The organism is Granulicatella sp. HMSC30F09 (genome assembly GCF_001806915.1).
Classification (GTDB): domain Bacteria; phylum Bacillota; class Bacilli; order Lactobacillales; family Aerococcaceae; genus Granulicatella; species Granulicatella adiacens.
In genome coordinates this window covers 28,668-74,474 of sequence record NZ_KV786429.1, presented here as the reverse complement: position 1 = coordinate 74,474, position 45,807 = coordinate 28,668, and the positions used below count along the sequence as shown (strand labels likewise).

The 45,807-nt window shown below is 39.7% G+C and carries 52 protein-coding genes and 1 riboswitch; of the genes, 42 read left to right on the top strand and 10 right to left on the bottom strand.

The annotated features are described in order from the left end of the window. The first annotated feature begins 174 nt into the window (after positions 1-174). From HMPREF3103_RS06800 to rsmG, 3 genes are read left to right on the top strand one after another with little or no spacing between them, the layout of a single operon-like run. The gene (locus HMPREF3103_RS06800; protein WP_070438573.1) at positions 175-651 is read left to right on the top strand and encodes an NUDIX hydrolase; all 477 of its coding nucleotides are present in this window, start codon (positions 175-177) and stop codon (positions 649-651) included. Positions 652-661: 10 nt separating this feature from the next. After that, positions 662-2,560, top strand: a complete 1,899-nt coding sequence (gene mnmG / locus HMPREF3103_RS06795; protein ID WP_070438570.1) for a tRNA uridine-5-carboxymethylaminomethyl(34) synthesis enzyme MnmG — start codon at positions 662-664, stop codon at positions 2,558-2,560. A 10-nt stretch (positions 2,561-2,570) separates the two neighbouring features. Next, positions 2,571-3,284 carry a 16S rRNA (guanine(527)-N(7))-methyltransferase RsmG gene (gene rsmG, locus HMPREF3103_RS06790; protein ID WP_070438567.1) on the top strand — a complete coding sequence of 238 codons (714 nt, stop codon included), beginning with the start codon at positions 2,571-2,573 and terminating at the stop codon, positions 3,282-3,284. A gap of 58 nt (positions 3,285-3,342) precedes the next feature. Here rsmG and HMPREF3103_RS06785 read toward each other — a convergent pair whose 3' ends face one another. Then, the gene (locus HMPREF3103_RS06785; protein WP_070438564.1) at positions 3,343-4,344 is read right to left on the bottom strand and encodes a nucleoid-associated protein; all 1,002 of its coding nucleotides are present in this window, start codon (positions 4,342-4,344) and stop codon (positions 3,343-3,345) included. An 86-nt stretch (positions 4,345-4,430) separates the two neighbouring features. On the opposite strand from HMPREF3103_RS06785, the gene HMPREF3103_RS06780 reads away from it, so the two are divergent. The 10 genes from HMPREF3103_RS06780 (at position 4,431) to HMPREF3103_RS06735 (ending at position 11,396) form a co-directional block, all read left to right on the top strand. After that, entirely contained in the window at positions 4,431-4,961 is a 531-nt protein-coding gene (locus HMPREF3103_RS06780) for a methylated-DNA--[protein]-cysteine S-methyltransferase (protein WP_070438561.1), read from the top strand. Continuing rightward, positions 4,951-5,946, top strand: coding sequence for an aromatic acid exporter family protein (locus HMPREF3103_RS06775; protein ID WP_049555670.1), 996 nt, complete (start codon positions 4,951-4,953; stop codon positions 5,944-5,946). The genes HMPREF3103_RS06780 and HMPREF3103_RS06775 overlap by 11 nt, the downstream gene beginning before the upstream one ends. A 163-nt stretch (positions 5,947-6,109) precedes the next feature. Further along, the gene (locus tag HMPREF3103_RS06770; RefSeq protein ID WP_070438558.1) at positions 6,110-6,670 is read left to right on the top strand and encodes a sigma-70 family RNA polymerase sigma factor; all 561 of its coding nucleotides are present in this window, start codon (positions 6,110-6,112) and stop codon (positions 6,668-6,670) included. Positions 6,671-6,733: 63 nt separating this feature from the next. After that, positions 6,734-6,778: riboswitch (PreQ1 riboswitch) on the top strand. Positions 6,779-6,783: 5 nt separating this feature from the next. Then, complete coding sequence (locus HMPREF3103_RS06765) at positions 6,784-7,293, top strand: QueT transporter family protein (RefSeq protein ID WP_005606410.1); 510 nt, start codon at positions 6,784-6,786, stop codon at positions 7,291-7,293. 96 nt (positions 7,294-7,389) lie between these two features. Continuing rightward, positions 7,390-8,028: an MBL fold metallo-hydrolase gene (locus HMPREF3103_RS06760; protein WP_070438555.1), complete on the top strand. Its 639-nt coding sequence runs from the start codon at positions 7,390-7,392 to the stop codon at positions 8,026-8,028. An 11-nt stretch (positions 8,029-8,039) separates the two neighbouring features. Then, complete coding sequence (locus HMPREF3103_RS06755) at positions 8,040-8,822, top strand: TatD family hydrolase (protein ID WP_070438552.1); 783 nt, start codon at positions 8,040-8,042, stop codon at positions 8,820-8,822. Beyond that, positions 8,819-9,385, top strand: coding sequence for a ribonuclease M5 (rnmV, locus tag HMPREF3103_RS06750; protein ID WP_070438549.1), 567 nt, complete (start codon positions 8,819-8,821; stop codon positions 9,383-9,385). Before HMPREF3103_RS06755 ends, rnmV begins: the two co-directional genes overlap by 4 nt. Then, a complete protein-coding gene (rsmA, locus tag HMPREF3103_RS06745; RefSeq protein WP_070438546.1) occupies positions 9,378-10,247 on the top strand; it encodes a 16S rRNA (adenine(1518)-N(6)/adenine(1519)-N(6))-dimethyltransferase RsmA in 870 nt (289 codons plus the stop codon). The genes rnmV and rsmA overlap by 8 nt, the downstream gene beginning before the upstream one ends. A 227-nt stretch (positions 10,248-10,474) precedes the next feature. Beyond that, on the top strand, positions 10,475-10,741 hold the full coding sequence (locus tag HMPREF3103_RS06740) for a metalloregulator ArsR/SmtB family transcription factor (protein ID WP_005606402.1): 267 nt from the start codon (positions 10,475-10,477) through the stop codon (positions 10,739-10,741). 1 nt (position 10,742) lies between these two features. Beyond that, positions 10,743-11,396 carry an SdpI family protein gene (locus tag HMPREF3103_RS06735; protein WP_070438543.1) on the top strand — a complete coding sequence of 218 codons (654 nt, stop codon included), beginning with the start codon at positions 10,743-10,745 and terminating at the stop codon, positions 11,394-11,396. A 50-nt stretch (positions 11,397-11,446) separates the two neighbouring features. Here the strand turns inward: HMPREF3103_RS06735 and HMPREF3103_RS06730 are convergent, their stop codons facing one another. The 4 genes from HMPREF3103_RS06730 to HMPREF3103_RS06715 form a co-directional block, all read right to left on the bottom strand. Then, positions 11,447-11,680 (bottom strand): hypothetical protein, encoded by a 234-nt coding sequence (locus HMPREF3103_RS06730; RefSeq protein WP_070438540.1) that lies wholly within the window; start codon positions 11,678-11,680, stop codon positions 11,447-11,449. Positions 11,681-11,682: 2 nt separating this feature from the next. After that, a complete protein-coding gene (locus HMPREF3103_RS06725) occupies positions 11,683-11,967 on the bottom strand; it encodes a hypothetical protein (RefSeq protein ID WP_070438538.1) in 285 nt (94 codons plus the stop codon). Continuing rightward, positions 11,964-12,251 (bottom strand): hypothetical protein, encoded by a 288-nt coding sequence (locus HMPREF3103_RS06720; RefSeq protein ID WP_070438535.1) that lies wholly within the window; start codon positions 12,249-12,251, stop codon positions 11,964-11,966. Before HMPREF3103_RS06720 ends, HMPREF3103_RS06725 begins: the two co-directional genes overlap by 4 nt. A gap of 340 nt (positions 12,252-12,591) precedes the next feature. Continuing rightward, on the bottom strand, positions 12,592-12,858 hold the full coding sequence (locus HMPREF3103_RS06715) for a hypothetical protein (RefSeq protein WP_070438532.1): 267 nt from the start codon (positions 12,856-12,858) through the stop codon (positions 12,592-12,594). Between the two features lie 266 nt (positions 12,859-13,124). On the opposite strand from HMPREF3103_RS06715, the gene cdaA reads away from it, so the two are divergent. The 9 genes from cdaA (at position 13,125) to HMPREF3103_RS06680 (ending at position 19,237) form a co-directional block, all read left to right on the top strand. Then, positions 13,125-13,970, top strand: a complete 846-nt coding sequence (cdaA, locus tag HMPREF3103_RS06710) for a diadenylate cyclase CdaA (RefSeq protein ID WP_070438529.1) — start codon at positions 13,125-13,127, stop codon at positions 13,968-13,970. Further along, positions 13,963-14,994 carry a CdaR family protein gene (locus HMPREF3103_RS06705; RefSeq protein WP_070438528.1) on the top strand — a complete coding sequence of 344 codons (1,032 nt, stop codon included), beginning with the start codon at positions 13,963-13,965 and terminating at the stop codon, positions 14,992-14,994. Before cdaA ends, HMPREF3103_RS06705 begins: the two co-directional genes overlap by 8 nt. Before the next feature lie 17 nt (positions 14,995-15,011). Further along, a complete protein-coding gene (glmM, locus tag HMPREF3103_RS06700) occupies positions 15,012-16,364 on the top strand; it encodes a phosphoglucosamine mutase (protein ID WP_070438525.1) in 1,353 nt (450 codons plus the stop codon). A gap of 137 nt (positions 16,365-16,501) precedes the next feature. Next, positions 16,502-16,771: a 30S ribosomal protein S14 gene (gene rpsN / locus HMPREF3103_RS06695; RefSeq protein WP_049555661.1), complete on the top strand. Its 270-nt coding sequence runs from the start codon at positions 16,502-16,504 to the stop codon at positions 16,769-16,771. Positions 16,772-16,788: 17 nt separating this feature from the next. Beyond that, positions 16,789-16,899, top strand: a complete 111-nt coding sequence (locus HMPREF3103_RS09535) for a putative metal homeostasis protein (protein ID WP_160313174.1) — start codon at positions 16,789-16,791, stop codon at positions 16,897-16,899. A gap of 178 nt (positions 16,900-17,077) precedes the next feature. Then, positions 17,078-17,611: an acyl-CoA thioesterase gene (locus HMPREF3103_RS06690; RefSeq protein WP_049555660.1), complete on the top strand. Its 534-nt coding sequence runs from the start codon at positions 17,078-17,080 to the stop codon at positions 17,609-17,611. Between the two features lie 79 nt (positions 17,612-17,690). After that, positions 17,691-18,299, top strand: coding sequence for a TVP38/TMEM64 family protein (locus HMPREF3103_RS06685; protein WP_083278760.1), 609 nt, complete (start codon positions 17,691-17,693; stop codon positions 18,297-18,299). Between the two features lie 15 nt (positions 18,300-18,314). Beyond that, positions 18,315-18,599, top strand: coding sequence for a membrane protein insertion efficiency factor YidD (gene yidD / locus HMPREF3103_RS09415; RefSeq protein WP_005606386.1), 285 nt, complete (start codon positions 18,315-18,317; stop codon positions 18,597-18,599). A 113-nt stretch (positions 18,600-18,712) separates the two neighbouring features. Then, positions 18,713-19,237: a hypothetical protein gene (locus HMPREF3103_RS06680; RefSeq protein WP_070438519.1), complete on the top strand. Its 525-nt coding sequence runs from the start codon at positions 18,713-18,715 to the stop codon at positions 19,235-19,237. Between the two features lie 75 nt (positions 19,238-19,312). On the opposite strand, the gene larD is transcribed toward HMPREF3103_RS06680, so the two are convergent. Genes larD through larA form a run of 4 tightly spaced genes read right to left on the bottom strand, consistent with a single transcriptional unit; the run spans position 19,313 to position 23,534 of the window. After that, entirely contained in the window at positions 19,313-20,041 is a 729-nt protein-coding gene (larD, locus tag HMPREF3103_RS06675; protein WP_244266392.1) for a D/L-lactic acid transporter LarD, read from the bottom strand. Between the two features lie 13 nt (positions 20,042-20,054). Then, positions 20,055-21,512, bottom strand: coding sequence for a nickel pincer cofactor biosynthesis protein LarC (gene larC, locus HMPREF3103_RS06670; protein WP_070438516.1), 1,458 nt, complete (start codon positions 21,510-21,512; stop codon positions 20,055-20,057). After that, positions 21,509-22,252 carry a nickel pincer cofactor biosynthesis protein LarB gene (gene larB / locus HMPREF3103_RS06665; RefSeq protein WP_070438513.1) on the bottom strand — a complete coding sequence of 248 codons (744 nt, stop codon included), beginning with the start codon at positions 22,250-22,252 and terminating at the stop codon, positions 21,509-21,511. The genes larC and larB overlap by 4 nt, the downstream gene beginning before the upstream one ends. A 1-nt stretch (position 22,253) precedes the next feature. Further along, a complete protein-coding gene (gene larA / locus HMPREF3103_RS06660; RefSeq protein ID WP_070438510.1) occupies positions 22,254-23,534 on the bottom strand; it encodes a nickel-dependent lactate racemase in 1,281 nt (426 codons plus the stop codon). A 107-nt stretch (positions 23,535-23,641) separates the two neighbouring features. Between larA and HMPREF3103_RS06655 the strand changes: the two genes are divergently transcribed. From HMPREF3103_RS06655 to serS, 5 genes are all read left to right on the top strand, one after another. Further along, positions 23,642-24,355: a Crp/Fnr family transcriptional regulator gene (locus HMPREF3103_RS06655; RefSeq protein ID WP_070438507.1), complete on the top strand. Its 714-nt coding sequence runs from the start codon at positions 23,642-23,644 to the stop codon at positions 24,353-24,355. A gap of 21 nt (positions 24,356-24,376) precedes the next feature. Continuing rightward, the gene (gene larE, locus HMPREF3103_RS06650; RefSeq protein WP_070438504.1) at positions 24,377-25,201 is read left to right on the top strand and encodes an ATP-dependent sacrificial sulfur transferase LarE; all 825 of its coding nucleotides are present in this window, start codon (positions 24,377-24,379) and stop codon (positions 25,199-25,201) included. Next, on the top strand, positions 25,201-25,737 hold the full coding sequence (locus tag HMPREF3103_RS06645) for a DUF924 family protein (protein WP_070438502.1): 537 nt from the start codon (positions 25,201-25,203) through the stop codon (positions 25,735-25,737). The genes larE and HMPREF3103_RS06645 overlap by 1 nt, the downstream gene beginning before the upstream one ends. A 238-nt stretch (positions 25,738-25,975) precedes the next feature. Beyond that, positions 25,976-27,373 (top strand): serine hydrolase, encoded by a 1,398-nt coding sequence (locus tag HMPREF3103_RS06640; protein ID WP_070438499.1) that lies wholly within the window; start codon positions 25,976-25,978, stop codon positions 27,371-27,373. A gap of 322 nt (positions 27,374-27,695) precedes the next feature. Beyond that, positions 27,696-28,973 carry a serine--tRNA ligase gene (gene serS, locus HMPREF3103_RS06635; RefSeq protein WP_049555650.1) on the top strand — a complete coding sequence of 426 codons (1,278 nt, stop codon included), beginning with the start codon at positions 27,696-27,698 and terminating at the stop codon, positions 28,971-28,973. A gap of 65 nt (positions 28,974-29,038) precedes the next feature. Here the strand turns inward: serS and HMPREF3103_RS06630 are convergent, their stop codons facing one another. Then, positions 29,039-30,829: a glycerophosphoryl diester phosphodiesterase membrane domain-containing protein gene (locus HMPREF3103_RS06630; RefSeq protein ID WP_070438496.1), complete on the bottom strand. Its 1,791-nt coding sequence runs from the start codon at positions 30,827-30,829 to the stop codon at positions 29,039-29,041. Positions 30,830-30,982: 153 nt separating this feature from the next. Here HMPREF3103_RS06630 and HMPREF3103_RS06625 point away from each other — a divergent pair, with 153 nt between their 5' ends. The 15 genes from HMPREF3103_RS06625 to HMPREF3103_RS06555 all read left to right on the top strand — a co-directional run bounded on the left by HMPREF3103_RS06625 (position 30,983) and on the right by HMPREF3103_RS06555 (position 45,667). After that, positions 30,983-31,990: a hypothetical protein gene (locus tag HMPREF3103_RS06625; RefSeq protein ID WP_070438493.1), complete on the top strand. Its 1,008-nt coding sequence runs from the start codon at positions 30,983-30,985 to the stop codon at positions 31,988-31,990. Between the two features lie 174 nt (positions 31,991-32,164). Beyond that, positions 32,165-33,322, top strand: a complete 1,158-nt coding sequence (locus HMPREF3103_RS06620) for an ABC transporter substrate-binding protein (RefSeq protein WP_070438490.1) — start codon at positions 32,165-32,167, stop codon at positions 33,320-33,322. 94 nt (positions 33,323-33,416) lie between these two features. Then, complete coding sequence (locus tag HMPREF3103_RS06615; RefSeq protein ID WP_070438487.1) at positions 33,417-34,298, top strand: branched-chain amino acid ABC transporter permease; 882 nt, start codon at positions 33,417-33,419, stop codon at positions 34,296-34,298. Positions 34,299-34,307: 9 nt separating this feature from the next. After that, a complete protein-coding gene (locus HMPREF3103_RS06610; RefSeq protein WP_070438484.1) occupies positions 34,308-35,270 on the top strand; it encodes a branched-chain amino acid ABC transporter permease in 963 nt (320 codons plus the stop codon). Beyond that, positions 35,270-36,040 carry an ABC transporter ATP-binding protein gene (locus HMPREF3103_RS06605; RefSeq protein WP_005606370.1) on the top strand — a complete coding sequence of 257 codons (771 nt, stop codon included), beginning with the start codon at positions 35,270-35,272 and terminating at the stop codon, positions 36,038-36,040. Before HMPREF3103_RS06610 ends, HMPREF3103_RS06605 begins: the two co-directional genes overlap by 1 nt. Then, the gene (locus tag HMPREF3103_RS06600; protein WP_005606368.1) at positions 36,041-36,745 is read left to right on the top strand and encodes an ABC transporter ATP-binding protein; all 705 of its coding nucleotides are present in this window, start codon (positions 36,041-36,043) and stop codon (positions 36,743-36,745) included. Between the two features lie 2 nt (positions 36,746-36,747). Further along, positions 36,748-37,389 carry a CBS and ACT domain-containing protein gene (locus HMPREF3103_RS06595; RefSeq protein ID WP_005606366.1) on the top strand — a complete coding sequence of 214 codons (642 nt, stop codon included), beginning with the start codon at positions 36,748-36,750 and terminating at the stop codon, positions 37,387-37,389. Positions 37,390-38,014: 625 nt separating this feature from the next. Beyond that, positions 38,015-39,244, top strand: coding sequence for a MalY/PatB family protein (locus HMPREF3103_RS06590; RefSeq protein ID WP_070438481.1), 1,230 nt, complete (start codon positions 38,015-38,017; stop codon positions 39,242-39,244). A gap of 10 nt (positions 39,245-39,254) precedes the next feature. After that, the gene (locus HMPREF3103_RS06585) at positions 39,255-39,641 is read left to right on the top strand and encodes a RidA family protein (protein ID WP_070438478.1); all 387 of its coding nucleotides are present in this window, start codon (positions 39,255-39,257) and stop codon (positions 39,639-39,641) included. Between the two features lie 32 nt (positions 39,642-39,673). Further along, a complete protein-coding gene (locus HMPREF3103_RS06580; RefSeq protein ID WP_070438474.1) occupies positions 39,674-40,108 on the top strand; it encodes a hypothetical protein in 435 nt (144 codons plus the stop codon). Between the two features lie 84 nt (positions 40,109-40,192). Further along, positions 40,193-41,446 (top strand): BaiN/RdsA family NAD(P)/FAD-dependent oxidoreductase, encoded by a 1,254-nt coding sequence (locus HMPREF3103_RS06575; RefSeq protein ID WP_070438471.1) that lies wholly within the window; start codon positions 40,193-40,195, stop codon positions 41,444-41,446. 255 nt (positions 41,447-41,701) lie between these two features. Next, on the top strand, positions 41,702-42,412 hold the full coding sequence (locus tag HMPREF3103_RS06570; protein ID WP_005606355.1) for a hypothetical protein: 711 nt from the start codon (positions 41,702-41,704) through the stop codon (positions 42,410-42,412). A 20-nt stretch (positions 42,413-42,432) separates the two neighbouring features. Next, positions 42,433-43,182: a DUF4336 domain-containing protein gene (locus HMPREF3103_RS06565; RefSeq protein ID WP_070438467.1), complete on the top strand. Its 750-nt coding sequence runs from the start codon at positions 42,433-42,435 to the stop codon at positions 43,180-43,182. A 152-nt stretch (positions 43,183-43,334) separates the two neighbouring features. Beyond that, a complete protein-coding gene (locus HMPREF3103_RS06560) occupies positions 43,335-43,613 on the top strand; it encodes a DUF6110 family protein (protein WP_039848982.1) in 279 nt (92 codons plus the stop codon). Beyond that, entirely contained in the window at positions 43,613-45,667 is a 2,055-nt protein-coding gene (locus tag HMPREF3103_RS06555) for a heavy metal translocating P-type ATPase (protein ID WP_070438464.1), read from the top strand. The genes HMPREF3103_RS06560 and HMPREF3103_RS06555 overlap by 1 nt, the downstream gene beginning before the upstream one ends. The last annotated feature ends 140 nt before the right edge of the window (positions 45,668-45,807 follow it).

Here is a 45,807-nt window from a genome sequence, read left to right as displayed (position 1 = left end):
TAGCAACCAATGTGAATTACTGACTCTAGGGTTGTAACCCGTAGAGTCAGTTTGAAGCTTGATAGGAGTTGAGACGTAAGGCTCAATCCGGTGCCCCATTACCGCTACTATGAAGATATCCGTAAAGAATTGAAGTTATAACTCTTTCAACGAAAGGCACAAGGAGGAAAGCTGATGACGAAGCTAGCGACAATATGTTATATCGATAATGGGAAAGAGTTCTTACTGTTATTACGCAACAAAAAGCCAAACGATGTCCATGAGGGCAAATACATTGGCGTTGGTGGCAAACTCGAAGCAGCAGAGACTCCGGAAGAATGTGCCGTTCGTGAAATTTTTGAAGAAACAGGACTGACGGCGACAAAGATGGAGATGAAAGGAATCATCACCTTTCCAGAATTCACCCCAGGACACGACTGGTATACGTATGTCTTTCGGGTAACGGAGTTTTCAGGAGAGCTGATTGATTCGCCAGAAGGGACGCTAGAATGGGTGCCTTACGATGAAATCCTCCAGAAGCCATCTTGGGAAGGAGACCGCATTTTTCTAGAGTGGATTTTAGGACAGGAGCCGTTCTTTTCTGCGAAGTTTAATTATGAAGCAGGCGAATATGTTAGTCACAATGTAGAATTTTATGGAGAAAGAAAGTAAAGGAGAGACTATGGTAACAACTTACGAAGCTGGAAATTATGATGTAGTTGTCGTCGGTGCTGGACATGCCGGCAGTGAAGCGGCGCTAGCAAGTGCACGTATGGACGCAAAAACATTATTACTCACAATGAATTTAGAAATGGTGGCCTTTATGCCATGTAACCCATCTGTAGGCGGACCTGCCAAAGGGGTTGTCGTGCGTGAAATCGACGCTCTTGGGGGCGAAATGGGTCGCAACATCGATAAAACATATATTCAAATGCGTATGCTGAACACTGGGAAAGGTCCTGCTGTACGTGCCTTACGCGCTCAAGCAGATAAGCATTTATACGCGCAAGAAATGAAGAAGACAATCGAGAAGCAAGACAACTTGGATTTACGCCAAGGAATTGCGGAAGAATTGATTGTTGAAGATGGCGTATGTAAAGGGGTTATCACAAATACAGGTGCCATCTACCGTTCAAAAGCGGTGGTCTTAACGGCCGGAACTTCTTCTCGTGGTCAAATTATTATCGGGGAATTGAAATATTCATCGGGTGCCAATAACTCACAACCATCGATTAAATTATCAGAGAACTTACTCGAATTAGGCTTTGAATTGGCGCGTTTCAAAACAGGAACTCCGCCACGTATCAAAGGCTCATCCATTGATTATAGTAAAACAGAAATCCAACCAGGGGATGACACGCCAAACTTATTTAGTTTTACATCCAAAGACGAAGACTACCGCTACGACCAAATTCCTTGTTGGTTAACGTATACGAATGAAGGCACTCATGAAACGATTCGTGAGAACTTACACCGTGCACCGATGTTTACAGGGATTGTAGAAGGGGTCGGCGCGCGTTACTGTCCATCGATTGAAGATAAAATCGTTCGTTTCAGCGACAAGCCTCGTCACCAAATTTTCCTAGAGCCAGAAGGGGAAAATACGGAAGAAGTGTATATTCAAGGATTGTCGACTTCTCTTCCAGAAGACGTGCAAATCAAGATGATTCGTAGCGTGGAAGGGTTGGAAAATGCGGAGATGATGCGTACGGGTTACGCCATCGAGTACGATGTGGTCGTGCCGCACCAATTGAAAAATACTTTTGAAACAAAACTTGTCCAAAACTTATTCACTGCCGGGCAAATGAACGGAACGAGTGGATACGAAGAAGCAGCGGGGCAAGGGCTCTATGCTGGGATTAATGCCGTGCGTAAGATTCGCGGAGAAGAGCCATTTATTCTTGGCCGAAGCGATGCGTATATCGGCGTATTGGTGGACGATTTGGTTACAAAAGGAACGACAGAACCTTACCGTCTATTGACTTCTCGTGCGGAATATCGTCTCTTACTTCGTCATGATAATGCCGATTTACGTTTAACGGAAAAAGGACGCGAACTAGGATTGATTGACGACGAACGTTATGCTGAGTTCCAAGCAAAACAAGAAGCGATTGAAGCCGAAATCAAACGGATGCAATCGCTTCGCTTGAAGCCAACTGCCGAATTACAAGCGTTCTTGGCCGAAAAAGGATCTGCAGAATTGAAAGACGGCATCCTTTTAAGCGACTTGTTGAAACGTCCAGAATTAAGCTATGACGAATTAGTAAGTTTTGCTGGTGAAACGGTGGAAGTTTCTCGTGAAGTGAAAGAACAAGTAGAAATCTCGATTAAATACGAAGGCTATATTGCCAAAGCGATTGAAAAAGTGGAGAAATTAAAACGCATGGAAGCCAAACGTATTCCTGCCAATATCGATTATGATGCGATTAACGGTCTTGCGACAGAAGCGCGTCAACGGTTGAAATTAATTCAACCAGAAACGATTGCGCAAGCGAGCCGTATTAGTGGGGTGAACCCAGCCGACGTATCGATTTTGATGGTCTATATCGAACAAGGCAAGATTGCTAAAGTGCAAGAATAAGGAGGCGCGTATGAAACCAGAAGAATTTTATCAGAGACTCCAAGAAGTGCATGGGATTACACTGTCGGATGTACAAAAGAAGCAGTTCGACCAATATTTCCATCTATTAGTGGAATGGAATGAAAAGATGAACTTGACGGCGATTACGGATGAAGAAGGCGTGTATTTGAAGCATTTCTATGATTCATTGGCGCTTGGATTTCATCATGAATTGACCGACCAAACGCTTTGCGACGTGGGTGCGGGCGCAGGATTTCCAAGTATTCCGCTAAAAATCGTCTTCCCAGACTTAAAGGTGACGATTGTGGATTCGTTGAATAAGCGCATTACATTCTTGAATACATTAGTGGAGACGCTTGGACTAAAAGACGTACAGTGTTTCCATGACCGTGCTGAAACCTTTGGGCAAAACAAAGATTTCCGTGCATCGTTTGATGTGGTGACTGCTCGTGCCGTTGCTAAACTCAGTGTACTGAGCGAATTTTGCATGCCACTCGTGAAAAAGCATGGGTATTTCCTCGCATTAAAAGCGGCGCATACAGAAGTTGAGCTGGAAGAAGCGAAAAAAGCGATTGCGATTCTTGGCGGGAAAGTAGAAGGGGATGTCTCTTTCGACTTGCCATATGAAGGCGGAAACCGTCATGTTGTCACGATTTTAAAGACGAAGGAAACGCCAAATAAATATCCTAGAAAACCGGGGCTTCCATTGAAGAAGCCGTTATAAACGAAAACCTCCTAGAATTTTTCTAGGAGGTTTCTTGTTTTACATTAGATAGATGGTGTTACGCATTAAATTTATTTAAGATACTTTCGATATTTTTGATCAGTACCGAAACCGAGCCATCCGGATTATTAATGAATTCGACCATTTCCTTGTTTTCGTAGATTTCACTTGGAATGGTAATTTCGATACCGTTGTCGAGTTTGAATTTCTGCTTGCTATATTTGCGTTCGTATTTGGGCACGTTCGTTACGGCGATTTTCTCTGGAACGCGTCCTTCGGTGATGGCCAACTGTGCGGCTTCACGTGCGAGCGTTTTTTCCTCGAACACCTTGTCGAAGATAGCTGCGGCGTCGATTTCGTCGTGTTCTTCAAGCTGGTGGAAGATGGCTTGTTGCGTCGTTGCCAGCGCTTTGTACGGTTCCTCGTCGTGTTTTTTCGCGATATGAGTGACCGTTTTTTTGATTTCCTTGATTTGTTCTTTCGTTGTCACCGGTACAGTAATTTCTAAGAATTTTTCAGAGAAATAGGCAGTCTTTTGGCCTTCGATTACCACTTTTTTCTCGATTAAGGTATAGTTTCCGTTTGATAAATCTACGATGAACGCTTCCGAAGGTTTTTGCGTCGCGTTTGGCAAGATTGCGTGATTTTGCAAGATGGTATTGCTAACGGCTTCGCCTTCATAATCGACAAAGTGTGTGACTTTTGAACTGTAATCGAGGCGAATCATTCCAAAAAGTGTGCCGCCTGTATCGCTTGTTCCCGTAAAGAATAGGTAGTCTGCTGGTCCGATTTCTTCTGCTGGTGCAATAAGAGCAAAGAGTTTATCGGATAACTGTTGCGTCTTTTCTAAGAAAGAAATTCCTTCGTCTACTAGATATCCAAGAAGCGGTTCGCTAGAAGCTAGTTGACCGATATGTGGATCGCCTTTTTTGATTTTATCCACGAGTTTTGTAATGTATTCAATGAGAAATGGATCACTCAGTTGCAGTGGGGCCTGAGATAATAGTAAGTTTCCTGAATTTTTATCTAAAATATGTAAAACGGCTTCGTTAATGAGCATGAAAGTGCTCCTTTCCTATTTCATTCGATAGAAAATATTATATAATAGAAAAATAGATTTGTAATGAGAAATGAGGAGAATTAGCCATGACGGTTTTGACGAAGATAGATACACCACTAGGGGTGATGATTGCTGCAAGTGATAAGGTGGCATTAACCGGTTTGTGGTTTGAAGGGCAAAAATATGAGTGTGCCTTTGTGAAAAATCCAAAATGGGATGATTCACTAGCACTTTGGGAACCAGTAAAAACATGGATTAATCAGTATTATCATGAGAAAACTCCAGGAACTCCTTTGTTTTCGATTGCTTATGAAGGAGGAACTCCTTTTCAACAAAGTGTTTGGAATACGTTGCTAGAAATTCCGTTTGGAGAAGTATGGACTTATAATGAAGTTACCCACCGTGTCAGTGAGAAGATAGGTAGAAAAACCTCCCCTCGTGCAGTCGCAAACGCTATTGGGAAAAATCCAATTGCGCTTCTCGTCCCATGTCATAGAGTCGTTGCGACAACAGGAAAATTAACAGGATTTGCGGGAGGATTGAACAGAAAAACTACTCTTCTAGAGTTGGAAGGACATCAAATACAAGGAGATACAGTGATCCATAATGAAGCTTAAAATAATGAAAGTAATCGTTTCGGCATTTACTGCCTTAATGATTGCACAAGCATTCAATTTGTCGACCCCCTCTGCAGCTGCCATTATTGCGATTTTAAGTGTAATGGATACAAAGAAAATCTCTTTAGCGGCCACTAGTCAACGATTAGCTGCAGCCCTATTGGCACTTTTGGTCGGTGGAATCGTCTTTTGGGCTTTTGGTTTTGATGCGATGAGTTTTGGAATTTACTTATTATGTTATATTCCGATGGCTTATTTATTAAAAGTAGAAATTGGAGTCGCACCAAGTACGGTGTTAGTCATTCATCTTTGGACGCAACAACAATTAACGTTCTCTTTGTTTGTGAATGAAATGCTTCTTGTGACGATTGGAGCGGGAGTTGCTATTTTATTCAACTGGTACATGCCATCGTACCGTGAACATATTATTGACATTCGTGAAGAAATTGAATCAAAAATGAGAGAAGTTCTATTGAAAATGTCTGGATTTTTATCCGTTGGAAATGGAAAAAATGATGGAGAAGTTCTTCAAATTGTGAAAGAAAAATTGAAAGCGGCTAGAGAATATGTTCGCTTAGAATCAGAGAACCATCTAACAAGTGAAATCACCTACGATGAACAGTACTTTGAAATGCGACGCGATCAAACAAAGTTATTAGAAATTATGGCGGTCAATTTAAATGAATTTCGCTGGGATGGGGAAGAAATGGCCATCTTGTCTGAAATGTTTAAACAGACGGCAGAGCAATTAGCAGAGCAGAATACAGCGAGTCAACTCATTGATGAGATTGAAGCCATGTTAGAACATTTTCGAGAAAGACCTTTGCCGCAAACAAGACGCGAATTTGAGAAAAGAGCGCAATTATATCAATTATTAAGAGACTTGAAACGATTCGTGCAACTGAAAGTCGATTTCTATCAAACTTATGGTGTGCATTATTTCAAGAGAAAAGAGAAGAGTAGAAATTCTTCCAAAAGCAATTAAGAAGGTTAGGAAATAATCCTATCTTTTATTTTCAATAAGACAAATGAATTTAATTCTTAAGGAGTCTTGGTTTTATCCGATAAAACTAGGGCTTTTTATGTTTGCTAATCAATATACTGAAGTGGAGAAGGAATGAGGGAGGAATTTATAGGGAGGTTATTTTATGGAAAAGAAAGAGTTGTCGGAAGTAGTTCATCTAGCTAAAGCAAATAATGAGGAGGCAATTACCGAGTTGTTAAAGAGATTTGAGCCTTTAATTGCCAGTATGAATCATCATTATTTCTTTCATGAGATGGATCAAGAAGATTTTGCTCAAGAAGCTAGAGTCATGATGTTACGAGCATTAGATAAATATAATGAAGACCATGCTGTTTCATTTGCAGGTTATTATCAACGCTGCCTAAAAAACTTAGCAGTAGAGTGTTTGAGAAGGGAGCATCGACAAAGAGTAGTTCCTCATAATCTTCTAATCCATGGAGATAAAGGGGAGCTAGCGTTGATGTCAGCTTCCGTAGAATCTTGCGAGAAACAAGTATTTTTACATGAAGATGCGGAGGAATACTTCCATCACTTATCTCGTTTTGAAAGAGAAGTTTTTCTGGGGGTGTTAGACGGACAGACGTTTGAAGAGATGGCAGATCACTTCGATAAGTCGGTTACCTCTGTAAAAGGGGCTCACAAACGGTGTAAGAAGAAATTCAAAGAACAAATTTGTAGAGGATAAAGAAATTCAACTTAAGACTACCAATCTTACGCTGTTTATAGTACAATAGCACATGGCGTTTTTGCCGATGAGGTTCGAAACCATCCCTCAATAAAAAACTAGGAGGCAGTAACATGCAAAATAAAAAATCAAAATTGATTGTGATTAACGCAATCATCGCAGCGCTTTATGTGGTCGTAACATCATTAACAGCATTTATGGCATTCGGAGATGTTCAATTCCGTATTGCGGAAATGTTGAACCACTTATTCGCTTTTGACAAAAAATACGGAATCGGTGTGGTTGCCGGTGTATTACTTGTCAACTCAGTATTTATGTCAGCGTCTGGTCTAGGTTTGTATGACTTAGTATTCGGATTAGGGCATACCATTGCTTCATTCGCTATCAGCGCACTTTTCTTCAAATCAGTGAAAGACGTTAAAACACGTATGTTTGTTTTAGCAGGTGTCTTCAGTGTGATGATTTTCTTAGTAGCGATTGAATTGAACTTAGCATTAGGTTTACCATTCTGGTTAAGCTACGCGCAAACATTCTTTGGTGAAATCGTCGTATTATTAGCGGGTATTCCGTTGATGACGGCATTAAACAAAGCCATCGATTTGAAAAAATTAATCAATGATTAATCAACAGACGTCTGGGCTCTATGCTTGGGCGTTTTTTGATTGCAAGAACTCACTATTTTATGTAGAGTTAAGAGGAGACCTAAAGGAGGAATACAGATGGAGTTATTAAGCATTCCAGTAGGACGTTTAGAAGAAAATGTCTACTTTTTAATTGATCAAAATAAAGAAACCGTGATTTTTGACCCAGGTGCACAAGCCGAGGATATTAAACAATTAATTAAAGAAGAAGGGTTGAAGCCAGTAGCGATTGTATTAACACATGCGCACGGAGACCATATCGGAGCAGTAGATGCGCTTCGTGAAGAATACAATATTCCAATGTATATGAATGAGTTGGAAAAAGTATTTTTACACGATCCTGAATTGAACCGTTCATATTACTCTGGAGAAAATATTACCACTAAGCCAGCGGATGGGTATTTCCCTAAAGAAATGGGCAAATGGAAAGTTGGAAGTTTTGAACCGGAATTAGCGCATATTCCAGGGCATTCACCTGGTGGAACCATCTTTATTTTCAGAGAAAATGGATTTGTTATCGGTGGGGACGTGATGTTTAAAGGCAGTGTTGGACGTAGTGATTTCCCATACGGAAGCCATAAAGAATTAATGGAAGGCATCCACAAATACTTATTGCCATTACCTGCTGAAACCGTGATTTTCCCAGGACACGGGGAGCCAACAACGCTAAAAGATGAAATTGCGACAAACCCATTCTTAAATGGGGCAACAAGATAAGAGGCGAAATGATGATTTTTGATACGCATACGCATTTAAATGTATCTGCGTTTAAAGGAGAAGAAAAAGAGGTTATCGCGCGTGCAAAGGAACTTGCAGTGACGCGTTTTGCGGTGGTGGGATTCGATAAGGACACGATTACACGAAGTCTTGAGCTCAGTGAAGAGTTCAAAGAAGTGGTTTCGATTATCGGATGGCATCCAACCGAGGCCTACCAGTACAATAAAGAAATCGAAGAATGGTTACAGGAACGCTTGACGCATCCACAAGTGGTCGCGATGGGGGAAATGGGTCTGGATTACTATTGGAAAGATTCAACGCCCGAGGAACAAGACAAGGTGTTCCGTCGCCAAATCGCGATTGCCAAGGAAATGAAATTGCCGATTGTGATTCATAACCGCGATGCGACAGAAGATTGCTACAAGATTCTAAAAGAAGAAGGTATTCAAGACATCGGGGGTATTATGCATAGTTATAATGGCGACGTGGAATTTATGAAGCGCTTCTTAGATTTAGGCATGCATATTTCCTTTAGCGGTGTGACGACCTTCAAAAACGCGCCACAAGTTCGTGAATGTGCAAAATTAGTTCCATTCGACCGTATGTTAGTGGAAACTGATGCGCCGTATTTAGCGCCCGTGCCTTACCGTGGAAAGAGAAACGAACCTGGATATACGCGCTATGTCGTTGAAACGATTGCCAAAGAACGCGGCCTTGCTTGGGAAGAAGTGGCCCACCAAACCACACAAAATGCCATCAAGTTATTCCGTATGGAAGAAAGAGGCTTGCTATGAATCCAGTCATTGTCGTAGAAGGGCGAGACGATACAAGACGCTTGAGAGAAATCTATCCGGATATCGAAACGATTGAAACGAATGGCTCGGCGATTGACGAAGAAACGATTGCGCTCATTCAAAAGGCACTTCAAACACGTGAGGTGATTGTGTTTACGGACCCAGATTATCCTGGGACTCGTATTCGAAACATTATTCAAGAGCACGTACCTGGTGTAAAGCATGCTTTTATCGAACGTGCAGAAGCTGTCAGAAAAGACAATCATAAGAGCCTTGGGGTGGAACACGCTAGTACTGCGTCTATTCAGCGAGCGCTCGAATCGGTGCATGAGATTTCAACAGAACCCGGAAAGCCAGTGATTTCGCAGGCAACCCTGATGGCGCTTGGGTTTATCGGACAACCAGATTCAGCAACAAGACGTCAAAAGGTAGCGGATTTTCTAAAAATTGGCCATACGAATGGAAAACAGTTCGCGAAAAGATTACAATTATTTGGTATTACAGAAGAACAATTAAGGGCGGCACTCGAGGCTGTCTTAGAAAATGAGGACAAACATGAATGAAATAAAGGATATCGCGACGCCGAAAAGAACGCGCGAGATTATGGAACGTCATGGGCTAACGGTAAAGAAGAGTCTAGGGCAAAACTTCCTGATTGAACCGAATATTTTAACGCGTATGCTAGAGGTGGCAGGAGTCGACAAAACGACAAACGTCATTGAAATCGGACCAGGGATTGGTGCGTTGACCGAACGTCTAGCAAGAGAAGCTAAACAAGTGCTGGCGTTTGAAATCGATGGCCGTTTGTTGCCAGTGCTCGATGAAACATTGGCCCCATACGATAACGTAACGGTGGTTCATAGCGACATCTTGGACGTCGACTTGGAGCAAGTCATCGGAGAGCATTTCGACATTAATGAGCCGTTATTAGTCGTGGCCAACTTGCCGTACTATATTACAACGCCAATCATTATGAATTTATTGGAATCAAAATTACCAATCGATGGTTTTGCGATGATGATGCAAAAAGAAGTGGCGCAACGAATGACGGCAGAGCCAAATTCGAAGGCGTATGGATCCTTGACGATTGCGATTCAATATTTCTGCGAAGCAAGCATCGGATTTATTGTGCCGAAGACGGTCTTCAATCCAGCTCCGAATGTGGATTCTGCGATTTTGGTGTTGAAACGTCGGGAAAAACCACTTGTAGAAGTGAAAGACGAAGCGAAATTCTTCGCGCTCGTGAAAAACAGCTTCGTGCAACGTCGTAAAACGTTATGGAATAATTTAACTAAAGCTTATGTTGGGGATAGCCATACAAAAGAAAGCTTAGCCGCTGCATTAGAAGCTGCAGGTATCGACCCAACCAGACGTGCAGAAACACTGACAATTGAAGAGTTCGCACGCTTAAGTGATGCACTTTAGTGGCAGATACACTCTCAGGAGAAGAACAAGTTTAAAAAGATGATACCGAAGGAACTTACGGATTGGTTTATTACTGCGATGATAAACCAATCCATAAGAAATCATAGGTATCATCTTTCTTTTACACGAAAATCTATTAAAAAATATTTTAAATAGGTGTTGCATTTTACATCCCTCAGGAGTATAATCTACTTAAAGATAAATTTAAATAGAAAGAAGTTGAGGAGATGGCTGTTAATGAAGTAATGTCTGCTCTTTCGGACGAAACGCGCCGTCAAATTTTAGAAATTCTGCGTAAAGGGAAGACCAATACAGGTGATTTAGCGGAGTTAATTGGGATGACGCCGCAAGCTTTGTCTTATCATCTTAGAAAATTAAAACAAGCTGATTTAATCTACGAAACACGTTATAAAAACTTTATTTATTATGAATTGAATTTGACCGTACTGGACGAAGCCATTGTATGGATCAATCAAATTATTGGGGGAAAATAACATGGAACAAGTAAAACAAATAAAAAAATATACTTATATTGCATTGATGTTCGCACCACTCGTTGTGGCTCTAGTGGTGGTGTGGTTCTTACCGGAGACCATTGTATCTAATTTCGACTTTTCTGGAAATGTTACTGGCACTGCCAATCGATTTACAATTTTAATTTATCCAGTGATTGTCGCCATTGTTGGATTTATTATTCGTATTGCTAGCACTTCTCCTAAATTAACAGGAGGGAATGTGAAGACCGCTCGTTCTATTAGTTGGTTAGTTCTACTATTACTGAATGTTGTTGCTTATTTCCAATTTTGGTTGTATTTAAATGGAGTGACGATTGGGACACAAATAGGACGTTTTTTGACATTCATCCTTGGGATTTTCTTTATCCTGATTGGAAATCTCTTTCCTAAGATTAAAGACAATACAAAATACTTTGGATTCCGTGCGTCATGGCTAAAAAATAATGATGTAGCTTTCCGAAAAACACAACGATTCTTTGGTTTTGCTTCTATTATTGCTGGACTATTAATGATTTTAACAGCAATCTTTATGGTAAATAATATTGCAATATTGGTAGCTACGATGATTCTAGTAGTGGTGGTAGCAGTAACTGGTGGGTATTCTTACTACATTGCGAATGTTGAGGAAGCATAAAAGAAAATAAGCTTTCATCTCGAAAAGGATGAAAGCTTATTTATTTTATTCTAGTCTAGGCCTTCTGGAAGTATGACTGTAATATCTTTTTCATGCATTTCAAAGTCGGTAGCCCATCGGCAGTTAAATTTTATAGTGTCAGTTTGCTCGTTATAAGTGAGCAATCCAATAGTGTTTAACGTACTCTTATGACAAAGCAATAGTTTTTTATTACTTATATCCATTACTGTGTCAATATTAGGTGAGATATGAATAGAATAAGTTCCTAATTTTATTGTCATCATTTTTACTCCTCCATTAAATCAATAGAATCACGATTCAGATTCAGAAAAGAATATTCTTCTTTATTTAACGGAATGATTTGAATGAGCTCTCCCGCAATTCTTACTTTCATCAATCCGAGATTCGTGAAGTGTAATTGTTTGGTTTCTGGGCAGATATATATACGTGCACTGCTGTGATAAGTAGGTGGAGTTAATACTATTAGTTCTTCGTTTTCTTGATGAATCACTTCAAAAGAAAGAGGAATTTGAACCGTATAATCTCCAACGGAAAAATCTTGGAATGTCATTCTATCCCTCCTGAATGATTAATGAATCCTTCGAAAGATGGGTTAAGGATGTATTGAAATTCATCAGGAAACGCTATCTCAACGAAAATTTGATTTTGATTAATAGTGTAAGATGCGTTACCGCCATTTATAATATCACAGCTATCTGTGTCAGAGTTATATAGGATAAATAAGTAAGTTTGAAGGGTACGAGAAGATATAATCTTTAACCCTTCAGTTAACTGAAACCCAAGTAAACCTGTGCCTAGATGCACTGTATAATTTCCTAGAGTAAAAACTGACATAGTTGACCTCCTGTTACGGTCTTAGGTAATTTCCATACATATCATAGGTACTAATGCGAGGTCCATTTCGATTAAAAAGTTTCGAGAATCTCCCACTTGTTGTAAGTAATGATTGTACAAAATTATTAATGTGTTAAAAAATAGTAAATGGTGCTTCCTACAAAATAAGTGAGAAAACCTAAAACTCCAGCAATAATATATCCCTTACGATCGTCTTTCATGATAGTTCCTCCTTTTACATTGCTCCTCCAGGTCTACTCAAATAGATTCTTCTGGTATTTGGATAATTTCTGAAGTAATTAATCGCACGGCTAACCCATTCAGCGGAACTTGCTCCTGTTCAGTTAACCACTACACCATCAACAATATATCCGACAAGCACCTCACCAAGAAAGATAAGTATTCTTCCGATAAATCCGCGTGGAGCCCTTTTTTGAGGACTTAAAATAATTGTATCCCCATTCTCAAAAATAACACTATTTTCATTAGCTTCAACAGGTTGATAAGATGATGTTTCTGAAGCTAATATTTTACTTTTATAAAGAGAGGGGCCAAACGAACTAAAAAATGTGATTAATATCAAAAAAGAAATCAAAATTTTTTTCAATGTATTCAACTCCTAAATAGTATTTTTGAGAAGATTCCTACACTTAAGGCCTCCTTTCGAATTGCTGTTATTTTGTAGTGTTATCTCAAACTCAGACTAACAGATGTAAGCGTTTTTGTAGATGATTATTTTCCGAATTTTGTGAGAATATTTACTTTTTATTTATTTGATTTTTATTGTTATATTAATAATCGTGCACTTTTTAGTTTAGGGGCTATCTGTGCTATAATAGAAAGGTACATATTGGTGGAAGAGAGGTTAACTTTATGCAAATAAATTGGAATAGTTTATTTTCATGGGGGAGTTTTCGCAATCTGATTGATATTTTGATTGTTTGGTACATTCTCTATAATATTTTAGTAATTATTAAAGGAACAAGGGCAATTCATTTAATGAAAGGAATTGCGGCAATTGCTGCAATGAAATTTATTAGTTTTTTCCTTGGGCTAACTACTTTAGACTGGATTATGAACTTCGTGATTCAGTGGGGGGTTGTGGCTGCGTTGATTGTGTTCCAACCAGAGATTCGTCGCGGATTAGAACATATTGGACGTTCGAATTTCTTCTCACGTAAATCTGAAAGTGCCAATGAAGCAGAAATCATGATTAATGAGTTGAATATCGCCATTCAATATATGGCAAAACGAAGAATAGGAGCTCTGATTTCGATTGAGCAAGGGAATTCTCTAGAAGAATTTATTAATACTGGGATTCCGATTCACTCTGAGATTTCTAATCAATTGATTACAAATATTTTTATTCCAAATACTCCATTACATGATGGGGCAATGATTATTCGTGATTATCATATTGCTGCAGCGGCCTGCTATTTACCACTGTCTGAGAACATGATGATTCCAAAAGAATTAGGAACACGTCACCGTGCTGCAATTGGTTTAAGTGAAGTGAGTGATGCGATTACGATTATCATCTCAGAAGAAACGGGGAAAGTGAGTGTCGCGATTCGCGAAAAATTACACCGAGAACTTTCTTCTGAAGAATTAATTCACGTCTTGTCGCAACATTTAGTGGTAGAAGGAGACGACGAGATGGATCCAGCAGTCGTTCGTTGGATACGTGCGCTCTTTAAAGGGGGTCGTTCGAATGGCTAATTGGATGAATAAAAAATCATTTCTCATGTTGATGTCTTTAGTACTAAGTATCTTTCTATTTATTTTAGCTAAAGACGCTAATTCCGGATTACGTTCAAGCACTTTAAATCCACAATCAAGTTCAAACACGATTACAAATGTGCCAATTTATGTGGATATCAACAGTGAAGAATACTCGGTAACAGGATTACCAGACTCTGTTGCATTACGTCTTGAAGGGCCAAGTAGTTTGATTTTAAGCACATCTAGCAATGGTTCGTACAAAGTGACTACACCAAATTTAACAGAGTTAGGGGAAGGAAAGCATACGATTTCTCTTTCAGTATCAGGACTTCCAACTGGAGTGACAGGTATTGTTTCACCAGAAAGTGTTGAAATTACCATCGAGAAGAAGAATGCTAAAGAGTTCCCTGTTAATGTAACGGTTGATTCTTCAAGTATTGGCAATGGCTATCAAGTTGGAGATGGCTTGACCTCTCCTGGAACAGTTACAGTCAAAGCTGCGGATTCGATTTTAAATCAAGTAGAAAAAGTAGTCGCAAAAGTTACGATTCCTGAAGGGACAAAATCAGACTATACGACTACAGCACAACTACAAGCATTGGATGCCACAGGAAAACCTGTTGCGGTGAAAATTGAGCCAGAACGTGTACAAGTTCGAGTGCCAATTTCTTCTAGCTCCAAAACAGTCCCTCTTGTCTTTACGACAACTGGTGGCACTTCACGTTATTCATATTCATTGAATTCTACTACTAAGCAAGTTACAATCTTAGGAGCTGAATCGATTTTAAATCAAATTACAGCTATTCCAGTAGTGGTAGATGTGAGCAACGTGACTCAAACCACGAAAAAAACAGTAACATTAACACTACCATCTGGTGTCAATAGTATTACCCCAGAAGCAGTTGAGGTCACTATTACGGTGGTAGATCATGGTATTTTGGATTCACGAGAAACAACTAAAGAGTCCGAAACAACACAAGAGCAAACAACGACACAAGAACAGACAACACAAGCCAGATAAGGCTAAAGGAGAAATTTATGGGCAAATATTTTGGAACAGATGGTGTTCGTGGCGTAGCTAACGCAGAATTAACACCAGAATTAGCATTTAAACTAGGCCGTTATGGCGGTTATGTATTATTACAACAAGCAGAAGGAAATGCACATCCACGCGTATTAGTGGGGCGTGACACTCGTATTTCTGGTCAATTATTAGAGCATGCTTTAATTGCTGGATTACTCTCTGTTGGGATTGAAGTCATGCAACTTGGAGTGATTCCTACTCCAGGGGTAGCTTATTTAACACGAGTACAAGGCGCTGTAGCTGGGGTTATGATTTCAGCATCCCACAATCCTGCTCAAGATAATGGAATTAAATTCTTCGGGGGAGATGGATTTAAACTAACAGATGAAACAGAAGCGCAAATCGAAGCATTATTAGATGCCGAAGAAGACACATTACCACGTCCTTCTACAGACGCATTAGGAACAGTAGATGAATACTTAGAAGGAACATTGAAATACAGCCAATTCCTACAAAATACGGTTGATTCTCTTTCAGGAATGAAAGTTGCTTTAGACGGCGCAAATGGAGCCACAGTTTCCATGTTAACGCGTTTATTCGCTGACTTAGACACAGACTTCCACACAATGGGTGACAAACCAAACGGCGTGAACATTAATGATGGCGTAGGGTCAACACATCCAGAAGCTTTAGTGGAGTTCGTAAAAGAAACGGGAGCAGATATCGGTTTGAGTTTTGACGGAGACGGAGACCGCTGTATCGCAGTGGATGAAAATGGAACAATCGTTGATGGTGATAAAATCATGTTCATCCTTGGTAAACACTTCAAGAACCAAGGGACTTTAAGTAAAGATACAATCGTATCAACCGTTATGAGTAACCTAGGATTCCATAAAGCGGTAGAAGCAGAAGGAATGGTTGCTCTTCAAACAGCAGTTGGTGACCGTTACGTGGTTGAAGAAATGCGCAAAAACAACTACAACTTTGGTGGGGAACAATCAGGACATATCATTATCCTTGATTTAAACACTACAGGCGACGGATTACTTTCAGGAATTCAATTAATGAATGTTATGAAACAAACTGGCAAATCATTAAGCGAATTAGCCAGTGAAGTACCAACATACCCACAAGAATTAGTAAACATTCGTGTGAGCGATAAAAATGGTGTAATGGAAGTTCCAGCGATTAAAGAAGTCATCGATGCTGTAGAGGCTGAGATGGATGGAAACGGACGCGTGCTTGTTCGTCCAAGTGGTACTGAGCCACTTGTTCGTGTTATGGTTGAAGCACCAACGGATGAACTCGTTCACGACTACGTAACACGTATTGCTGACGTTGTTCGTAAAGAAGTTGGGATTGACTAATTTTAAATAAATACGATTTGAAGGAGAGCTTTGAAAAAAGGCTCTCTTTTTTTATTGGGATAAACCACTTGATTTTAAAGGAAACAATTGATACAATGTAAAACGTAACAATTACGATTTAGAAAGAAGAGAATAAAATGGCAAAAAAATCTAAAATTGCAAAGTATGAAAAACAAAAAGCGCTCATCGAACGTTACGCTGAAGAACGTTATGCCCTAAAGCAAGCTGGAGACATTGACGGACTAAGAAAACTGCCTAAAAATTCAAATCCGAACCGATTGAAGTTTCGTGATCAAACGGATGGCCGACCAAGAGGATATATGCGTAAATTTGGCTTGTCACGTATCAAATTCAGAGAATTAGCGCATCAAGGATTGATTCCAGGCGTTCAAAAAGCAAGCTGGTAAAAGAGGAGGTAAGGTAAATGAAACAAGATTTAGCAACAGCATATCGTCAAATGAAGAGTCCAAATATCAAAACAAGAAAGAGAGCATTGAAACTGATTAACGAAGCCAAACGTGCAAAGAAAAAATAATAGGGATTACCGGACTCACACTGTGGGTCTTTTTTTCTACGTACAGCTCGAACCGGTGCAACGTTACAGCTATTATAATTCAATCCGAAGGATTCTCCAAAACACAATTTGAGTGTCTTTGAACGCAATTTGGTTTCATGTTAGAATAGAACAGTAAAACAACCAAGGAGCTAAGAAAATGCAATCTAAAACATGTAGCCAAACTCGTGCGATTCAAGCGCGTAGAATTTTCCCATTCGATGTGAATATGCATAACACACTATTCGGAGGAAATTTAACGCGAATTATTGATGACTGTGCATCGATTACGGTCTCCCGTCATTGCCGTCGTCTTGCAGTAACGGCATCGGTGGACGCGATGAACTATTTAAAACCACTTCCATTAGGACATTCTGTCTGCGTAGAAACGTATATCTCAGGAACAGGGAAGAAGAGTGTGGAAGTCTTCTGTAAAGTGGTCGGAGAAGATGTGTTAAACGGCGAACGCTATTTAGCGGCGACAAGCTTTTGGACATTTGTGGCACTTCCTCGTGAAGGAGAAACAGATTTTACGGTAGATGCCATCATTCCAGAAACAGATGAAGAGAAGTTCATCTGCAGTGGCTACGAAGAACGTCGTAAGGCACGTCTAGAGCAACTAGGACGCCAAGAAGCATTAATGGATCATATTACCGTTGTAAAACCGTGGAACCTAGAGAATCACGAATCTTAACCAAAACGTAAGAAACTTTCGAAGGATTTTTTAAGTTTCTCTGTTATAATGCAACTATCAATAGTTTAAGGAGTTCATTGTGGATACATCAAAAGCAATCGAATTAAATCGTAAAATTATACGAATCGTGACCGTTATCGGGATTATTTTAACCATTATTTTAGGATGGCTCGTGGCCAAGAATGATTATTTCGCCATAGACGGACCGTTCCGTGAAAGCATTGCCCACTCAGGTTGGGTAGGAATTTTGATTTTTATCCTGATTCAAATTACGCAAGTAGTTTACCCGATTATTCCGGGAGGCTTAACTTGTGTCATCGGGCATATCGTATTTGGGCCTCTTCATGGCTGGATTTATAATTTTGTGGGAATCATGATTGGTTCTTGTATCAACTTCTGGTTAGCTCGTCGCTATGGTGAGACGTTGGCGAAGGCGTTCGTGGATGATGATACGTACAATAAATACATCGGTTATTTGGACAAAGGAAAACACTTCGAGCGCTTCTTCTTTGGCGCACTGGTTCTTCCTGGATTCCCAGATGATTTCCTATGTATGGTGGCAGGGCTTAGTCATATGACCTTTAAGAAATTCGTGGCCATTTGTTTAATCGCAAAACCAGTCACACTTTACGTTTATACAGTAATTGCAGCAGAAGGAACGCAAGCCTTCTTCAGATTATTTAATTAAGAAAGCAGTATAGAGATGAAAAAAATCATGATTGCACTCGTGCGTGGATATCAAAAGTGGATTTCTCCATTATTCCCGCCTTCCTGTATTTATAGACCAACCTGCTCGAGCTATACGATTCAGGCGGTTGAAAAGCATGGAGCGCTGAAAGGCGTATTGATGGGTTGCGGACGCATTTGCAGATGCCATCCATTTATTCGAGGTGGACAAGATCCCGTTCCAGACTATTTCACACTAAGACGGAACAAGGATTACCGTAAGAAAATTATCGATGCAAGTAAACACAACACAGCTGACTAGAAATAGTCGGCTGTTTTTGTATTTGTAAAAATAATTAAAGGGGTATTGTGTTTTAAAAAAGTAGAGGTATAATTCGAATTGAAAAGCACCTGATTTAGAAAGAGGGATAATAAATGACATGTAATTTAAAACAATGGTCTGTGGGGAAATGGGTCGCAAGCGCAGCAATCATTCTGCTAATGGCAGTCTGTTCATGGCTAGCCATTCGTGTCTTTTTCACGAATGAGAATGCCAATGCGGAATTTAGCTATGAGATTATTAATAACACGGATAAGGAAATTGAGGAAATTATTATTGGTGAATTTCGAGATTCTGATAGTACTGGTGCAACGGATCGTGTTTCTATCACATTAATCGGAGGGCAGTCACGTACGAAGGGGGCCGTTACAATTTCTAAGGATACAGATAAGATTGGGAATTTCTATATTCAGATGAAAAAAGATGGGAAAAGAGTATTTTTAGCACCAACATTAGCGTATGATACTGGAAAGAAAGGTCTTCATATTAAGATTACAATTGATAAGATTGACTCTGAAGGCTATTACACAGGTAAAGTGGAAACTAATACATTTGTTTTCTCAGAATTTAAAATAGAACCGACGTTGCAAAAAGCCGATGAGAAGAAAAAAACAGAATAGTATTGATGACAATCAAAAACCCGTGTGGATGAAGTAGAAGACATCCACACGGGTTTAATAGTTCTATTTTAAATATTACATAAAGTAACCTAAGTAGTAACGAACGAAGAATGCAGCACATACAGCACCAACGAATGGAGCAGTACCAGGTACTAATAATCCATATTGCCAGTCGTTATTGACTTTGTTTTTGATTGGTAATAATTGGTAAGCAAGACGAGGTCCTAAGTCACGAGCTTGGTTCATCGCGAATCCAGTTGTACCTCCAAGACCCATACCGACAGCCCATACGATTAAACCAACCACGATTGGTAATAATTCTTTGTTTACATTTTCAGTTGCTAAGATTGCTGTTAAGAAAATGAAAGTTGCAAATGCTTCGACGAAGTAGTTACGTGGTAAGTTACGGCAGTTAGGGTTTGTTGAGAAGATGTTACGGATTGCAACGCCATCAACAAGTCCTTCAGAAGCTGTGAAGTGGTCTGCGTACATGAACCATACGATTACCGCACCAACAAATGCGCCTAAGAATTCAGCGATTGCGATTGGAATGAATTGTTCTGCAGGAAGTACTCCTAAAACCACTTTAGCAAGCGCCATCGCAGGGTTGATACTTACACCACCGAAGATAAATAAAGCAACAGTGATACCGAATGCCCATGTTGTGATGGCGAATAAGTGACCTGATCCAGCGTATTTTGTTTTCTTCAAGACGTCATCACAGTGTACGCCAACCCCGAAGATAATCATGAGGGCTGTTCCCATAAATTCTGATAATAATAAATGCATAAATGTTTGATCCATTGGTCGATTCTCCTTAATGTAATTCTTTTGTTAATTGTTGATAGACGGCTTGAATCGATAATCCAGTTTCGTGGGCGATTCGGGCGCAGTCTTCATATTCTAATGTTGATTTTGTAAAAGTACCGTATTGGTTTTTCTTTACCTTCACCGCTCCGAGGCTCGTTTGTTGCGTCTGGAAAGTGCGAGTCATGACTTTACGTTGGACGTTTTGATAACGAAAGCCAATGGTTGAAGTTTGCTTAAATAAAATGGCTGTAAACCGTTCGAGGTCTCCTTCTTGAATGAGAAGCGTGAGATGTGTTGCCGGACGGTTTTTCTTTGTGTAAACGGGAGTGTAATGCAAATCAAGTGCGCCTTCCTCTAATAAAAGGCTCATGATGTAGCCAAGTTCCTCACCGCTTTGGTCATCGATGGTTGTATCGATTTGAATGATTTCATCGTTATGGGAAGTCACGACTTGATGAGAATGTGTGCTTTTCACTAAAAGTGTTCCGCGTAACGCGTTGAATTTACCCGTGTCACGTTTCCCAAAACCGTAACCGACTTTAGTAGCGGTTAGGTTTGAAGGTTGTGCAAATACTGGGCGGATGGCCTTAAAAAGAGCAAGGCCGGTTGGTGTCACAAGCTCTGTATGAATGTCAAAGTCTTGTGAGAATGGAATGGCAGTTTGTAGTCTTAATTGCATTACGGCAGGTACTGGTACAGGCATCACTCCATGTGCAACGGTAATCGTACCGCTACCTTCAGTGACAGCAGTGCTGTATACCGCATCGATGTCGAGTGTTTCCCACAAAATGAAGAAACTCATGATGTCGATAATAGAGTCTGTTGCACCAACCTCGTGAAAGTGAATTTCCTCCACAGGCATTTGGTGTACGTTTGCTTCCGCTTGTGCAATGTCACGGAATACTTCCAAACTTTTTTCTTTTACAAAGTCACTGACACCACTTGAAAGAATAATCGTTTCGATTTCTTTCAACCCACGAACTTCTCCGTGATGGTGATGATGACTATGTGTATGCTCATGAGAATGACCGTCATGAGTATGTTCATGATGATGATCGTGGTCATGTTCATGTGAATGTGAATGTTCATGCGTGTGTGCATGTGTGTGTTCTTCGTGCGCATGTGAATGAGCATGTTCATGTGTATGTTCTTCGTGCGCATGTGAATGAGCATGTTCATGTGTATGTTCGTGCTCATGGTGGTGGTGATGTTCATGTTCATGGTCGTGATGATCAAAGTCACCAGCGATGCCATGGTCTTTTTCACCGTGTTCCATATGCACATCGAAGTCTGTTCCCCAAATACTGCTTTTCGCGATGCGGTCTACATGAAGATGATAACCGTCGAGCGAAATGGTCTTAAGGGCTTCTTCTAGATGCTTGCGGTCGGCTCCTAAATCGAGTAGAAGAGCATTTAGCATATCACCGCTCAGCCCAGAAAATGGTTCTAAATATAACGTGCTCATGCGAGTCCTCCTCGAATGTTGTTAATCATGCTTGCTGAATAGGCTGCGCCAAAGCCGTTGTCGATGTTTACGACAGTAACGCCGCTTGCGCAAGAAGTCAGCATGCTGAGTAAAGTCGTCACGCCTTGAAGATTCGTTCCGTATCCGATGCTGGTTGGAACGGCAATTACAGGAACGTCTACTAACCCACCGACAACACTCACAAGAGCACCTTCCATACCGGCGATGACAATCACGACGCTCGCGCCTTGGATGTCTTCGAGACGATTGAAGAGGCGGTGAATCCCAGCAACTCCGACGTCGTAAATGCGCTTCACATGATTTCCAAATGTCTCAGCAGTGACAGCCGCTTCTTCGGCAACAGGAATGTCGCTTGTACCAGCTGTAACGACTGCGATGTAGTGTTCATGTTTGGGTGCGATTGGGTTAAGGACGAAGGTACGTCCGAGTGGTTCATAGCCGCCTTCAGGAAAAGCCTTTTTGAGAGCTTCCCCTTTTTCAGCGTTCACGCGTGTCGCAAGAATGGCTGTTTTATGTTCATTCATTGCCCGGATGATGCCAAGTAATTGCTCAATGTTTTTTCCTTCACCATAGATGATTTCTGGAAATCCATTGCGCTTTTGGCGAGAAAGATCAATGGCCGCGTAACCAATGTCTTCAATCCCTTTTAGAAGGGTGGACGCTTCTTCAATTGAGAGGCGTCCATCTTTAACTTGTTGTAGGATTTCTTCTTGTTTCATATTATTTATCTTCAACGATAACAGATAATCCATCGCGGATAACTGTTACTTTTGCGTCTGCTCCTTGAAGTTCGAAGGCACGTGCAAGAGCTTCGTCAAATGTTTTCGCTAATTCCATATGCATGTTTGTGATAAGACTTGGTTCTACTAAATCAGAAACAAAGATTACGTGGTGATGCACTAGAATACGCGCTAAGATTTGTGAAGTCCATTGGTCTGGAACTGTTTCAAGTCTTGGAGTGTTAATGGCTTGGTCTAAGAAGTCTTTAGGATCTTTAACGTCTGCTAAGTTACGGTAGAAACCTTCACCACCGTGACCATCTTGACATCCAGCAACCATGATAATCACGCCGCCTTCTTTGTTTGTTGCTTCAGCAGCAGTCATTCCTTTAACAGCTTGGTAGATGTTTTGGTCTAATGGGAAACCACCATTTGTTGAAACGGCGATATCGCAAGGAATTTTAGTTACATGAGCTAATTCACGAACGAATTCGCAACCCACTTTATGAGCTTCAACCATGTCTCCGGCAAATGAACCGATGATATGTTTTTCACCATCTAATACAACGTTTACGATGAAGGCTAAGTTTGCAGTACGTGCTGCGTATAACATATCTTCGTGGATTGGGTTGTGGTCTAAGTTACCAGTACGTGATTTTTCTGAATCAATAAAATCACCACTGTGGTTTGCCATAATGGTTTTATAGGAAGCAACCCCAGGAAGAACAGATTTACGTCCGCCAGAGAATCCAGCGAAGAAGTGGCTTTCGATAAATCCTTCAGCGATTAATAAGTCTGCTTCAGCAGCGATACGGTTAATGATGCAGTCACCGCCTGAAGGAAGTTGACCGATTTTCACCATGTCTTCGTCGTTGGTAGAAATGTGCATTACGATTTCTTCATTGTCCACGATTTCTTGACCGTATTTGTTAATTAACTCTTCGCGGGTTGAAGGACGGTGGAAACCAGTCGCAACTAAAATACGGATACGAGCGTCTGGGTTTACACTACGGATACGACGTAAAATGATTGGTGTAATGATATGTGAAGGAACTGGACGAGTATGGTCAGAACTGATTAACACGATATCTTTTTTACCTTTTGCTAATTCCTCTAATGTTTGGCTACCAATTGGGTTATCCATTGATTTTTCCACTGTTTCTTGTTCAGAAAGTGGGTTGTGGTAGTTTTCCGCTTTCGATTCAAGTAATCCAGCAAAATTTTTGTCCGGAATTACAGCAGTAATTGTCTTTTTGTCGTAAGGTAGTTTAATTTCAACCATGATAACATCTCCTTTAATTTGTTTGACGATTATAAGTATACTCAAATAACTCATAGCAGAAGTCTCAAAGGTTAGTAACATTTGTTAACGTAAATTTTCGTGGTAAGATGATAATAGTGTGTATAGGAAATTGTCTTAGAGGAGTGTTCAATTTGAACAGTGAAAAATATTTAATCGATTTTTTAGAAAAAGAAAATACCCCTATTATTAAGAAGAAAAAACACATGTACCTGGCATACCGTGGATTGGAACAGGCCTATACTTATGTACTGATTGATGGAGTAGTCAAGACTAGTATCATTATGAAAGATGGCCGAGAGTTCAATTTAGAGTACGTTACGCCCGTGGATATCGTTTCACTTGTTCGTGACGAAGTTTCTAACTATACATCAGCACCTTTTAATGTACGTATTGAGAGCGACGAGGCAACTTTCTACCGTATTCCACGCATTAAGTTCTGGGAATATGTAAGAGATGATAAACACTTACAAGATTATATTCGGGAATATTACCGGAATAAATTGTCTGAAACCATTGAATCATTGCAATATATGACGATGAATGGGAAGAAAGGGGCGGTCTGTTCCTTCCTATATAAATTGATGAATCAATTTGGCGTGGAAGTAGAGGATGGAATTCTCATCGATTTTAACGTTACGAACGAAGATATTGCTGGCTTTTGTGGAATCTCCACTCGTAATAGCGTAAACCGCATTATTCATGATTTAAAAGAAGAAGGTGTCGTTGAAATTCATAATCAGGAATTACTGATTTTAGATAAAGCATACTTGGAAGAATTTACAGGTCGAGAAAGCTTTTAGGATAGAAAGAAGGAACGAATAATGGATGAAAAAGAAGCACGATTACGCGAATTGTTAAAAGAAGTGGGGAAAATTGTAGTTCCCTATTCTGGAGGAATCGATAGTAGCTATTTATTGAAGATTGCAGTGGATACTCTAGGACGTGACAATGTGATTGCGGCAGTCGTGAACTCGGAATTGTTTTCTGACCGAGAGTTTAGTGAAGCAATCGATTTAGGAACAGAAATGGGTGCTCGTGTATTAGGACTTGAAATGGAAGAGTTATCCGATCCGCACATTGCTTCAAACACTCCGAATAGTTGGTATTACAGTAAGAAAATGCTCTACCAAACCATCAAAAAGAATGTGGAAGGAGAAGGTTTTACAGTTCTTTCAGATGGATTAATTATGGACGACATCAACGATTATCGTCCCGGTGTGAAGGCGCGTAATGAAGAAGGCGTGCGTAGTCTTTTGCAAGAAGCTGGATTATATAAATCAGAAATTCGTGAATTAGCCAAACGTGCCGGAGTGACGAACTGGAATAAGACTCCTTCTTGCAGTTTAGCTTCTCGTTTCCCCTACGGAACTCGTATTACGCCTGAAAAAGTTGAAGCGGTGTTTAAGGCGGAAGAATATTTTGCAAAACGTGGATTTGAACCGGTACGTGTTCGCGTGCATCAAGATTTGGCTCGTATTGAAGTAGGGGCAGACCAAATTGAAAAATTAGTTAAAAATCACGAAGAGATTAATCAGATGATGCAAGAGTTAGGCTTCTTATTTGTAACTGTCGATTTGCAAGGCTATAAATACGGAAGAATGAACGATCAGCTAGATGAAAAAACGAAGAAAGAAGCGATTGGATAATGATTGTTTCGCCCCAAGAAGTATTAGAGTTCTGGTTTAAAGAATGTGCCCCTTCAGATTGGTTTAAAAAATCGGAGGAGTTTGATGAAGAAATTCGAACGAGATTTCTTCCCGCTTATGAGGCTATCGTTTCAGGCGAAACGGTTCACTGGCGCAAGACTCCGCGAGGTCGTCTAGCCGAAATAATTGTTCTGGATCAATTCTCAAGAAATATGTTTCGTGAGGATGCAAAAGCGTTCGCTGCGGATTCTTTAGCATTAATACTTGCCCAGGAAGCTTTACCTTATTGGAAGGAATTGACGGTGGAGGAGCAAGGATTTCTTGTGATGCCTTTCATGCATTCAGAGTCTCTTTGGATTCATGATTGGGCTGCAAAATGGTTTGACGAACCAGGATTAGAACGTCGAAAAAAATATGAAATGGCTCATCGTGCGATTATTGAACAATTTGGTAGATATCCCCATCGAAATCAAATTTTAGGAAGAAAATCGACATTAGAAGAAGAACAATTTCTCGAAAAACATAAAGGGTTTTAAAGAAAACACAACAAGAAAAAAACACTTTTCTTTTTGTGTTTTTTTCTTGTTAAAAGATGGAAGGGCATCCATTGTTGATGTGGATACAATAATATTTTTTCCTCGAACAGCAAGCGAATATGAGATTAAAAATAAGCGCAATTTTGTAATAAAAGATTAATCAGATTACCATTGTTTTTCCTTTATTTTTTCGGTAACATGAGTAAGCAGATTTGAAAGATTTAGGAGATATAAAAACATGAAAGGTCCTCGTAAATGGATGAAAAAATTCGTGTGTGCGCTTAGCATTTTTGCTATGAGTGCTACGAGTTTTACTCCAGTTATTTATGCGCAAGATGCCGCAAAAGAAAAAGAAGAAGCAGCTGCGATTCAAGATGTACAAAGCTACATTGCAATCGAGCAAACGAGCGGAAAAATTTTGATGCAAAACAATCAAGATGAAGTTCGTGGAATTGCTTCAATGAGCAAAATGATTTCACAATATTTAATTTTAGAAGCGATTAAAAAAGGAGAAATCACTTGGGAAACAAAAATCCCAATTAGTGCCAGAGCCAATCAATTAAGTGCCAATTATAATTTATCCAATGTGCCACTATGGCCAAATGAAAAATATACAATCAAAGAACTCTTTGATGCGATCTCAATCTATTCAGCCAACGCAGCCACTCTTGCAATTGCCGAATACATTGGTGGTTCCGAAGCGAATTGGATTGAACGGATGAAAGCAAAATTAAACGAGTGGGGCATTAAGGACGCGACAATTATTAATGTAACAGGATTACCGAATAAATATGGTGGCAGCGAAAAAAATCCAGCTTTTGGAGACGAAGACGAAAATAGTATGTCTGCTCGTTCTGTTGCGATTATTGCTAAAAATTTAGTGAATGATTTTCCTGAGATTTTGAAGATTTCGTCGATTTCAACTCAAACTTTCCGTCCAAATGGATCGGGAACAACTAAAATGGATAACTTCAATTACTTACTTCCAGGACTCTTGTTTGAGTATGAGGGGGTAACAGGATTGAAGACTGGAACGAGTGAATCCGGTGGAGCTTCAATTACGACAACAGCAACAAGAAATGGATTTTCTGTGATTGTGGTGAGTATGGGTTCTAAAGAGCCACTAAACCGATTTAAAGTCACAAGACATCTTTTAGATGAACTGTTCAAAAAGTACGAAGGACTTATTGTCGGTTCTCCTGGGAAATCCGTGCAAAATTTAGCGCCGATTCCTCTGGAAGGAGGGACGGAAGAAACACTGAGCGTTGACTATGGAAAACCTTTTGTTGCAGCCGTTCCAAAAGGGACAGCCCTTAGCCAAATTAAAATAGGCTTTATTCCGTTAGATGAGTTGAAAACAGAAGATGGAAAAGTAAAAGCGCCTGTTCAAGCCGGACAAACGGTCGGAACATTGACCTTTGAAATGCCGGGTGAAAATCTAGGATATGTAGATGGTAAGGACCACGGAACGGTAGAAGCATTAGCTGCTTACGATGTGGAGCAATCGAATGTGGTCACAGAAAGTGTCCGTGGAGCAAAAGGTTTTGTTGGACAAGTTGTTCAAAAAGTTCAAAACTTCTTTGGAAATGTATGGAGCGAAATTCAAAATGTATTTACGCCAACAGCCTCTAAATAAAAATACAGTAAAAGGCTTGCACTTTTTGCTTAGGGCGTGTACAATCTTAGACAAATGATACAGTATGAATAGTACCTGCGATCCTTTAGTAGAGAGCTAGTGGTTGGTGAAAACTAGCAAAGAGAGACCAGCGAATCCACATACGGTGCGAGAGCGAAAACATTGATTAAGCTATCCGGAGAAAACCGTTATCTCACAAATGAGCGCAATGGCAACATTGAAACCGGGTGGTACCGCGAAGACAATTACTCTACTTCGTCCCTAAGACTAGAAATAGTCGGGGGCGGAGTATTTTTTTATACAGAAAATGGAGGGAAAACATATGTTAGATATGAAACGCATTCGTGAGAATTTTGAAGAAGTGGCAACTGCTTTAGAAAACCGTGGTGTAGACCGTGCGACAGTAGAAGAGTTACGCAACTTGGATGAAGAACGTCGCGCACTCATCACGAAAACAGAACAATTAAAACAATACCGTAATACAGTGACGGAAGAGATTTCTCTTCTTAAACGAAATAAGGAAGATGCTAGTGCTAAAATCGCTGAAATGAAACAAGTCGGTGAAGACATCAAAGCAACAGATGCTTTATTAGCAGAAGTGGAAGAAAAAGTAGAATATATCGCTTCTCGCTTACCAAATACAGCTGCAGAAGGCGTACCAGTAGGGGCAGATGAAACGGAAAACGTAGAAGTTCGCCGTGAAGGAACTCCACGCGTATTCGATTTCGAACCAAAACCTCACTGGGAAGTAGCAGAAGCGCTAGATATTTTAGACTTCGAACGTGGAGCTAAAGTATCAGGAAGCCGTTTCTTATACTACAAAGGCCTTGGAGCTCGCTTAGAACGTGCGATCTACAACTACATGCTTGATTTACACGTGGAAAAACATGGCTACACAGAAATGATCACACCATACATGGTAAATGAACAATCAATGTACGGTACAGGTCAATTTCCTAAATTCAAAGAAGATGTGTTCCAATTAACAGACGAACGCAATTTAACATTAATCCCAACAGCGGAAGTGCCATTAACAAACTACTACGCAAACGAAATCTTAGACGAAGCGCAATTACCTATTTACTTCACTGCGCTTAGCCCATCATTCCGTTCTGAAGCGGGTAGTGCGGGTCGTGACACTCGTGGTTTAATTCGTCTTCACCAATTTAATAAAGTAGAAATGGTGAAATTCGCGAAACCAGAAGATTCATTCGATGAATTAGAAAAAATGACAGACAACGCGGAAGATGTACTGCGTGGATTAGGATTACCATTCCGTACGATCGTATTATGTACAGGAGACATGGGATTCTCAGCAGCGAAAACATACGATGTAGAAGTGTGGATTCCAGCGCAAGATACGTACCGTGAAATCAGTTCTTGCTCAAACTGCGTGGACTTCCAAGCGCGTCGTGCGAAAATTCGTTTCCGTCGTGAAGATAGTGGCAAGATTGAATTAGTGCATACATTAAATGGATCAGGACTTGCAGTTGGCCGTACAGTCGCTGCTATTCTTGAAAACTACCAAAATGAAGATGGTAGTGTGACGATTCCAGAAGCGCTTGTACCATACATGGGCGGCGTTACAAAAATTGGATAATCAATTCTCTTTGAAATAGAGAAGAGCCGCTGTGGAAATCCCACAGCGGCTCTTGTTTTTGTTATTTACTTACTGAACACTAAAGTAATTCCGAGTGCTCGTAAAAACTGATCCATTAACGTATTATTTTTTTTAAAATCATCTTTGAAATCCTTCACAAGTTGGACTTCATCGGTGATAATCCCATTCACAGGACTGTTCAAATATTTTTGGATGACATCTTCACTATTGATGGTCCAAACATAGACTTCATGTCCTTGTTGCTGGGCGTTTAGAACGAGTAATTCTTGATAAGAAAAGTCTTCTATGACGAAGAAATCCACTTTTGGATTGCCAAACCCTCCGAATTGGAAGGGAATGACATAGCCCGTATTTATTTCTGGAGCTTTTTCTTCCAGTTCTTCCATCACTTTCAAATCAAGGGACATGACTTTGTTAGAAGAATCGATGCCTAACTCTTTATATTTTTGGATAAAGAGGTCTACATAATTTTCAGGTTCTCCCCCATGAGGTTTTAATTCAATGATGAGAGGGATTTTCAAATCTTTAGCTTCTCGGTAAAATTCCTCGAAGGTCGGGATATGGCTAGCAAATCCCGATTGATAAATCGGTAATCCCCTCACTTCATCCAAGGTCATATCTTGAACCCGTTTATTCAGACGAGCGAGTCGTTTTAAATTGTAATCATGCATCACCACGAATTGATGATCTTTGGTAAGGAGGATATCCATTTCTACCATGGTAGCGCCAGCCTCTTTTGCAGCTTTAATTCCTTCAAGGGAATTTTCAACCGCCTTTGAAGTATATCCACGATGACCGATAATCGCTTGGTCAGGCATGGCGTCTTTGGCATAGGTTGATAGCGTTGTGGAGGCCGCATTTCCAATCACAAAAATGAGAGCAACAGCAGTGACGATTTTTCTCTTATGTTTCACTTCAGGAAGATGTTGGTATAAATGAAGGGAAACGAGTTTTCGCTCGTGAATCACTTTTGTCATGACGATAAATGTAGCCATTTTCGTATAAATGATAATGAACTCTTGAATAAGTTTGGCAATCGTGAGGACACTGCTGAGTAGAAAAACATTATCTCCTTCAGGGTTGATAAGAGATACCAAAGCAACACTTAAAAAGGAAATAGCCACAACAAAGATGAATAAAACAGCCTCAACGACACCAACGATAAAGAGGAGTCTCCATGTATTCCCTTTTGTAATCTTCCAACTTTGTAGAATATTTTTAGTAAAAGGTTGATCTGTCAGAATTTGTAGTGGAATTGCAAAGGAACTTCTAGCGTGAAAGTAAAGGAGCAATACAATTAAAATCGTGTAGATTATCACGCCACTCCCAGTTTTGGTGATTTCTCCCGTTATGAAACTAGGAATATAAATGTTTTTGGAAATAAAGGTTAAATCTCCTAAATTGATAATCGGAAGAAGCGTTATAAAATAGAGTAAAAATGCAATAAAATTCCCGTTTAGCAGTTGCCTTAATTCAATAAAGGCATTTTTAACACTGGTTCTCCAAGAAAAATGTGTTTTTCGAATCGTTCCATAGATCATAAAAATTAGAATCGAGAATTCTAAAAACAAAATAAAAGCAAACGCGAGTAAGTACATAAGGATGAAAGGAATCATCCAAGGGTTTAATAAAACATGTTTAAAATTTGAAAAGGTTAGATTGGCTTGACCTGCGAAAAAGAGCATTCCTTTAAAAATAAGCGATAATAATCCAAATCCAAAGACGGAGATAAATAGCTGTAAAAATAAGGAATTACGTAAATACATCCAACTATTCTTGGTTAAATTGCTGAAGGTAAAGCGAATCGTTTTCCAGACTGGAATCTTGGTTTTCATGGTGCCTCCAATAAATTTCTTTCTATCAACATAGCATGAACAAAAGCTTCTATCAAGTTGAAATCCGGAATCTTAATAAGATTGACACTTATTAAGGCGATTTAATATAATAAAAACATATTTAAGATTTTTTTATACTTTAGGAGGACTAAAATGAAAAAGAAGTTATTAACATTTTTATGCTTAATGGCAACGGTTGTATTAGCTGCCTGTGGATTTAAAAAAGTAGATGCCGGAAACTACCTTAAAACGGCATTTAGTGGCGTTGATACAAAAGGACGTATTACGTATCAATTCAATACAGAGGAGTTAATCACCGCTTTCTTAGTAGAAAATCCTAAAGCAGACGCCAAAACGGAATCAGAATTAAAAGCGGCTATTGCTGAAGTTAAAATATCTCCAAGCAAGATTGAAAATTTATCAAATGACGAAGAAGTTACTTTAACGTTTGCAAATACAAAGAATCTAGAAAAATTTGTGACAATTCCTTCAGAGAAAAAAGTGAAAGTAACGGGCTTAACTGCTGTTAAGAAATTAAATTCTGAAGAATTAGCAAAATTAGTGTCATTAGAAGCAACAGGTTTCAACAAAAAAGGAAAAGCGAAAGTTCGCATAAACGACCCTCGTGTAGCTTCCATTCGTTTTGTAGTTGAAAATGATGGACAATTAGAAAATGGAAAAGATGCTAAAATTAAAATTGACGGAAACTTCGATAAAGTTTTAGAATCAAATGGCTATATTTTAGAAGGCGATGGAAGCTTCACTCTTCCAGTAAAAGGCTTAAAAACAGTTGCTGACAAATTTGAGGATGCAAAAAACAAAGATGAAGTTGTTAAAAAATTAAAAGAAGAAATCAACAAAAAGTACACAGATGCGACCATTACTTTTGATAAAACTTATTATCGTGGTTTATCAAGCGGTGTAGGTGAAAGTGGATATGGAGACGGTTTAATCGAAGGAAACGGAAACCTTGTGATGCTTGTTCGAGTAGAGTATAAATATGCTGGCAAACGTACGCTTGCAATTGGTCTTTCAAACTTAGTAACGAATGCAGAAGGAAATATTGAATTGAAAGATGCTCAGCTAGTGGATAAATATTTTGATGATTTTGCAACTGCTGCTCAAAAATTAGAAGCGATTGGATATACAGAAGTAAAATAAAAGATTTAAGCAGAGACTGCCTCGTGTTGGGCGGTCTCTTTTTTTGTAAACAAAAGCATTTTTTCATTTTTATGAAAAATTTTTTATAAATGAATAGAAAATAGTTGCGAGAATTGTCAGAATATTATATACTACTCTCATCTTAGAAATTTAAAGTATGAAAAGAGGGATCTTATGAAATTAAAACAATTCACATTAGGAGCTGTGGTTGCAGCCATTTTAGCAGGTTGCGGAAGTGCAGCAGATAGCAACACAGTCAAAATCGGAGGGAACTTCGAATTAACAGGGAATGTAGCAACTTACGGAACTTCAATGAACAATGCAGCACAATTAGCGGTTGAACAAAAAGGGAAGTTACTTGATAAGGAATTAAAATACGTTTCATATGACAACAAATCAGACAAGACAGAGGTAGCTTCTGTTGCGAAAAAATTAGCTTCTGAAAAAGTAGTCGGTGTAGTTGGACCAGCAACAACAGGGGATGCAGCAGTATCAATCCCTGTAAACGAACAAGCTAAAATCCCAACAGTATTCCCAGCAACAACAGGAGACGGTGTAACATTGAAAAACGCTGGAGATGCATCTTCAGTATATGAATACATCTACCGTGTATGTTTCTCTGACAGCTACCAAGGGGTTGTAGGAGCAAACTTCGTTAACAAGAAATTCGGAAAAGCTAAAGTAGCCATCTTACAAGATACAGGTAATGACTACTCTAAAGGGTTAGCAGATGCCTTTGAAAAAACTTATACTGATAGTAAAATCGGTGGATCAGTTGTAGCTCGTGAGTACTATCAAACGAAAGATACAGACTTCCAAGCGGTATTAACAACATTGAAATCTAAAGACTTCGATGTATTGTACGTACCTGGTTACTATGAAGAAGTTGGTCTAATTATCAAACAAGCTCGTGAAATGGGAATCACTCAACCAATCGTTGGTGGTGACGGTCTTTCAAGTGATAAGTTAGCAGCATTAGCTGGAAACAGCTCAAACCTTTCAAACGTTTACTACACATCTCACTTCTCAACATTGAGTAAAGATAGTGATGTTCAAGAGTTTGTTAAAGCGTATAAAGAAAAATTTGGTGCAAATCCAGATACTTTTGCGGCTTTAAGTTATGATGCTACTCAATTGCTAATGAAAGCTATCGAAAAAGCAGGGTCAACAGATCCTCAAGCAATCACAAAAGCTTTAGCAGAAACAACAGACTTTGACGGTGTAACAGGAACATTCTCAATGGGTGCTGACCACACACCAGTGAAATCAGCGGTTGTAATCGAGTTCCAAAACGGACAAGAAGTAAGTGCTCAAGAGTACTCTGCTGAGTAATTTTAGGATAAGCATATTTTGAAGAGAGGCACGGAGAGTTTCTTCCGCCTCTCTTTTCCACTAGATAAAGGATAGAAATGAAAGGAGAAAATATATGGAGTTGTTAATTCAACAATTGGTAAACGGGCTCGCAGTCGGAAGTATTTACGCCTTAATAGCGCTCGGGTATACCATGGTTTATGGGACGATTAAACTGATTAACTTCGCACATGGTGATGTGTATATGATGGGGGCATTCATTGGTTACTTTGCGGTAATGGTTTTGAAATTGAATGTATTCCTAGCTTTATTATTAGCCATGGTAGCATGTGCCGTTTTAGGAGTTGTCATTGAACGTGTGGCGTATAAGCCGCTTCGTAAATCGACTCGTGTGGCTGCATTAATTACAGCCATTGGGGTTTCATATTTATTAGAAAATGCGATGAGTTATTTCTTTGGAGCGGAGTCTCGTCCGTTCCCTTCAGACTTTGGAACAGAAACATTCACCTTATTCGGAGATGTTTCAGTGAATGGAAAGCAAATCCTGATTTTCGGGATTACAGTTTTATTAATGGCGTTATTACAATTTATCGTTCGTTATACAAAAATGGGGAAAGCCATGCGTGCGGTTGCCGTTGATGAGCAAGCCGCTCAACTGATGGGGATTGACGTAGACGGAGTAATCTCATTTACATTCGCGCTAGGTTCAGCACTTGCTGGGATTGCAGGAGTCCTTGTTGGGGTTTACTACAATACCATTTCTACAACAATGGGAATTACAGTCGGACTAAAAGCCTTCGTTGCAGCTGTACTTGGAGGTATCGGAAGTATTCCTGGAGCGATGGTCGGTGGTTATCTCATCGGTCTATTAGAAACAATGGTAAGCTTCTTCGGGTACTCACCATACCGTGACGGAGTCGTTTACTTCCTATTATTTATTATTTTAATCGTATTACCAGCTGGATTGTTTGGTAAAAATGTCAGAGAGAAAGTGTAGGTGAAGAAGATGCAAAGATTTCATAAAAAGAATATTCGTTGGACATTGTTCGCATTAGGAATGTACGCACTTCTTTTCGTACTTGTACAAACAGGAGTGATCAACTTCTACTACGAAAGTACCTTCATTAACATCATGATTAATATCGTCTATGCTGTTGGATTGAACCTCATCCTTGGGGTTGCTGGACAGTTCTCACTTGGACATGCTGGATTTATCGCTATTGGTTCTTATAGTGGAGCTATTCTTGGAAAAATGATCAATGGGCTTCCAGGATTATTTGCTGGAATGGCAGTTGGGGTTGTTATTTCAGTTATCGTGGCATTTCTTGTTGGATTACCAACGCTTCGTCTAAAAGGAGACTACCTTGCGATTGCGACTCTAGGGGTTGCTGAAATCATTCGTGTAGCCGTGACCAATATGAAAATCACAAATGGCGCTGCTGGTATCAGTGGAATTCCTTTAACCAATACATGGACGATTACTTATATTTTCTTAGTGGTAACAACGATTTTAATCTTAAACTACACCTTCAGTAGTGCCGGCCGTGCAACTTATGGGGTGTTACAAGACGAAATCGCTGCAGAATCCATGGGGGTTCAAGTGACGAAGTATAAAATCTTGGCCTTCGTATTAGGAGCAGCCACTGCAAGTATCGGTGGAACTCTTTCTGCTACAACGCTAGGAGCAGTAACACCGGGTGACTTCACTTTCATGAAATCCATCGATGTATTAATTATTGTCGTATTCGGAGGAATTGGAAGTTTCACAGGTTCATTTGTAGCAGCAGTATTGCTTGGCATTATCAACCTTGTCCTACAACCATTTGGACAATTACGGATGATCATCTATGCAGTAGCGTTAATTTTAATTATGATCTTCCGTCCGGGTGGATTACTTGGAACATGGGAATTCAAACTAGGGAACTTGAAGTTTTCTAAGAAAAAAGAGGCAAAGGAGAGTGGGAAGTAATGTTATTAGAAGTAAATGGACTAACTAAAAACTTTGGTGGACTTTCCGCGGTATCTAATGTTTCTATGAAAGTAAACAAGGGAGAACTTATCGGACTCATCGGGCCAAATGGTGCTGGGAAAACGACTTTCTTCAACTTGTTAACAGGGGTGTATGAGCCAACAGAAGGAACAGTGAGTTTAGAAGTAGACGGACAGTTGAAAAACTTAAACGGGCTTCCTCCATATAAACGCACCACTCTTGGAATGGCACGTACTTTCCAAAATATTCGTCTCTTTAAAGATATAACGGTACTAGAGAATGTAATGATTGCGATGCACTCGCACTCAAGTGACTCATTATTCTCAACCTTATTCCGTACGAAAAAATACTATGATACAGAAGCAAAAATGCGCGAAGAAGCGATTGAGTTGCTAAAGATTTTTGAGTTGGATACACTTAAAGAGGAAAAGGCGAAAAACTTAGCTTACGGACAACAACGTGAGCTTGAGATCGTTCGTGCGTTAGCGACAAAACCAAAAATCTTATTCTTGGATGAGCCAGCAGCGGGGATGAACCCTCAAGAGACGGCTCAATTAACAGAACTAATTGCGAAAATTCAAAAAGAATTTGATTTGACAGTGGTGTTAATCGAACACGATATGTCACTTGTGATGAAAATTTGCCAACGCATTTACGTGTTGGAATATGGAAGACTTCTTGCAGAAGGAACTCCAGAAGAAATTAAACAAAATCCTGCAGTTATTAAAGCGTACTTAGGAGGTGAGTAGATGTTAGAAGTTAAAAATTTATCAGTTCATTACGGAATGATTCAAGCCGTACGTAATGTTGATTTTAAGGTGAATGAAGGCGAAATCGTGTCTCTAATCGGGGCAAACGGTGCTGGAAAATCAACTATCTTGAAGACTTTATCGGGACTCATTCATCCTTCAGAAGGCGAAATCGTATACTTAGGTGAGAACATCGCTTCAACATCTGCGAAGAAAATCGTTGAGAAAGGACTCGTGCAAGTGCCAGAAGGACGTCACGTATTCCCAGGATTAACGGTAAAAGAAAACCTTGAACTAGGGGCATTTCTACGCAAGGATAAAGAAGCGATTCAAAAAGATATGGAAGACGTCTTCGAGCGTTTCCCAATCTTGAAAGAACGTAAAGACCAAGATGCGCAAACACTCTCTGGTGGGGAGCAACAAATGTTAGCAATGGGGCGTGCGTTAATGAGTCGTCCAAAACTATTATTGTTGGATGAACCGTCAATGGGGTTAGCACCGATTTTTATCCGTGAGATTTTCAAAATCATTCAAGAAATCCAAAAGACAGGGACAACGGTTTTACTCATCGAGCAAAATGCGAAAATGGCCTTATCGATTTCAAATCGTGCGTATGTACTCGAAACTGGATCAGTGGTATTAAGCGGTACAGGACAAGAGTTGTTAGAAAGTGATGAAATTCAGAAAGCATATCTAGGAGGGTAATCATGGAAGTTAAAGATTATATGTCAACCAACGTCATTACAGTAACGCCTGAAACGACGGTTATGAAAGCTCTAGACTTAATGAAGGAACACGACATTCACCGCTTGCCAGTTGTAGAAGATGGCAAGTTAGTTGGCTTACTCACAGAAGAACTTGTTGCGGGGCATTCACCTTCAATGGCAACAAGCCTATCGATGCATGAGCTGAACTATTTATTGAATAAGACTACAGCAAGCGAAATTATGCAAAAGCAAGTCTTAACCGTGAAGGCTCATACATTATTAGAAGAAGCTGCGTCCCTTATGCGTCAACAAAAGGTCGGCGTACTGCCAGTAGTAGATGCACGTGGCCACGTGGAAGGAATTATTACTGATAAAGATATTTTTGATGCGTTTATCGAAATTTCTGGATACAACACACCGGGTTCTCGTTTATTCATTGAAATCAATGAAGATAAACCAGGTCCTCTGGAAGAAATTTCGGATGTGTTGCGTGAAAACAACGTGAACGTTTCGACGATTTCGGTATATCACCGTGATGGGAAAGTGCAAGTGGTGCTTCATGTGGATTCAACGAATCCGGATGAAGTGGCGGACTTTATCGCGCAAAAAGGCTATCGCGTGATTTCAGCGATGAAGAAATAATTGGAACTACGTCCCCCTAGGATAAATCCATAGTATTGATAATAGAGGCACCAGGCCAAGTCTACGTCTTGGCTCCTACCGAGCTTCAAACTGCCACTTAGAAATAAATTTCTTAGTGGCAGTAATTCACATCGGTTGCTTCTCTCTATTATTCATACTATGGAATCCTAGGGAGACTTCGTTTTTTAACCTATTTTGTGAACGGCGCTAATCACGTGATGTTGTTTTGCGGAGTCCACACTTCATCTTTGTCAAGGAACGGGACTAGTATTTAAAAGCGATAGAAATAACTGCACCGGGCTGGTGAACATTATGAAAAAAATGTATAGAGTTAGACGCAGTAGACAAATGGATTGACCTTCGCCTGTTTAGGCTGGGTCAATCCTATTTGTCTTTGCGGGGGCAAGACTACGAAGAAAAAAGTTTCTTCTGTCTTGCTCCCATGCGTATCGTTATTTCTATGACTATAGAGTCCAAGGATTTTTTTGCAACGCCACCTTAGATTGCTTTTTCATCGGGAATCACGCTTTTGTGATGAACTTGCACCGGACTGAGTCTTCGGCGGGCGTTGAGTGGATGCGGGGGACGGTGTATAATGAAAGTGAGATTCTAGGAGGTTATGCGGATGAAATATGATTTTACGACAGAATTTGATCGACATGGAATGGACGCTCTGGCGGTGGATGGGCTAGGGTTGATTCCAGGAAAGTCGCCAGATAGACCGAAGAAAGGTTTCGATGTGATTCCGATGTGGATTGCGGACATGAGTTTCCCAACCGTGCCAACGGTGATTTCGGCGATGCAAAAACGATTGGAACATCCGGTTTTCGGGTACTTTATGCCTTCTAAAGTGTACTACGAAAGCATTATTCAGTGGCATGCGCGCCACCATCAAGTGACAGGATTAACGCGTAAACATATTGGTCATGAAAATGGCGTGCTTGGAGGAGTCGTATCGACTTTAACATCGTACGCTGCGCCTGGGGATGCTGTGTTAGTGCATAGTCCAACCTATGTCGGCTTTACGCAGTCGTTAAATGATAATGGCTTGAAGGCTGTGCATAGCCCGCTTGTGAAAGACGAAAAGGGCGTTTACCGTATGGACTTTGAGGATATGGAACAAAAAATCAAAGCACATAAGATTCATGTGGCGATTTTCTGTTCTCCGCATAACCCAAGTGGTCGTGTATGGGAGAAAGAAGAAATTGAACGCGCAATGGAGATTTACCGCAAGTATGATGTGATTGTCGTGTCGGATGAAATTTGGTCGGATATTATTTTTAAAGGCCATAAGCATATTCCGACACAATCGATTTCAGAAGATGCGAAGAATCGCACCGTGGCGATGTATGCGCCAAGTAAGACGTTTAACTTGGCAGGGCTCGTGGGAAGTTATCATGTGATTTACAATGATGCCTTAAGAGACCGCGTCGAGTCAAAAGGGATGAAACCTCATTATAACGCGATGAATGTGATGTCGATGCATGCTTTAATTGGGGCGTATCAAGAAGAAGGTTACGAGTGGCTGGAAGAGTTGCGTGAAGTAATCGAGAAGAACGCGGACTATGCGTGCGACTTTATTCACTGTGAATTGGACGGCGTAGAAGTCACAAAACCTGAAGGCACGTATATGCTCTTTATCGACTGTTCACCGTTCTTGAAAAAACATAACTTAACGCTAGAGCAACTCGAAAAACGTGGCTGGGATGTCGGCGTGGCTTGGCAAGACGGCAAGATGTTCTTCGGCGAAGGCTGTATCCGTATTAACCTCGCGTTACCGTATGCGCGTCTTGTAGAAGCATTTGACCGTATGAAAACATATGTATTCGTGGACACTGTGCCACCATTAGACTAGGAGGAACCCTATGACAAAGAAATTGATTCGAACAGAACAGGCTCCAAAAGCAATCGGGCCTTACTCACAAGGAGTAGCCTATAAAGGAGAAACGATTGTAGTCTCTGGACAGTTGCCAATCGTTCCTGAAACAGGGGAGTTTTCAGGAAGTGATATTGTGAGCCAAACGCATCAATCATTGAAAAATATCCGTGCGATCTTAAAAGAAGCAGGGGTAGGAATGGACGCGGTAGTCTCTACAACCGTACTACTAGCCGACATCAACGACTTTGCACAAATGAATGAAGTGTATGGAGAGTATTTTTCTTCTCCTTATCCAGCACGGATGGCATTTCAAGCAGCGGCTTTACCAAAGAATGCCCTAGTAGAAATCCAAGTGACGGCTGTAAAAGCATAAGCGATGTTTGATAGATAAGAAGGAGGAATTGTATGGATCGTAAAAATTTAGCTCGTTTTTGTGGGATTGTTGGGGTTGGTTCTGGGGTATTATTCTGGTTAGCGCCCATTGTCGCATTAAAACTATCTTTTGGGAACACAGTAGATGTTTCCTCACAGTTCTTTTGGATTTTGTTGATGCTGAATTTAATCGTTATTTATTTTGGAATCAAAGGGTTTCAAACCTTTAAAGGAGATTCGAGAATCAAAAACGGAGTGCGGATTTTCTATTTAGTCGCAGGTATTCTGATTTTTATGCCGACGCTGCAACGAATTTTACCAGCCATTCCCGTTTTCCAAATCATCCTTACAATTCTTTACTGGATGAGTTTCGGAACTTTAGAGATTCTTCCGTATTTTGCAGGAGGAAGTCTATTAATCGTCTGTGGGGCGTTCTATTTAGCTTCACTGAAAGAATGGAAAGAGTAAGTGGAAAAGGTCTAGAGAGTTTCTCTAGGCTTTTTTATTTTGCATGCTTTATAATAATTGGGACAACGAGAATTGGAGGCAAGTATGAAAGTTATTGTAATCGGTGGTGGAACGAGTGGATTAATGGCTTCAGTCAGTGCAGCGATGCATGGTGCAGAAGTGGTCTTATTGGAGAAAAATCCAACTTTAGGAAAAAAATTATTGCACACAGGAGGCACACGTTGTAATGTTACCAATCGACGTTCTCCTGAGGAAATCGTGAAACATATTCCGGGGAATGGACGGTTTTTATATAGTGCCTTTTCTCAATTTGACAATCAAGATATTATCCAATTTTTCGAATCGCGTGGAGTTCGTTTGAAAGAAGAAGATCATGGGCGTATGTTTCCTGTGACAGATTCTGCCAAGACGATTTTGGAGACCTTTATTCAGGAAATCAAGAAGCTAGGCGTGCAAGTGCGTACGAATGTGAAAGTGAAGACGATTCGTGTAAACGAGGGAGCCGTACGAGTGGTAGAACTTGATAATGGGGAACAACTACAGGCCGATGCGGTGATTTTAGCGACCGGTGGGAAATCTTATCCGAAGACAGGTTCGACGGGAGATGGATACGGGATTGCCCGTGTTGCAGGCCATACGATTACGCCTCTGTTTGCGACGGAAGTTCCGTTGACAAGTAGCGAAGAGTTTATTCAAAAAGGAGAGCTTCGTGCGCTATCCTTGCGAAATGTGGCACTCAGTGTTCTTAGTGGGAAAGGAAAAGCGGTTGTTACGCATCAGATGGATATGATTTTCACTCACTTTGGGGTCAGTGGACCAGCAGTGTTACGTTGTTCAAGTTTTGTGCATCAAGTACAAGAAAAGGAAAAGAAGAAAGAAGTCGTAATGAGTTTAAATGCATTACCAGACCTTAGCGCTTCAGAACTAGATGCAAAGTTGAAAGGTTTTGTGGAGGAAGCTCCTCTAAAATCAATTAAAAATCATTTGAAAACATTGCTTCCCGAACGATATATAGAATTTTTACTAGCAAAAGTGGGGATTGATGACCAAACGGCGGTGAGTCGCTTGACGGAGGCCAACTGGGCACAAATTAAAGAAGCCCTTACGAATTTCCGTTTTACTGTGAATGGGTCTCTCCCGATTGAAAAAGGCTTTGTAACCGGCGGAGGAGTTCATTTGAAGGAAGTGAATCCGAAAACTTTGCAATCGAAATTAACACAAGGTTTGTATTTCTGCGGGGAACTGTTAGATATTCACGGTTATACAGGTGGGTATAATATCACCGCTGCTTTTGTAACCGGCTATGTGGCGGGAATGCACGCCGCTTTTGGGGATTAAATTTCTCTGTTTTTAGCCAAAATCGTCATAAATTATTCATAAAGTTTGGTTATAGTTTTTCTATTCCCAAATAAGAATTATTTACTAATAGTAAATAAAACTCTATCCTTTTTTCCTCTCATCTATGGTGAGAGGTTTTTTTATGAAAAAAATGAAGAAATAAGTTAGAGAAAGTATTAGATTTTCTAAAAAAAGACTGTTTAGAAGAGGCTTTTATGCTAAAATGAACCTATCTGAATTTTTGAGGAGTTTGTAATGGCTGAAAAGAAATTAATGGAGAAAGTGTTGCATCAAGTGGTGCGGACATTTCCAAAAGTAAATATGCCGATGGAATACGTTCCCTATCCAATTCCATACCCACCGCTAGCCAAGAGTCGCTTTGAAATTTTTGTGCATGTGGCAGAGCGCGGAAATGGACCTCTTGGACATGTCGATTTATGTATTGATGGCTATGTCTATTCGTACGGGAACTATGATGAGAGAGATTTGAAATTAGGCGGCTGGATAGCAGAAGGAGTGCTCATCAAAGCACCGCGTGAAGAGTATATGCTATTTTGTAAGAACCATTATCAAAAAGCATTACATATTTATTCAATTGCGGTCACTTCTGAGCAAATGGATGCCATTCATGCATACTTAGAAAAAATATTAGCGCCGACAAAGACATGGGAGCCGACGAGTGAAGCCATTTACTATAATCCAACTTTCGATCGTTTTGAAGAAATGTATGTGTACTTCATGGCACAACAGATGGATACCGTGTTTTATAAATTCAATCGTTCTAAATTCATGACTTATAATGGCTGGACTAGAAATTGTTTGAGTTTTGCCGACCACACCGCAAAAGTGCTGCATGAAAAAACATTGCGTGCTAAAAATATGGTCTTCCCGGCCCAATACCATAAACGCCTTCAAAAACTCTTGAAGAAAAATTCCCCGCTGATTATTCATTATGAGGTCTACTAATCACCAGAGGAGAATCCGATATGACATGTTCTGTGAAAGTATATGAACCACTATATACATTAAAAGCAATTGGTGAAGATATTTGGATTGTCGATGGAGACGTTATTGAAATGAACTTCAATCTGACTCAAGTTCCCTTTAGCACGCGGATGACAGTGGTACGATTAAACAATTGCGACTTGTGGATTCATTCTCCGATTCATTTAACACAAGAGTTAAAAAGTGAAATCGAAGCTCTGGGGAATGTGGCACACATAGTAGCTCCCAATAAATTGCATTATGTCTATATGGAAGAGTGGAGCCAAGCTTATCCGACTGCAAAAGTGTGGGCAACAAAAGGGTTGGAGAAAATTTTTGAAGAATCAAAGGGTATCCAGACCTACACCGTACTAGATAAAACCCATGCTATTAGTTGGCAATCAGAAATAGATTATCTCCCGTTTGAAGGAAGTACACTCATTGAGGAGTCTGTATTCTTCCACCAAAAGAGTCGTACATTAATTTTAACCGATTTGATTGAGAATATTGAACTTTCAAAAGAGTGCTCTTGTTGGCACCGTTTATTATTCAAAATAGGAGATAATACTTACCCCAATGGCCATACACCAAGAGATTTAAGAATGACCTTTTTGTTTCACAAAGAAATAGCTAGAAAGTGTTATCAAAGAATCAAAGGTTGGAAGCCATTGAATGTTCTTTTTGCGCATGGGAAGTGCTTTATAGGAAATGCAGAGGAAAAGTTACCTCAAGCATTCTTTTGGTTAGAATAAGCTACCTTGTTTTTCTACAAGGTAGCTTTTATTTAGAAAGTCAAAGAGACTAATAGAATCTTAAACTTTTAATTATTGAAAGAAGGGGATTAAATCCGTATACTATAGTTAGAATTGAATAATTCTAATTAGAAAAAATGGAGGTAATCATAATGATTAAAGAACTTGTAAGTTTAGGAAAATTTGCTAAAAAATCAGGTGTATTTGCGGGAGGAGTTTTATTTGGATCGTTAGGATTAAAACTATTAGCGAGCAAAGAAGCAAAACATGTATATGCTAAAGCAGTCGCTACTTCTTATAAATTAAAAGATGGTATTGATGCAACCGTTTCTACTGTAAAACAACATGCAGATGATGTCTTAGAAGAAGCAAAAGACTTATATGCTGAAGAAAAAAATGCACAATTAGTAGTAGAAACTAGTGAAAAATAATGAAGTTTATTATTAAGCATCAATCGAACTCTAGAGTGCGACTAGAGCTCCCTTTTACATGTCCGCATCCGGTACAAATGTATTTAGAGGAATTAGCTTGCACAGTTCCTGGTATTGAAAAGTTGCACTTTTATAAAGATTTAAAGCATGTAGGAGTGTATTTTTCTCAAGGGAAAGATCAACAGGTTCAAAATTTTTTATCTTTGATTCAAATGGAGAAAGTAATTGAAAAACAAAACGAAGTCGAGTGGCTAGTCCCTTCTTCGCCATATGATATTATTTCAACGCATCTCTATAGAAGAATGCTTTCAAAAGTCCTTCTTCCAACACCTCTTCGTGTGGGATGGATACTTCTGAAAATGGTGAAGTTTGGAAAGGCTGCTTTCCAATCAATTTGTGAGAAAAAACTTTCTATGAGTTTACTCGATTTTGTGGCTATAGCGACTTCTGCAGCGATGGGAGACTATAAAACTGCTGATATGATTATGTTCTTATTGAATTTAGGAGACGATTTAGATGACTGGTCCCAAAAGAAATCTATTGAAGAACTTGAAAAGAATTTAACGAATAATATTTACGAGATATGGATTGAAAAAGAGGGCGAGCGCTTCAAGAAAATGAGTAATCATGTTGAAGTAGGAGATATCTTCGTTGCAACAGAAGGTCAAGAAATATACTTTGACGGAAGAGTTGTCAATGGAAGAGGATACTTAAATGAAAGCTCATTAACAGGCGAGTCATTCCCAGTCGCCAAAAAACAAGGGGATATGGTCTACGCTAATACAGTTGTAGAGCATGGCGAACTACTAGTAGAAGTGACGAATAAGCAACAAAACTTACGCTTGCAGCAAATCGTTCAGCTAATTAAATCAAGTGAATTCCATCAATCAAAACAACAAAAGCAATTAATGGAAAAAGCAGATGGATTAGTGAAATATAATTTCATCGGGATGGCGTTGACGTATCTATTCACTCGCTCAGTCTCTAAAGCACTCACTTTCCTATTAGTGGATTATTCATGTGCGTTAAAATTATCTTCACCAGCTACTTATTTAACAGCCATTAAAGCGGCTTCTAATCAGGGAATTGTGATTAAAGGATCTAATTCTTTAGATGAATATGCGCAAGTCGATACTTTTGTTTTTGATAAGACAGGAACATTGACAACTGGAATTCCAAAAATTCAAAGAATTATTTCCTATGAGGGTTATGATGATGCGGAAGTTTTACGAATTGCAGCTTGTTTGGAAGAACATATTTATCATCCAATTGCGACGGCTGTTGTTAAGAAAGCAGAAGATGAGGGAATTGAACATGAAGAAATGCATGGGAAATTAACTCACGTAGCTTCAAAAGGAATTGTATCTTCCATTGACGGAAAAAGAGTTCTCATCGGAAGTCTAGAATTACTAGAAGAAGAACAAACTTTTATTTCGGAACAACAGAAGAAAGTCATAGAAGAATATAGTCAAATGTTTAATTTGCTCTATCTAAGTTACGATGGAAAATTAATTGCTATTTTTCTTATTGATACACCGCTACGACCAGAGGCTATTGAATTATTGCATGAATTAAAGGAAAGAGGTAAGCAAATAGTTCTTCTTACCGGAGATACACAAAAACGTACGGAAACGATTTGTTCTCTCATTTCTTTTGATAAGGTCTACACTCAAGTAAAACCTGAACAAAAGCATCAAGTTATTCAGCAATTGAAAGATCAAGGGCATCATGTGTTAATGATTGGAGATGGAATTAATGATTCTGCTGCACTGTCCCTTGCAAATGTAGGGGTTGTGATGGCGGGTGCTTCAGATATTGCTCGTCAAGCCAGCGATATTTTATTCTTAAATGAACAATTGACAGGACTACATGTGTTAGATACGATTACGGATCAATTAAATCATCAATTGGATTTGAATTTAAAAAATACAGTAGGAATTAATTCTTTCTTGATGGGGTTAGGGCTAATCGATGTGTTATCTCCAAGTGTTTTGGCATTATTGCATAATGTGACAACCACTTTTATTATTGGAAAGAGTTTGACATATATTTAAAAATAAAAGCAAGGTGAATTCACCTTGCTTTTTTATGTTGATAAATAGTGTTTATAAATGATTATTTTTACTTCTGTCTTTCTGCCTCGTATCCTGGAGTTGAACTCGGGCTCGTAGCTTTCGCGTTCCTTTCCGATAAT

Bases quoted from the DNA above. Each gene is read 5' to 3' on its own strand.
- HMPREF3103_RS09535 (WP_160313174.1), top strand. From the start codon at position 16,789: ATGAAACAAGATTTAGCAACAGCATATCGTCAAATGAAGAGTCCAAAT.
- HMPREF3103_RS06725 (WP_070438538.1), bottom strand. From the start codon at position 11,967: ATGACATTCCAAGATTTTTCCGTTGGAGATTATACGGTTCAAATTCCT.
- HMPREF3103_RS06800 (WP_070438573.1), top strand. From the start codon at position 175: ATGACGAAGCTAGCGACAATATGTTATATCGATAATGGGAAAGAGTTC.
- HMPREF3103_RS06705 (WP_070438528.1), top strand. From the start codon at position 13,963: ATGGCTAATTGGATGAATAAAAAATCATTTCTCATGTTGATGTCTTTA.
- HMPREF3103_RS06625 (WP_070438493.1), top strand. From the start codon at position 30,983: ATGAAAAAGAAGTTATTAACATTTTTATGCTTAATGGCAACGGTTGTA.
- HMPREF3103_RS06735 (WP_070438543.1), top strand. From the start codon at position 10,743: ATGGAACAAGTAAAACAAATAAAAAAATATACTTATATTGCATTGATG.
- HMPREF3103_RS06615 (WP_070438487.1), top strand. From the start codon at position 33,417: ATGGAGTTGTTAATTCAACAATTGGTAAACGGGCTCGCAGTCGGAAGT.
- HMPREF3103_RS06680 (WP_070438519.1), top strand. From the start codon at position 18,713: ATGACATGTAATTTAAAACAATGGTCTGTGGGGAAATGGGTCGCAAGC.
- HMPREF3103_RS06610 (WP_070438484.1), top strand. From the start codon at position 34,308: ATGCAAAGATTTCATAAAAAGAATATTCGTTGGACATTGTTCGCATTA.
- HMPREF3103_RS06760 (WP_070438555.1), top strand. From the start codon at position 7,390: ATGGAGTTATTAAGCATTCCAGTAGGACGTTTAGAAGAAAATGTCTAC.
- larD (WP_244266392.1), bottom strand. From the start codon at position 20,041: ATGGATCAAACATTTATGCATTTATTATTATCAGAATTTATGGGAACA.
- HMPREF3103_RS06765 (WP_005606410.1), top strand. From the start codon at position 6,784: ATGCAAAATAAAAAATCAAAATTGATTGTGATTAACGCAATCATCGCA.
- HMPREF3103_RS06575 (WP_070438471.1), top strand. From the start codon at position 40,193: ATGAAAGTTATTGTAATCGGTGGTGGAACGAGTGGATTAATGGCTTCA.
- cdaA (WP_070438529.1), top strand. From the start codon at position 13,125: ATGCAAATAAATTGGAATAGTTTATTTTCATGGGGGAGTTTTCGCAAT.
- HMPREF3103_RS06595 (WP_005606366.1), top strand. From the start codon at position 36,748: ATGGAAGTTAAAGATTATATGTCAACCAACGTCATTACAGTAACGCCT.
- mnmG (WP_070438570.1), top strand. From the start codon at position 662: ATGGTAACAACTTACGAAGCTGGAAATTATGATGTAGTTGTCGTCGGT.
- HMPREF3103_RS06570 (WP_005606355.1), top strand. From the start codon at position 41,702: ATGGCTGAAAAGAAATTAATGGAGAAAGTGTTGCATCAAGTGGTGCGG.
- HMPREF3103_RS06605 (WP_005606370.1), top strand. From the start codon at position 35,270: ATGTTATTAGAAGTAAATGGACTAACTAAAAACTTTGGTGGACTTTCC.
- HMPREF3103_RS06600 (WP_005606368.1), top strand. From the start codon at position 36,041: ATGTTAGAAGTTAAAAATTTATCAGTTCATTACGGAATGATTCAAGCC.
- HMPREF3103_RS06555 (WP_070438464.1), top strand. From the start codon at position 43,613: ATGAAGTTTATTATTAAGCATCAATCGAACTCTAGAGTGCGACTAGAG.
- glmM (WP_070438525.1), top strand. From the start codon at position 15,012: ATGGGCAAATATTTTGGAACAGATGGTGTTCGTGGCGTAGCTAACGCA.
- serS (WP_049555650.1), top strand. From the start codon at position 27,696: ATGTTAGATATGAAACGCATTCGTGAGAATTTTGAAGAAGTGGCAACT.
- HMPREF3103_RS06620 (WP_070438490.1), top strand. From the start codon at position 32,165: ATGAAATTAAAACAATTCACATTAGGAGCTGTGGTTGCAGCCATTTTA.
- yidD (WP_005606386.1), top strand. From the start codon at position 18,315: ATGAAAAAAATCATGATTGCACTCGTGCGTGGATATCAAAAGTGGATT.
- larC (WP_070438516.1), bottom strand. From the start codon at position 21,512: ATGAGCACGTTATATTTAGAACCATTTTCTGGGCTGAGCGGTGATATG.
- HMPREF3103_RS06780 (WP_070438561.1), top strand. From the start codon at position 4,431: ATGACGGTTTTGACGAAGATAGATACACCACTAGGGGTGATGATTGCT.
- HMPREF3103_RS06640 (WP_070438499.1), top strand. From the start codon at position 25,976: ATGAAAGGTCCTCGTAAATGGATGAAAAAATTCGTGTGTGCGCTTAGC.
- rnmV (WP_070438549.1), top strand. From the start codon at position 8,819: ATGAATCCAGTCATTGTCGTAGAAGGGCGAGACGATACAAGACGCTTG.
- HMPREF3103_RS06580 (WP_070438474.1), top strand. From the start codon at position 39,674: ATGGATCGTAAAAATTTAGCTCGTTTTTGTGGGATTGTTGGGGTTGGT.
- rpsN (WP_049555661.1), top strand. From the start codon at position 16,502: ATGGCAAAAAAATCTAAAATTGCAAAGTATGAAAAACAAAAAGCGCTC.
- HMPREF3103_RS06565 (WP_070438467.1), top strand. From the start codon at position 42,433: ATGACATGTTCTGTGAAAGTATATGAACCACTATATACATTAAAAGCA.
- HMPREF3103_RS06585 (WP_070438478.1), top strand. From the start codon at position 39,255: ATGACAAAGAAATTGATTCGAACAGAACAGGCTCCAAAAGCAATCGGG.
- HMPREF3103_RS06740 (WP_005606402.1), top strand. From the start codon at position 10,475: ATGGCTGTTAATGAAGTAATGTCTGCTCTTTCGGACGAAACGCGCCGT.
- HMPREF3103_RS06730 (WP_070438540.1), bottom strand. From the start codon at position 11,680: ATGATGACAATAAAATTAGGAACTTATTCTATTCATATCTCACCTAAT.
- HMPREF3103_RS06755 (WP_070438552.1), top strand. From the start codon at position 8,040: ATGATTTTTGATACGCATACGCATTTAAATGTATCTGCGTTTAAAGGA.
- HMPREF3103_RS06770 (WP_070438558.1), top strand. From the start codon at position 6,110: ATGGAAAAGAAAGAGTTGTCGGAAGTAGTTCATCTAGCTAAAGCAAAT.
- HMPREF3103_RS06690 (WP_049555660.1), top strand. From the start codon at position 17,078: ATGCAATCTAAAACATGTAGCCAAACTCGTGCGATTCAAGCGCGTAGA.
- HMPREF3103_RS06775 (WP_049555670.1), top strand. From the start codon at position 4,951: ATGAAGCTTAAAATAATGAAAGTAATCGTTTCGGCATTTACTGCCTTA.
- HMPREF3103_RS06645 (WP_070438502.1), top strand. From the start codon at position 25,201: ATGATTGTTTCGCCCCAAGAAGTATTAGAGTTCTGGTTTAAAGAATGT.
- HMPREF3103_RS06560 (WP_039848982.1), top strand. From the start codon at position 43,335: ATGATTAAAGAACTTGTAAGTTTAGGAAAATTTGCTAAAAAATCAGGT.
- HMPREF3103_RS06655 (WP_070438507.1), top strand. From the start codon at position 23,642: ATGATAATAGTGTGTATAGGAAATTGTCTTAGAGGAGTGTTCAATTTG.
- rsmA (WP_070438546.1), top strand. From the start codon at position 9,378: ATGAATGAAATAAAGGATATCGCGACGCCGAAAAGAACGCGCGAGATT.
- larE (WP_070438504.1), top strand. From the start codon at position 24,377: ATGGATGAAAAAGAAGCACGATTACGCGAATTGTTAAAAGAAGTGGGG.
- rsmG (WP_070438567.1), top strand. From the start codon at position 2,571: ATGAAACCAGAAGAATTTTATCAGAGACTCCAAGAAGTGCATGGGATT.
- HMPREF3103_RS06720 (WP_070438535.1), bottom strand. From the start codon at position 12,251: ATGTCAGTTTTTACTCTAGGAAATTATACAGTGCATCTAGGCACAGGT.
- larA (WP_070438510.1), bottom strand. From the start codon at position 23,534: ATGGTTGAAATTAAACTACCTTACGACAAAAAGACAATTACTGCTGTA.
- HMPREF3103_RS06785 (WP_070438564.1), bottom strand. From the start codon at position 4,344: ATGCTCATTAACGAAGCCGTTTTACATATTTTAGATAAAAATTCAGGA.
- HMPREF3103_RS06630 (WP_070438496.1), bottom strand. From the start codon at position 30,829: ATGAAAACCAAGATTCCAGTCTGGAAAACGATTCGCTTTACCTTCAGC.
- larB (WP_070438513.1), bottom strand. From the start codon at position 22,252: ATGAAACAAGAAGAAATCCTACAACAAGTTAAAGATGGACGCCTCTCA.
- HMPREF3103_RS06590 (WP_070438481.1), top strand. From the start codon at position 38,015: ATGAAATATGATTTTACGACAGAATTTGATCGACATGGAATGGACGCT.